The following is a 57,671-nucleotide window of genomic DNA, read 5'->3' as shown; positions in this document are numbered from 1 at the left end:
GTATGGGATTATTTTCTTTTTTATTTTCTAAGCATAAACTACTTCGTACGACCTATGAAGCGGAAACTTTCAGAGCCGTATTCCGTGAAGATGAAGAATTGTTTCTGAGGGTGGAAAAAGGGGAAGAGCTAAAACGTTATCGCGAGCTTGAAGAGTATGTAAATAGTGCTCAGTTTAAGGAAAGACGGAAAGAAATCGAACAGCTCTCTTATAAGGACAGCGAATATTATAAAGCAGAACGGCAATATAAAGCTTTGCTCAAGGTGCGTAAGTTACAATCTTATCTGTTGATTGCCGATTCTGAAGAATTGAAGGGGTATGAGCGGGTAAAAGCTTTGCCTGAATATCAGGAGTATCAGAAGCTGAAAGTGATGGTTATGTCGGCCGGTTTCGATAAGAAATTACATGCCGTCGAATATAAAGCTTATCAGGAAATTATTCGTCAGCCGAAGATCGCTGCTTTGATCAAATTAGAGAAATTACGTCGTTTTAAAGAATACCGTGAGGTTAAAGATACGGATTTGCCACAAAAGTTTACGCATTTGGAAACTTATATCCGTTCGGAAGAATTCAAGCGAAACAGAGCTTATCTCTTGAATAAAAACCGGTATCAGACGACCGAAGATTATCAATTACTTTGCGAATTCGATGCTTTGAAAAAGCGCCCCGAAATAGCTAAATATATCTTATTGGCTCAGGACCCTTATTTTAATAGTATGAGGAGATGGCAATTGGTGTTTGAAGACGATTTCAATCAGGGACGCCTGGATGAAACCAAATGGATTACCCGTTATTATGCCGGAGAGCGGTTTTTGAACGATACCTATGGGGTGGGAGAGGATATGCAGTTGTACTCACCGGATAATATCACCTTCGGTGAGAGTGCGGTTTGTCTGAATTTTAGAAAAGAATCGATCATCGGAAAATATTGGGACCGGCAGGTAGGAATACGGGAGAAAAAATACGATTATTCCTCTGCTATGATTAGTTCTGCCACTGCTTTGAGGCAGCGCTACGGTCGTTTTGAGGCTAAGATTAAGCTGAATCGTTGTGCCCTGACTTCTTGTTTTTGGATGCTGGGGGATACAGAGGTGCCTCATGTGGAAATCATGAAGTGTGAGGCCGATGGAGTACATATGGGAAGAGTGTATTCTTATCGTACAGCGGTCAATAAAGATATCCAATTAATCAAAGAGCTGGAGCTCGATAATGCCTATTATATTTTCACTTTGGAGTGGACGGAAAATAAAATGGTGTGGATGGTAAACGATCTGGTGGTGAAAGAGGAAACCGAACATATCCCGGACGTTCCGATGTATGTCGTTTTCTCTTTGGGAACCAATAAAGAACCTCTGGAAAAACAGTTACCCGCACGTATGGAAATAGATTGGTTCAGAGGATATCGTCTGAAAAGTTGAATATGATGGGGTCGGATGGCTAAAACCTGAATTTATGACACGACAGCTTGGATTGCGAATCGGAAGATGGCTAAAAGACAGATTGTTGTCTTCGGGAAGGGCTGTTTGTGAATTGTTTTACCCCCGGATATGTACCGTTTGCGGGGAAAGCCTGATGAAAGGTGAAGTGTATTTGTGTACCGCCTGTCTGGCTGATTTCCCGTTTTCCGATCAGGCCTATGCTATTCAGGAAGATGTGTTGTTGAATTTCGATGCCGCTTACCGGCCTGAAAAATTATTCTCTTTGTTTTATTATAATAAATTCAGCCCCTATAAAAATTTGATTTACCGGATTAAATATCGTTCTCATCGGTCTCTGGGTATCTATCTCGGCCGTTTGCTGGGAGAGAAGATTAAAAATGAATGTGAGGCAGATTGTATCATTCCGGTGCCTTTACATCCCAAAAGGGAAAAAGAAAGGGGATTTAATCAAGCCCGGGAAATTGCTTGTGGTATGGCCGAAACGATAGGAGTAGACATTTATGACGATGTGCTTTTCAGGGTTCGGAACAATGCATCGCAAACCGGGAAGAATGCAAGCGAAAGGCTTAAAAATGTCGAGCATATTTTTGAGTTGCGCAATCCCGCTAAAATTACAGGAAAAAAGGTATTGTTGGTCGATGACGTGATAACGACAGGAGCTACGATCGGTGCTTGTTTGCAGGTTTTGGCTCAGGCAGGAAATGTGCGTTTCTCTTTAGGGTGTCTGGCTCAAACGGTCTGATTTTTTCTTTTCACTTTTTTCCCTTTAACTATTCCCCTTTTGTCCGATATAGTTTATCTTTGTAAATTGAGATCTGACTGAGTAAATAGATAATAGGGATGAAGAAGAACGACGATAGAGCTTTCAGCTGGGAGTGGCTGGCTATGTTAGTTATGGCAGTAGTGATTTATGCTTGTGCCAGCCGGGGATATCCCGAAGGTGGACCCAAAGATACGACCCCACCCCAAGTGATCCTCGAAGAACCGGCCTCTTTTACTAAAAATTTCGATAAAAAGCGGGTGAACATTTATTTCGATGAGTTTGTCCAGCTAAAAGATATTAACGAGAAGTTCATTATTTCTCCGCCTCAAAAGAAAAAACCGAAGCCTCGTTTAAAGGGGAAATATGTACAAGTCGAATTTGTGGATTCCTTGAAACCGAATACCACTTATACCTTGGATTTTGCAGATGCTATATCCGATAATAACGAGGGAAATCCTTTGGGATTTTATCGCTATGTATTTTCTACCGGGAATGAAATCGATTCGTTGGAATTGAGCGGACAGGTTGTGAATGCGGAATCCGGCGAACCGGTTTTAAATGTATATGTCGAATTGTATTCTAATCTGGCGGATTCGATGCCTTTGCTGGAGGTGCCTGACTATGTCGCCCGTACGGATAGTTCCGGTTTTTTCCGTTTGACGAACTTGAAAGATACGATTTATCGTGTCGTGGCGATTCAGGACGATAACCGGGATTATAAATATACGCCCGAAGCAGAAATGTTTGCTTACCTGGATACCTTGGTGCGTCCCGTGGTGATGACTATGACCCGGGTAGATACGTTCCGGGTTGTCGATAAAATCGTCGGGCAGGACACAACGATGAGGGATAGTATCGTCACACAGGAATATCTGGGATTTGGGCCTAACAATCTTTATCTGCGTTTGTTTCAGGAAAAGCTGACCCAGTTGTATATGACCGATGATGACCGGAAGGAACGGGAACGCCTCGATTTTATCTTTAGTATTCCGGGAAAGAATGAGTTTAAGGCCCGTTTGTTCGATACCTTGTCGACGGAACCGCTACCGGAGGATTGGTATGTGTTGGAACATTCGGCCGGAAACGATACATTGGCTTTGTGGATTAAAGATTCTACCGTGTATAAAAAAGATACCTTGAATGTTATCCTTTCTTACTTGCGGACAGATAGTACCGGTCGGTTGACGACTTTTGCCGATACCAGCCGCTATACATTTAAAGACAAAAAGAAACCCGACAATAAGAAGGGCAGGAAAGACGAACCTGAAACTCCGGCGATTGAGTTTGTGGAAATAAAATCGAATGCCGGTAACGATTTTGATTTGGGTGCCCGTTTGTGGTTGGAATTTAACCGGCCGGTCGACAAGGCGGGCTTGGAGAATCTGCATATATCGGAGAAAGTGGATACACTTTATCAGCCGCTGAAATTTACCCTGGAAGAAGATAGTCTGAAGATCCGGCGTATTTATATCGATGCTTCCTGGAAAGCCGGGCAGGAATATCTGTTGACTTTGGATTCTGCTTCTGTCAACGATATTTATGGACGGCATAATAACAAACTGGAGAAAAAATTCAAAGTGCGTCAGGAAGAATTTTACGGGAAGATTATGCTCAATGTGAGTGGCGTGCAGGGACAGGTTATTCTACAACTCTATAAGTCGGATAATGGGAAATCTGAGAATGGAAAACGTTCTTATGCAGTGGTACAGGAGCAAATTATCAACCAGGATGGACAGGTCACTTTCCCGTTGATTCCCGAGGGGAAATACAAGTTTAGGGCGATCTTGGATACCAATGGCAATGGAATTTGGGATACCGGTTTGTATTTGAAGAACCAACAGCCTGAAGAAATCGTTTATTTACCTGTCGAAATCAGTGTCAAACAAAATTTTGATATTGAGCAGGAATTTAATTTGTTGAAGCCGTATAAGGATGAGAGTGATAAATAGAAGGATATGAAAAAAATTTGGATATTGATGTTGTTATTGGGGGGAAGCCTGTCGCTTTGTGCCCAATCGAAATACCCGCCTATAGAAGAGTTGGTATATACCGGATATTATAACTGGGGATTTATTTGGGTCAAGGCTGGGCGGGTGGATTTTTCGTTGACGACTTCCGAAAAATATCCGAATGCCGAACGTTTAAAAGCTGTGGGTTATTCTTTACCTTCCTGGGATTGGATATTCACGATCAGGGACACCCTGATATCGCATTTTGACAAGAATACTTTTATGCCCTATGAATTTTCGAGAAAAGCTCATGAAGGGAATTATCATAAGACTTTCGATTATACATTTCATTATGACGATTCTGTCGTATTGGGAGATATCCATCGGATTGGAAAATTCAGACGGACAGATACGGTGAAACTACTCGGTCAAACCTATGATATGCTTTCGGTTGCCTGGATGGCCCGGGAGTTGGATTTTGATAAATACCAAAAAAACGACTTGATTCCGATCCGGATTTTGATCGATAGTAAAATTTATGATTTGTATATCCGTTATCTGGGTGTGGTGAAAAGCAAGATTGCCGGCCGGAAACAGGAATGTTACGTTTTTTCTCCCTTGTTGGTTGAAGGTGAGGTATTCAAAGGAGGCGAAAATATGAAGATTTGGTTGAGTAAAGACGAATATCGGCTTCCTTTGATGGTCGAAGCGAAAATTCTGGTCGGATCGGTAAAGGCGATTTTAGATCGTTCGGCTAGTAAATACGGGGATTTTACAGAATAAGTTTAATGTATATTTTAAATCATAATAAAATGAAGATACGAATATTAGTCAGTCTGCTGGTGTTGACCCTGAGTTATTTTTTGTTCTCTTGTAAAGAAGGTGGCGGTGCCCGGCGGTCAGCTTTACCTCCTGTCAGCGGTTCTACGAATGAACTGCTCGTCGTTATGCCGAAAACTTTGTGGGAAGGTCATGTCGGGGATACTATCAAGGAATTTTTCGGACAGCCTCAATTGGGCTTACCTCAGGGCGAACCGGTCTTTGATTTGATCAATCTTCCGCCTTCTAATTTCGAAAAAAATGTCCGTTTTCATCGGAATATACTGACTGTTTCGATTAAGGATAAAGTCGATACGGCTTCAATCGTGTTTCACGAGAGTCCCTGGGCTCGTTCTCAGAAGATTTTTCAAATCAGTGCACCGGATGTAGAGGCATTTTATAAAATCTTCAATGCCAATAAAAATAAAATGATGAACGTGTATCTCAAGGCAGAACGTGACCGTTTGATCGAGGTATACAAGAAAATACCGGATACGAAGATATTCAATATGTTTAAGAATAAGTACGACCTCCTGTTGTATTGTCCCGGAGGATATTATATAAATAAAGATACTTCGAATTTTGTATGGATTTCTTCCGAGACCCGGGTCGATAGCAAGGGGATCATTTTTTTTGAAGAAAAATATGAACATGAAAGTCAGATGGATTACCAGATTATCCTGGACCGGATGAATGAAGAGTTGAAGAAATATATTCCTGGGCCCCGGGATAGTACCTGGATGGCTTTGGATCTGAAGACTCCGATGACTGCTGCTTTTTATAAATATGACGGAATTCATTATGCTTTGCTTATCAGAGGTTTGTGGACTGCCGAAAATGATTTTATGGGGGGGCCGTTTGTTTTGAATGTCGTATTGGATGAAAAGAATAGCCGTATTATCTATATGATGGGCTATGTATACGCTCCCGATGGTAAAAAACGGAATATGTTGAGACAAGTGGAAAGTATTGTAAATTCTATGAAAATCGATTTCCCCGAGGAAGAAAAGAAATAAAGGGATAATGAGAGAGTGCATTTTTTTTCTGTGTTTGTGGTGTGGAATAATCGGAGGGGCTGAAGCCGTTTCTCCGGGTATTCAGCATTTTGACCGATACCGGAGTTTGTTGGAAGGCAAAAAGGTCGGGATTGTGGCTAATCAGACTGCTGTGCTGGAAACCGGGGACGGATATAAGCATAGTGTCGATTTCCTGCGTGATCATCAGGTACAATTGATACGTATCTTTTGTCCGGAACATGGGTTCAGAGGAGATGCCGATGCTGGGGAAACGGTGGGTGATTACCGGGATCGGCAGACCGGTTTACCGGTCATTTCCTTATACGGAAAGAAGAAAAAACCGAGTCCGGCGGATTTGCAGGGATTGGATGTGGTTGTTTTCGATATGCAGGATGTCGGTGTCCGTTTTTATACTTATCTCTCTACTTTACACTATGTGATGGAGGCTTGTGCCGAGAATCAGGTTCCGCTTGTGGTTATGGACCGTCCGAATCCGAATGCTTTTTATGTAGACGGGCCTGTATTGGAAATGAAATACCGGTCTTTTGTCGGAATGCATCCGGTTCCTGTCGTTTATGGGATGACTATCGGTGAGTATGCCCGGATGATTAATGGAGAAGGTTGGTTGAAAGATAAAAAGAAATGTGATTTGACGGTGATTCCTTGTCAGGGATGGAATAGGAGTATGACGGTAGATTTACCCCGGAAACCTTCTCCCAATTTGCCCGATAAAGTGTCGGTCATGTTGTATCCTTCGGTTTGTTTTTTTGAAGGAACGGTAGTCAGTGAAGGGCGTGGGACCTATACTCCCTTTCAGGTATTCGGGCATCCCGAATTGAAAGGTATGCCTTATACTTTTGTACCCGAAAGTATTCCCGGTATGAGTAAAAATCCCAAATGCCTGGGATTGAAATGCTATGGCATGGACCTGAGGAATAAATACGATGAGGTGAGAGAGGGACAACGGTTACGTGTGGATTGGTTACTATTGGCTTATCGGAATTATACCGGAAAAACTCCTTTTTTCACTTCTTTTTTCGAGAAATTGGCCGGGACAGATCAACTCAGAAAAGATATTGAGGCAGGTAAGAGCGAGCAGCAGATAAGAGCTGCCTGGCGTTCTCCATTGGAAGAGTTTCAGAAAATCAGAGAGAAGTATTTGATCTATAAATAAATTATTGAATTAGTGGATTGAAGATGAAAAAGTCACTGGGAAAACGGGTGTTGAAATGGACTCTCTGGAGCCTGTTAGCTTTAGTGGTACTGATTTTGGTCGGTGTCACTATTGTTATTCATTTTATCTTTACCCCGGCAAAATTAACTCCTTTGGTAGAGAAGACTGCAAAAGAATACCTGAATGCCGAGGTACATTTTGGAAATATTGAATTGACTTTTTTCTCTACTTTCCCGGATTTTGGAATTCAATTGGACGATGCTTCTGTTATTTCCGGGACATTCCGTGATAGTACGGCTAATAGCGAGCCGACCATGCAGGATTCCTTGATGAATATAAAATCTTGTCTGTTGACTATAAATCCGATCGCTTACCTGACTAAGAACCGTATTGTGGTGAAGGATTTCGTATTGGAACAGCCGGAGATATATGCTTATGTAGATTCGGCCGGTGTTCCCAATTGGGATATACTCCGGATAGCGGCAGATACGACTACTGTAGATACAACGATGGCGGATACCACTACTTTCGATTCGGGAATACGTTTGCGGAATGTTAGAATCCGGAATGGAAGGCTTGTTTTCGATGACCGGAATACGCGTTTGTATACCCGATTGACCGGAATAAACCTTGGAGTAGATGGCTATCTGGGTAAACGCCGTTCTCGGCTGAAACTGGATTTTTCAACTGAAAACGTATTGTTTTGGCAAGAAGGACAGTTGCTGGTCAACCGTTTGGCTTTCGGAATAGAAACCGGTATGAAAATCAACCGGGATTCCTTATTATACACTTTGGAGAAAGCCGTAGTCGATGTAAACGGTATCCGTTTCAGAGCCGGAGGAACTTTAAGAGGAGATACCGTAAATCATACTTTACTGGTGAATTTAAAGTATGGAATACATATTCCGACATTAAAGACACTATTGGACTTGGTGCCCGATACTATTCTGCATAAGACTGAAAATGTGGAGGTGCGGGGAGATGTATTGTGCCAGGGAGAGATTAAAGGTATTTACGGTCAACAGAATATTCCCTTGCTGACTTCTGAATTTCGGATCAAAGATGGCTTTATCGCTTATCCCGGTATGCCTTCGAAAATCGATACCCTGAACGTAGATCTTTTTGCTTTGATCGATTTGCAGAAAGAACAGGAGTCTTATGTGAATTTGCGGAATTTCTGTATGAAAGGTGGAGGTATCGATATCGATATGGCGGGCGATGCCGAACGCTTGTTGACAGCACCTACCCTGAAAGCTGAAGTAAAGGCTTTGGTGAATTTTGAAGAATTGACAAAAATCTTTCCCTTGGCGGATGGAATTACTTGCCGGGGTACGCTGAATACTTCTTTAAAAACGGATGTCCTGGTCGAAGATGTCCGGAATGCTGATTATGGGAAATTGAGAATCGGCGGGGGGGGTCAAATGAAGGATGTGAATATTTTTATCCCCAAGGATAGTATCGTTATGAATGTTAAGTCGGCAGGACTGGTTTTTGCCGCTAACCGCAAGAATACGAAGTCTGTCCAGGGAACGGATTTATTGAACGGAGTGGTCGGTTATTCCGGATTGGATATCCATGTCCGCAATAAGGTACGTTTGTTGATGGATACGACTTATCTGGCGCTGAGAACTTCGCCATTGAAAGATACTTCTGTAGTGGCTTCCATGGGGGCTAACCTACATTTGGGACGGATGGTGTTTATCGTCCGTGATACTTTGCTGGTGGGGTTGAAACAGGCGAATGCTAAAGCTTCGCTGTTGCCCTCGAAGCGTAATAAAAAAGTTCCTCAGATCAATGCAGAACTGCAGGTGGATAGTTTGCGCTTGCGGGCTATGGGCAACCGTTTGAATTTTGCCAAGGCAGAGGTACAAGTCGAGGCTGTCCGGAGTAAACGTAATACGAAGATCTGGCTTCCGACAGGATACGTCGATTTTACCGGTCTAAGGGCTTATACGCCTTATTTTCCGGTGCGTATGCGGATGCCGGGTACCCGATTGAGATTCGACCGGAATGAAATTCAGCTGGATTCGGCCGTGCTGCATCTGGGGCGTTCGGATTTGCGGCTTACCGGAAATGTGACTAATCTGGCTAAGTCGTTTTTTAAGAAAGAAGAGCTGAAAGCTCAGTTGCTGGTTACTTCCGATAGAATAGATTGCAATCAGCTGATGCGGGCGATGGAAAGAGGAACGGCCTATATGGAGAAGGTGAAAGCCGGTTTCCGGGATACGATTTCTACAGAAGTGGACGATATGGATGAAGTTCCTGTTGTCAGTGATACTACTGCTTTGGAAGGAAGTAATTGCTTGTTTGTGGTTCCTCCTGGTATCGACTTTACTTTCCAGACCGATATAAAGAAAGTATTGTTTGGAAAATTGCAAATGGATAGTATTCATGGAGAAGTAGTTATGCGCAATCAATGCATCCAGCTATCGGATCTGGAATTACGTTCTTCGGCTGCCAATATGAGTACCACGGCTCTGTATCGGGCGACAGATACCACCAAGGCTTATGCCGGTTTTGCTTTGCAGATGCACGACATTCGGATCGATAGTCTGGTTGGACTGATCCCTTCTTTAGATACGCTTTTCCCTATGCTGAGGTCGTTCGAGGGACTGGTGGATTTTCACATTGCTGCAGATTCGTGGCTGGATTCTGCCATGAACATCGATTTGCCGACTCTAAGGGCTGCGGCTTATCTGGACGGCCGCGATCTGGTGCTGATGGATGGGGAGACTTTTGCTGAAATTTCGAAAATGCTGATGTTTAAGAATAAAAAGCGGAATATGATCGATAGTATTTCAGTAGATTTAATGGTGAAGGATGGGACGATCGAGATATTCCCTTTTCTGGTAGAAATCGACCGTTATAAGGCTGCTGTCGGGGGACAACACAATATCGATATGACTTTTAAATATCATATCTCTATCCTGAAATCACCTTTGCCTTTCCGGGCCGGTGTGGATATTTCAGGGAATCTCGATAAGATGAAGTTCCGCATTACGAAAGCGAAATACAAGGATCTTTTTATCCCTTCGCGAAAAGCTAAAGTCGATAGTACACAATTGAACCTCCGGCAACGAATGCGCACGATATTAAAAGAAGGAAAAGAATAGAAAAAATGTTCGATTAAATCAGTCGAAAATTTATAAAGTCCATAAAGTTTATAAAGTCAATGTTTTTATAAATCCTTCCATATCTTACCACAATAATAAGAAAGAGGGTGACTTATCTGTCATCTGACTTTTTAGTTACCCTCTTCGTTTTATATATAAAATTTACGAATCAAACCTACCGTTCAGTATATAAATTTCCCGAATTGACAGAGTAGACGATTTTGTAGTTTTATAAAAAAGAAAAACAGGCTGAATAAACATATTGTCTAACTGTCAGATAATTCTTATATTTGTGAATATGAACCAGATGATATTTTATGAAATCTATCAATGAATATATACAACTACTGGCAGTCTACATGCAAACCCATGCTTCTGTTTATCACATTAAACGCATGGGGATATTTGGGAGTGTTGCCAGGGGTGAACAGACTGAAAATAGTGACATTGATATTTGCTATGAAGGAGAGGCGCCTACGTTGTTTACATTAGTTCGTATCAAATATGAATTAGAAGCTTTATTGGGACGTCCGGTAGATTTGGTTCGTGTGCGTGAAAAAATGGATGAGGTATTAAAGCAAACCATTCAAGAGGAAGCTATTTATGTATGATGTAAAAGTTTTGCATTTGCTTGACAAAGTGATAGAATCTCTGGAAGTCATTCAGCAACGAACTGAAAATATTCATTGTACTAATGATTTTCTGGATTCTGCTACAGGAACTTTATTACTGGATGGAGTTTGTATGAAATTGATTGCTACTGGTGAAAGTATAAAGAATCTGGATAAATTAACAGCAGGCAATTTGCTCATTTATTACCCACAAATACCATGGCGTGAAGTGATGGGAATGCGTGATATAATTGTACATCACTATTTTGAAGTGGATGCAGATGTTATTTTTAATACAGTAAAGGAGAATATTCCGTTATTAATGGATACTTTGCTGCAAATGCGGGAAGATTTGAAGGAATGATAAAAGGATGCTCTATTACGGGCATCCTTTCGTTTTATATATAAAATTTACGAATCAAACCTACCGTTCAGTATATGAATTTCCCGAATTCGCTGAGTATGGTAAGCTTATTTCCTTCGCCTTCGTCATTGTCGTAGCAACGACCGACGATTTGGGCATCGATATTGAAACTCTTTGAGATAGCGATAATTTCTTCTGCCAATTCCTCGTCGACATAAACTTCCATACGATGACCCATGTTGAACACTTTGTACATTTCCTCCCAAGGCGTACCCGATTGTTCCTGGATTAACCGGAATAAAGGAGGTACGGGGAAAAGATTGTCTTTTACAATATGCATATTCTCGACAAAATTCATCACTTTAGTCTGGGCTCCTCCTGAACAGTGAATCATCCCATGAATCTGGTAACGGTATTTGTCCAGAATTTGTTTTATTACCGGAGCGTAAGTACGGGTCGGAGATAAAACCAATTTTCCTGCATTCATACCTACTCCCTCGACACAGTCCGTCAATAGGCATTTCCCTGCATATACTAATTCTTCCGGTACATTATTGTCATAACTTTCGGGGTATTTTTGAGCCAGATATTTTGCAAATACATCATGACGGGCCGAAGTCAAGCCATTAGAACCCATTCCGCCGTTATATTCGGTTTCATAAGTAGCCTGTCCGTACGAAGAAAGGCCTATAATGACATCTCCCGGGCGAATGTTGGCGTTGTCGATGACATCTTTCCGTTTCATCCGGCAAGTAACTGTTGAATCTACAATGATCGTGCGTACCAGATCACCGACATCGGCTGTCTCCCCACCTGTAGAATAGATGCTTACACCTAGTTTCCGGTATTCTTCCAGTAATTCTTCTGTTCCATTGATAATGGCAGCAATGACTTCTCCCGGGATCAGGTTTTTATTCCGGCCGATCGTGGAAGATAACAGAATATTGTCTACTGCACCGACACATAAAAGGTCGTCTATGTTCATAATCAGTGCATCCTGGGCAATTCCTTTCCAAACGGAGAGATCTCCGGTCTCTTTCCAATACATATAGGCTAACGAAGACTTTGTTCCTGCTCCGTCTGCATGCATGATGTTGCAATAAGCTTCATCTCCTCCCAGATAATCCGGTACGATTTTGCAAAAAGCCCGGGGGAATACTCCTTTGTCGATGTTTTTTATCGCATTGTGGACGTCTTCCTTGGAAGCTGACACACCACGTTTGTTATATCTTTCGTCTTTTCTCATAATAGATGAGTTGCTAAATTACTGAATCACGAAATTACCGGATGATCAAATGACCCGATCTCTGTCGTTTTTAGAAGTTGCAAACTTACACAAAACAAATGAATTTATCAATGTGCATGAGTGATGTATTGACTTCCTGATGAAGATTATCTGATGAAGGTCCGGTGAATAAGAGCGTAGAGCCGCCACCAGATTACGAGGAGTAAGCCGATTGTAATCAGCATACTGACGGTTTTGCCGGTATGCAAAAAATAACCCACGGTAAAGGCAATACCTTCGACTCCATTCCAAGGGTTCATGGCTACCCAGGTGTAACGGTAATTACTGGCTACCGCACTCATAGACAGAGCCGAGCAGGCAACGAGCAAAATGATGAAGGAAATAATCAGAATCAGTATGTTTTTATTTTTCATGGTTGCAGTATAATGTATTGAATACAAAGGTAAGTAATTTAAAGAAAATATTTCTGAAGCAGGAAAAAAAGAAACCGGAATAATTTCCGGTTTCTGTCGTATGTATCTGTACGATACTATTGGTTGGGTTAGTTTAGCATATTCCTTTGTCGTTTAACGTACATTAAGTTTGTGGATACCTGCGGGTACCGTTCTTTTTTCCTTTTCTCCCAATTTATGGTATGTTTTATCTGTGAAATAAACGTAAAGCAATTTTAAAAGTTTCCATATTGCGGTAAAAATTCAACTTTATTTTTCAATTTTCGTATAATCCCCAAAAATATAACTGATGAGAAGAGATTTTAAAGTACCCCGGATGGAAGAAGTATTGGAACATGATCGTAAATTGCTATTTGCATTAAAGCAGTCGATGGGTTTTGTTCCGAATGTGTATGCCTTCATGACCCGTTCCGAAACTGCCTTGAAACGATTTATGGATTTTATGGATGTTTCTACGGTATTTGACCGAATTCAGACGGAAGCGATTCATTTGGTGACTAGTCAGGTAAATCAGAATCCTTATTGTTTGGCAGCGCATACGGCTTTGGCTAAAGAGGCCGGTTTGAGCGATAAGCAAATCGAAGCGATCCGTAAAGGAAATGTCACTTGGGATGAAAAGTTGGATACCTTAGTGGATTTTACTTGTGAGCTGGTTACGAATCGGGGCAAGGTAGGCCCTGAGATGATCGGCCGTTTCTATCAAGCCGGATATACGGATGCTTGTCTGGTTGATTTGGTCATGCTGGTCGGTATGACGACTATAACCAATTACCTCAATAATGCCACTTGGATTCCCGTCGATTTCCCCGAGGCTCCGGTCATCATCTGTAAATGTGATTGTAAAAAGTAAAGTTTACGAATAACCTTCTGTTTTTATTCCCATATAGTTGATACGAATATCTGAAAAGATGAAGTAACCGATGTGTATAAGGAAGACGAAGCTGTCTGATACTTTAAAGTGCGCCTTAAAAATTCTTGTTCGACTTTTAGGGCGCACTTCATCATTCAGGCAGTTTTTTATGCTGAGGTCTTTATCGCTTAGCCAGTTGGGCATCGATGAACAAAAGACCTGTATCACCGGCTTTTTTCAATTTGTCGACAATTCCTTGTGCTGTTGCTTCTTCTTCAACTTGTTCGCGTACGAATCCCCACAGAAAGTCTTGGGTTGCATTGTCTTTTTCTGCAGAAGCGATAGAAACCAGATTGTCGATCATTTTTGAAACCTTGCATTCATGTTCATAGACATGTTGGAATACTTCCAAAGGACTACCCCACCCTTGAGGAACAACGTCTATTTTATCTATTTTGGCTTTTCCTCCCCGCTTTGTAACGTAATCAGCCATGGTATAGGCATGCTCCAGTTCTTCCTGAGATTGTTTTTTCATCCAATGGGCAAAGCCGTCAAAACCTTCGCAAGCGAAATAGAAAGACATGGACAAATACAGGTTGGAAGACCACATTTCAGCAGTAATCTGCTCATTGATCGCATTTTGTAGTTTTTCAGAAATCATTGTTTTTTATATTTAATATTGATAATTCATTATACTTTTTATTTGTTAATTACAAAATTTATGCCATATCCGATATTTGCCATTTTGACAGTTCTAAGTAATGACAAAATGATCAATATACCGGAAAATTAAAGTGTATAGAATACTGTTACGTTAATTTATAAGGATTAATCCTTGTTTTGTATAGCGGAGATATTATCTTTGTCCTGCATGTAAATTATTTTAAAGACATGAAAAAATATCTGAAATACTGCTTGCTGGTATGGATTGCCGTTCCGGTATGGGCTCAGCAGACTGAGGTAATTGGACCTGACTCTCATCTGAAAGTGAATGTGGCCTTGAAGCAGGGAAAACCGGTATATTCTGTCACTTACAAAGAAAAGATAATGCTGGAAGATTCCCCTTTGGGGGTGGTGACCGATATCGGGGATTTTAGCCGGAATATGAATTGGATTGGGCAAAAGACAAGTCGGATCGATAAAACATATACTCAGAACAAGATCAAGAAATCAGAGATACACTATCAGGCGAATGAGTTGATTTGTACTTTTGCGAATGCTGATAAGCAGGAGATAGATGTCGTTTTCCGGGTGAGTAATAACGATATCGCTTTCCGATATGTAATTCCCCGAAAGGAGGCAGGAAGTTGTGTGGTGGAAAGAGAAGCGACGGGTTTTGATTTTCCGGCATATACGACTACTTTTCTGTGTCCGCAAAGTGATGCCATGATCGGATGGATGCGTACAAAACCCAGTTATGAGGAGGAGTATAGGGTGGATGTTCCGATGAACGAACCTTCTCGATATGGACATGGTTATACTTTTCCTTGCCTTTTTCGTATTGGTTGTGATGGTTGGGCTTTGATCAGTGAGACGGGTGTGGACAGCCGCTATTGTGGTTCTCGTTTGAGTGATGCCGGAGAAGGTGGATTATATATCCTTGATTTTCCGATGCCCGAAGAGAATAATGGGAATGGAACGGTAGCCCCGGGATTGGCTTTGCCCGGTACAACTCCCTGGCGTACCATTACTGTAGGGGATAATCTGAAGCCTATTGTGGAAACGACGGTCATTTGGGACGTCGTGGAGCCACTTTACGAAACGGTTCACGATTATCGTTTCGGGCGTGGAACCTGGAGCTGGATTTTGTGGCAGGATGGAAGTATCAATTATGAGGATCAGGTGAGGTACATCGATGTGGCAGCTGCAATGGGATATGAATATGTATTGATAGATAACTGGTGGGATCGGACGATCGGCCGGGAAAAGATGAAGTCTTTGGCGGATTATGCCCATAGGAAGGGGGTAGATATATTTTTATGGTATAGTTCCAGCGGATATTGGAACGATATTGTTCAAAGTCCTGTGAATTGTATGGACAATCCGATTGTCCGTAAGCGGGAAATGAGGTGGCTCGAAAGTCTGGGAGTGAAGGGAATTAAAGTAGACTTTTTCGGAGGGGATAAGCAGGAGACTATGAGGTTGTACGAAGCTATTCTGAGCGATGCGGATGATTGTGGATTGATGGTTATTTTTCACGGTTGCACCTTGCCCAGGGGGTGGAACGAATGTATCCCAATTATGTGGGAAGTGAGGCAGTACTGGCTTCCGAGAACCTGATTTTCCAGCAGCATTTTTGTGATGAGGAGGCTTTCAATGCCTGTCTGCATCCGTTTATCCGGAATAGTGTCGGTTGTATGGAATTCGGAGGCTGTTTCCTCAATAAACGCTTGAATCGTACCAACGATGGAGGTAATATCCGCCGGACAACAGATGCTTTCCAGTTGGCTACTACCGTCTTGTTTCAGAATCCGATACAGAATTTTGCTTTAGCCCCTAATAATCTGACCGATGCTTCCCAAATTTGCCTGGAGTTTCTGAAACAAGTACCTGTTACCTGGGATGAGACTGTATTTATCGACGGCTATCCGGGGAAATATTGTATTCTGGCTCGCAGACATGGGGATAAATGGTATGTCGCCGGGGTGAATGCCCAAAAAGAACCGTTGAAGCTGAAAATACAACTTCCGATGTTTGCCAAAGGCAATCGGGTGACCCTTTATAATGACGACCTGAAACGTAATGTTTATACCCGGGAAGTGACTTTGAGTAAAAATAAAGAACTTTCCTTGACGATTCTGTCGGGAGGGGGAATTGTTATTGTGAAATAAGAATAGAAGGGATAATGTGTTTTGGATCACTTTTTGAAACAAATAAAATAGTAATAAAAAAGAGTTAGATCTGATCTAACTCTTTGATTATTAATTGTACTCGAGGCGGGAATTGAACCCGCACGGCCGCAATGGCCACAGGATTTTAAGTCCTGCGTGTCTACCGATTCCACCACTCGAGCATCCTCTTGCGAGAGAGCGAAAAACGGGACTCGAACCCGCGACCCCGACCTTGGCAAGGTCGTGCTCTACCAACTGAGCTATTTTCGCATCTGTTTAAAGAACTTTTTTTGTTTTGCGAGTGCAAATATAAGGCGTTTTTTAGTTTGTACAAACATTTTGTAAAAAATAATTGGATATAATTGCTATATTTGTCGTGTTTTTAAATGCAAATGATAGATGACTGGTCAGAGAAAAAAGAGAATTGCAGGCTCCTATTTTGTGTCAACACTCAGTATATCACTGGTTTTGGTTGTCGTTGGTATTTTAGTGTTCATTTTGCTGAATGCAAAATTGGTTTCTGATCATGTAAAACAAAATATCGGTTTTTCTATTATTGTCAAGGATAATGTAAATGAAGCCGAGATCAAAAAGATGCAAAAGATTCTGGACACAAAGCCTTTTGTCTCGTCTTCGGTATTTATTAGTAAAGTGGAGGCTGCCCGTGAATTTAAAGAGGAGTTGGGGGAAGATTTCGAGGGCGTATTGGGGTATAACCCGCTTTTGCCTTCGGTAGAAATCAAGCTGAATCCCGTTTACGCCAATAACGATTCCTTGACTGTTATCGAGAAGAGCTTATTAAAAAACGAATTGGTGCAGGAGGTGTCTTATCAGAAGTCTTTGGTGCATATGATCAATGAAAATGTTCGGCGTATCAGTCTGATCCTGTTGATAGCAGGGGCTGCACTGATGCTGATTTCTTTTACCTTGATCCGGAATACCATCCATTTGTCCGTATATTCGCAGCGTTTTCTGATTAAAACGATGCAGCTTGTCGGGGCAAAACCTTTCTTTATTTGTAAGCCTTTTATTCAAAATAGTGTTTGGTTCGGTTTCTTTGGGAGTATGATCGCTAATCTGATTCTTTTGGCTGCCATATTCTTTTTGCAAAAAGAAGTGGGGAGTGTAGTCAATCTGATGAATAAAGAATTGATCATTATCATGGTTGCTTTTGTTATGGTTTGCGGTATATTGCTTTCTTTGGTTTCTTCCTGGATGTCGGTTGCCAGATATCTGAATAAAGACATGAACGATTTGTACAATTAAAACAAAACTAAAAATATGGTGAAGAATAATTTGAAAAATACTACTTCCGGAAAAAAGATCGATTTCCCGATTCCTGTGAGTAGTTATAAGATGATTTTGATCGGTTTCGGGATCATCATTCTGGGATTTATTTTGATGATGGGGGGAGGTTCCGATAATCCGGCTGAGTTTAATTATGATATTTTTAGTTTCCGTCGGATCACGCTGGCTCCGATTGTGGTGTTGATCGGTTTTGGATTTGTTTTTTGGGCGATTATGCGGAAGCCTAAAAAGGAAATGGAAGAAGGGACGAAAGATTAGGTATAAAATTGTTGGATAAGAAATGATGACTTGGTTAGAAGCATTGGTCCTTGGATTGATTCAGGGATTGACAGAATTTTTGCCCGTTAGTAGCTCCGGGCATCTTCAGATTTTCAGTACGCTTTTCGGCATACAGGGAGAAGAAAATCTGACTTTTGCAGTGGCCGTTCATGCGGCGACCGTTTGTAGTACGATTGTGGTGTTGCGGAATGAGATTTGGGATCTTTTGAAAGGTCTTTTTCGGTTTTCCTGGAATCCGGAAACCATTTATATTGCCAAAATCGCATTATCTATGATTCCTGTGGCTATTGTAGGTGTTTTCTTTAAAGATTATGTGGAAGCTCTCTTCGGTTCCGGATTATTGGTCGTGGGAGTTGCTCTTTTAATTACTGCCTGTTTGTTGGCCTTTGCTTACTACGCTCGTCCCCGTTTAAAGACGGATATATCTTTTCGGGATGCTTTTATCATCGGAGTGGCTCAGGCTTGTGCCGTATTGCCTGGTTTGTCCCGTTCCGGTTCCACCATCGCTACGGGGATTCTACTGGGGAATAATAAAGAAAATGTAGCGAGATTTTCTTTTTTGATGGTGTTGGTACCTATCTTGGGAGAGGCTTTTCTGGACATGATGAAAGGTGGTTTTGCACCTGCAGAGAGTGGTATTTCGATGTTGGCGCTGGTTGTCGGTTTCCTGGCTGCTTTTATTTCCGGATATATAGCTTGTAGCTGGATGCTGAATCTGGTGAAGAAAGGAAAGTTGATCTGGTTTGCCGTATATTGTTTTGTAGTAGGCATTATCATTTTGTTTGTTCATTGAGAGCAGTGAAAACGGGCTTGTGATAGAATGATTTTTACGCTTGTTCGGTTTGGTTCGAAAATATAAAAATTGTGTGTAAGATATTGTTTAATGAAGAAGGTGATTTTCATTCGGGTGCTCTGATTCTGGTAGATAAACCTCTGAAATGGACTTCTTTCGATGTCGTGAATAAAATTCGTTGGTGTTTGAAGTCTGCTTGTGGGAAGATCAAAGTGGGACATGCCGGAACTCTGGATCCTTTAGCGACGGGTTTGGTGATTGTTTGTACCGGAAAGTGGACGAAACGGATTGAAGATTATATGGCTCAGGAAAAAGAATATGTGGCGACGCTATGTTACGGGGCTGTGACTCCGTCTTTCGATTTAGAGACTTTGCCGGAAGGGGATTTCCCTTATCGGCATATCGATCGCCCTTATTTAGATCGGGTACTGGAGCGGTTTCGGGGAGTCATTACTCAGGTCCCTCCGGCGTATTCTGCTATCCGGGTAGATGGTGACCGGGCTTATAAAAAGGCGCGCAAAGGGAATGAGATCGAGATGCCTGCACGTCAAGTGGTGGTGAATGAATTGGAGGTCATCGATTTTAATCTTCCTGATTTAACGTTAAGAATCAATTGTAGTAAAGGGACTTATATCCGGTCTTTGGCCAACGATATCGGTCAGGCCTGTGAGAGTGGGGCTTACTTGGCAGGTTTACGCCGCACAAAGATCGGAAGTTTTCAGGTGGAAGATGCAAATAAAATGGAGGATTTGGTTGCGTTTTTACAAACAAAGTTGTAACTTGCGCCGTTTATTAGGCCAGGAGTATTTCCATAAAGACAGAAGGAGATATTCCAATGTTTTGTTGGTATAAACCAGGATGTTAAAATGACTTGATAAGAGTTTAATTTAAATAGTGCAGAGATGAAATTATCAAAATTCAGATATAAGTTACCGCCGGAATTAATCGCTCAACACCCTTCTGCTAATCGGGACGAATGTCGTTTGATGGTAGTCGACCGGAAGACAGGAACGATCGAACATAAGGTATTTAAGGATGTTATCGATTATTTTGATGAGAAGGATGTATTCGTTTTCAACGACACCAAGGTTTTTCCGGCCCGTTTATATGGGAATAAGGAAAAAACCGGTGCTGAAATCGAAGTCTTTTTGTTGAGGGAATTGAATCGGGATCTGCGGATTTGGGACGTTTTGGTGGATCCGGCACGAAAGATCAGAATCGGTAATAAATTGTATTTCGGGGAAGACGATAGTTTGGTTGCGGAAGTCATCGACAATACCACCTCTCGTGGACGGACGTTGCGTTTCTTGTTCGACGGAGAATACGATGAGTTTAAGAAGTTGCTGTATGGCCTGGGCGAGACTCCGCTGCCGCGTACGATTACACGTAAAGTGGAGCCGGAAGACGAAGAACGTTATCAGACGATCTTTGCCCGCTATGAAGGAGCTGTTGCTGCCCCGACAGCCGGTTTGCATTTTAGTCGTGAGCTGATGAAGCGCATGGAAATCAAAGGAATCGATTTTGCTTATATCACCTTGCACGTTGGCTTAGGGAATTTTCGGGAAGTGGATGTAGAAGATCTGACAAAACATAAAATGGATTCGGAACAGATTATTGTGGGGGGGGATACCGTGAAAATTGTCAATGATGCGAAAGACGAACGTCATAAGATTTGTGCAGTAGGCACGACCGTTGTACGGACGTTGGAAAGTTGTGTAACGACCAAAGGCCGTTTGACCGAATATGATGGATGGACAAATAAATTTATTTTCCCTCCCTATGATTTTAGTGTGCCGGATGCTTTTATTTCTAATTTCCATTTACCTTATTCGACTCTTTTGATGATGGTGGCTGCTTTCGGTGGTTATGATCTGGTGATGAAAGCTTATGATCTGGCCGTAAAAGAGAAATATCGGTTCGGTACATACGGAGATGCGATGTTGATTATTTAGATATATTTCCCCGAAAGGGATGGCATAGGACAGGTTATGGGTTTGAGGATGTGTTTTTAAACCTGTAACCTGTTTTTTTATGTAACGTTAAACTCAATATACCCTGGAGAATTAAAAAAAAGATGAAACGATGAGAGTCTTTAGATTAACTGTTATTGTCGGGATTTTGACCTTGTTCGTACAGTGTGCTTCAGTGCCTTTGACCGGGCGGAAGCAAGTGATACTCCTGCCCGAAAGTGAAATGATGCAGATGAGTCTTACTTCGTATGGAGATTTTTTAAAAGAAAATAAGTTATCTACCCGTACAGACGATACCCGTCGCGTGAAGGAAGTGGGGACGCGGATTGCTGCCGCTGTAGAAGCTTACTTGAAATCTCAGGGATTGGAAAAGCAGATCGAAGGGTACCAGTGGGAATTCAATCTGGTACAGAGTCCTGAAATGAATGCCTGGTGTATGCCCGGAGGGAAGGTGGTCGTGTATGAAGGAATTTTGCCGGTTTGTGAAAGTGATGATGGTTTGGCTGTTGTGATGGGACATGAGATTGCTCATGCGATTGCCCGGCATGGAAACGAACGGATGAGTCAGCAGATGTTGATACAAGCTGGAAGTACTGCTGCTGCATACGCTTTAAAAGAAAAATCGGAGTCGACTCAGGCACTCTTGGGGACTGCTATCGGTTTAGGGGCTAATTACGGTGTGATCTTGCCTTTTTCGCGGAAGCATGAGTTGGAAGCCGATCGTTTGGGATTGATTTTTATGACGATTGCCGGATATAATCCGGAAGAGGCGATTCCTTTCTGGACCCGGATGGCTTCTGCAGGATCGGGACAAAAACCACCGGAGTTTATGTCTACACACCCTTCGGATGCCCATCGTATAGAGCAGATAAAAGCATTGATGCCTGAGGTTTTGAAATATAAAAAATGAGGATAAACCCGGCTTTACCTGGGGGTGAAATGATCAAGGTGTAAAAAACAGGGATTAAAGAACAGAGGAAATAGATCCGAATCTTTAATCCCTGATTTTTTTAGAGCTTACTAGCGTCGATCAGAAGTTCTTTGTTGTATTCTCCCTTAGCCAGTTTTTCTGCCACATTCTTGAATGCCTTGATGGTATATTTTACATCTTCGAGTGTATGCATAGAAGTCGGAATCAGGCGGAGCAACAATTGTCCTTTCGGAATAACCGGATATACGACGATCGAACAGAAAATATTGTAATTTTCACGCAGGTCGAATACGACTTGCATCCCTTCGGCAACACTACCGGAAAGATATACCGGAGTAACCATCGAGTTGGTGATACCGATATTCATACCGTCTGCTTTAAGACCGTTTTGTAAAGCATGAGCGATGGTCCACAACTTTTCGCGTCTTTCCGGTTGGCTTTTCAGCATCTCGAGACGTTTGATCGCTCCTTCGACCATCGGCATAGTCAGGGATTTTGCGAACATTTGTGAACGCATGGTATAACGTAAAGACATACATACATCTTCATCTGTGGCGACGAAAGCGCCGAAACCTGCCATAGCTTTGGCAAAAGTACCGAAATAAAGGTCCACTTTATCCTGAACACCGAAATGTTCACCTGTACCGGCACCTGTCGGTCCCATTGTTCCGAATCCATGGGCATCGTCGACCAGCAGGCGGAAATTGAATTCGGATTTTAAAGCAGTGATTTCATCCAATTTACCTAAATCTCCTGCCATGCCGAATACGCCTTCTGTAACCACCAGAATACCTCCACCGGTCGTCGCTACATATTTCGTGGCATGTTCGAGCTGTTTGCGCAGGCTGCTCATATCGTTGTGTACGTATACATAACGTTTGGCCGGCGACAGACGCAAACCGTCCATGATACAAGCATGGGACTCCGCGTCATAAACGATACAGTCGAAACGTGAAGTCAGTGAGTCGATGATAGAAATCATGCCCTGATAGCCGAAATTTAACAGGAATGCATCCGGTTTACCGACAAAATCGGCTAACTGTGATTCCAGGTATTCATGGCGGGAAGTCTGACCGCTCATCATACGGGCTCCCATCGGATAAGCCAGCCCCCATTGAGCGGCTGCCTCTGCATCGACTTTCCGGACTTCCGGATCGTTTGCCAGACCGATGTAGTTGTTCAAACTCCAATTTAACACTTCTTTCCCGCGGAACATCATCCGGGGACCGATTTCTCCTTCCAATTTCGGAAATGCGAAATAGCCGTGTGCTTCTTTGGCATACTGGCCGATATTACCTCTTTGTTTTTTTACTCTTTCAAAAATGTCCACGTCGATAATATTTTGAAAATTTGTAGAATACTGTATTTTAACTTGGCAAAAATAATAAATAAAGGCTAAAGGTAAAAGGTTAAAGGTAAAAGATGTACCATAATACGTATAATTACTTAGAGTAGGCAGAAGAATGCGTATGAAGGGTTAGTGAAAAGTGGAGAGTAAATATTAAAAATACTTGAAAGTAATGAAGCTCAGAAAAGTTTTTACCTTTTACTTTTTACTTTTTGTTTTTTCCTCTATCTTTGCATGATGCAAAAAAAGCGTTCCGTTTATGAAGAAATTTTGGGGATTTTTACTGGTAATTGTGCTTATGACGTCTTGCGGGGAGTATCAGAGCCTGCTGAAAAGCAATGATTACAACCTGGTCTATAAAAAAGCGATCGAGTATTATAACAAGGGCGATTATCAGAGAGCAATGAATTTGTTGGATGGTGTCCGTTCTGTATTTGTCGGGCAGGCAAAAGCTCAGAATATTGCTTATTACCGGGCTTTTTGTAGTTATAATATGAAAGATTATCAGATTGCCTCCGATTTATTCAAGCAGTTCATCCAGACTTATCCGGAAAGTTCATTTGCTGAAGAATGTCTTTATATGATGGGATTTTGCGATTATAAAGCTTCCCCGAAACCACGTTTGGATCAGCAGGTTACCGAAAAAGCTATCCGGGAATTCCAGCTTTATCTGAGTCGTTATCCGTATAGTATGCGAAAAGATAAGGTAAATACCTATATGGATGAAATGCGGGATAAGCTTTCTTACAAAGCTTATTTGAGTGCGAAAAACTATTACCTGCGTGAACATTACAAAGCGGCTGTTATCAGTTTGCAGAATTGTCTGAAGGATTATCCGGGCTCCAAATACCGGGAAGAGATTATGTATATGTTGTTCGTATCGAAATATCAGATGGCGGTGAATAGTGTCGAAGATAAGAAAGTGGAACGATATAACAATGCCCGGGAAGAGTATTATTACTTTGCCGATGAATATCCGAACAGCAGATATGCTGCCGACGTAAAGAAGATGTATGAGGATATCGAGGCCTATTTGGAAAATTATAAGTTTGAAGATTAATTAGATAAATATTAATACATAAATCAATTATGGTAGATTTTAAAAAGGTGAAAGCACCTAATAACACCATTACACGGAACCCTGCCGTATTGGCTGCAAAAGCCGATAATAATATTTATGAGGCTGTGGCCATTATTGCCAAAAGATCTAATCAGATTGCCGTCGAGATGAAGGAGGAACTGAGTCGTAAGTTGCAGGAGTTTGCTTCTTATACCGATAATCTGGAAGAGATTTTTGAAAATCGGGAACAGATTGAAATCTCCAAATTTTATGAGCGGATCCCAAAACCGGTGCTTATTGCTACCCAGGAATTCGAAGATGGGCAGATCTATTTCAGAAATCCGGCAACGGAGAAAAAAACAGAAGAGAAAAAATCGCTCTAAACAGTGATTTTAATGTACAGTTTTGTAAATGTACCAATGTACCGATAATAAGGAGGATACATTGGTACATTTTTAGTTAATAAGAAAACTCGTAATTCATAAATCTAGAAATAATTGTTTTTTCACGATGTTGAAAGGAAAGCATATTATCGTTGGGATAACCGGTAGTATAGCAGCATATAAAGCGGCTTCTCTGGTGCGTCTGTTAGTGAAAGAAGGGGCAGAAGTAAAGGTGGTGATGACGGAATTGGCCAAACAATTTATTACTCCATTGACTTTGGCTACATTGTCCAAACATCCGGTGATGGTAGAGTTTTATAATCCGGAAAACGGAGATTGGCATTCTCATGTGGATATGGGGCTTTGGGCCGATTTATACCTGATTGCTCCGGCGACAGCGAATACCTTGGGAAAGATGGCCCACGGTATAGCCGATAATTTGTTGCTGACAACCTATTTGTCGGCCAAATGTCCGGTAATGGTTGCTCCGGCGATGGACCTGGATATGTATCGTCATCCTGCTACCCGACAGAACCTGCACATTCTTCAAAGTTACGGGGTTCGGGTGATCGAGCCTGCTGCCGGTGAACTGGCAAGCGGTTTGGTGGGCAAGGGAAGAATGGCTGAACCGGAAGAGATCGTCGCTTCTATCCATCGTTATTTTGAACGACAGGGTGATCTGCTGGGTAAAAAGGTATTGTTGACGGCAGGGCCTACTTATGAAAAGATCGATCCGGTCCGTTTTATCGGGAATTACTCTTCGGGTAAGATGGGGTTTGCCTTGGCTGAGGAGTTCGCTGCCCGGGGAGCTGAAGTGGTTTTGGTCGCCGGACCTGTTTCCCGGCAAACCGAACATCCGGCGATTCGGCGGATAAATGTAGAATCGGCTGCGGAGATGTTCGAACAGGTGATGAACTATGCGGAAGACAGTCATATTATCGTTTCCTGTGCGGCTGTGGCCGATTTTACTCCCGACCGGAAGGCAGGCCTGAAGTTAAAAAGAGGGGAAGAAGAGCTGGTGTTGAAATTGAAGCCGACCTGTGATATTGCGGCCGAATTGGGGCGCCGGAAACAAAAGGGACAGGTATTGGTGGGGTTTGCCCTCGAAACGGACGATGAAACAGGAAATGCCCTGCGGAAACTGCACAAAAAGAATCTCGACCTGATCGTTTTGAATAGTTTGAAAGATAGCAATGCCTGTTTCGGTTATGATACCAACAAGGTGACTATCATCGACCGGAATGAGGTGCAATGGCAATATGAACTGAAAAGTAAAAAGGAAGTCGCTCACGATATTGTCGATCGGATCGTACAGTTGGGGTGAGGGTTACGGCTATTTTTCGGAATTTTTCATTTTTGAGCGATAAAAATTTTACGGATATAAAATTTTTATATACTTTTGAGCTCTGATATGAAATCAGAACATCTGTATATCGGAATTTTTAAACATACTGTCGAGCATTTCAGACAGAATCGCCGATTTATTGATAAAGATTTATTAAACCAACATTGTCGTTAGACTTGTTGGTTTTTTTTTGTCTGTTAGTCAACAAACATTAAATATAGCGATATGAACACACACAGCTTAGTATCCATCGAAGATTACAGCAAAGAAGAGATTCTGGAAGTACTGAAACTGGCTTCTGAATTCGAAGCCAATCCGAATCAGCGTTTATTGGAAGGTAAAGTAGTGGCTTCCTTATTTTTTGAACCTTCTACCCGTACCCGGTTGAGTTTCGAGACTGCGATCAACCGTTTGGGGGGGCGTATTATCGGTTTTACAGATGCTTCTTCTTCGAGTGTCACCAAGGGAGAGACTCTGAAGGATACGATCAAGATGGTAGATAATTATGCTGACTTGATCGTGATGCGGCATCCGGTAGAAGGGGCTGCGAGATATGCCAGTGAAGTTGCGGTTCATCCTGTGGTAAATGCCGGAGACGGAGCAAACCAACATCCTTCGCAAACAATGCTCGATCTTTATTCCATTTACAAAACTCAGGGGACTTTGGAAAATTTGGATATTTGTATGGTCGGGGATTTGAAATACGGACGGACGGTACATTCTTTATTACAAGCTATGAGTCATTTCCATCCGACGTTCCATTTTGTCGCTCCTGAATCCTTGCAGATGCCGGAAGCTTATAAACTGCATTTAAAAGCATTGAATATCCCTTATTATGAACATACCGAACTGGACGAAGTGATCGGTAAAGCCGATATTCTGTATATGACCCGTGTACAACGGGAACGATTCGCCGATCCATTGGAGTACGAAAAAGTAAAAAATGTGTATATCCTGAGAAATGCTATGTTGGCTAATGCAAAAGAGAATATGCGTATCCTGCATCCGCTGCCTCGTGTAAATGAGATCGATGTCGATGTGGATGAAAATCCGAAAGCTTATTACTTCGAACAAGCCCGTAACGGTGTGTTTGCACGGCAGGCTATTATTTCCAAGGCTTTGGGATTGAAATAATGGAGGATTTGCAATTTACGGTTTAGGATAAAATCGTAAATCGGAAACCAAAATGTTGAAATTATAAATAGGATTTATTATGGCAAAGAAAGAATTACAAGTAAGCGCTATAGAAAACGGAACAGTGATCGACCATATTCCGGCAGATAAATTATTCGATGTGATCAACGTATTGGGAATCACTGGTATGGATAATGCAATGACCTTCGGCGCTAATTTGAAGAGTAGTAAATTGGGAAAGAAAGCAATCATCAAAATCTGGGATAAATTTCTGGAAGATGATGAAGTAAACAAATTAGCTTTGGTCGCTCCTTCTGCAAAAATCAATATCATCCGGGATTATGATGTCGTGGAGAAAAAGACAGTTAATGTACCGGAAAAGGTTGAAGGAATCGTCAAATGTATGAATCCCAAATGTATTACCAATCACGAAAAGGTAAGAACGAAGTTTACCGTAGTCAAGGATTCACCGATCGTCCTGAAATGTCATTATTGCGAAAAATTGACCGATCAGGAACATATGGAAATGAATTAAAAAGCTAAAAGCAAAAAGCTATAGGCACTTAAGAGAAATTCTTTTTTTTGCCTATAGCTTTTTGCCTTCTAACCTATATTTTACCTGATATAAATTTCCAGTATTTCAGCTTCTGTTTCCGGTATTAAAAACAGGTTTTTTAGGATTGCAGGGACTAATATGGTTTCTCCTTTATTTACTTTCACGGTTTTATCGACATCGTAGACCAGGGTAAAATTACCTTCCAGACACATATAAATAACGAAAGAGTCCAGCTCGATATAATCTTTTTCTACTTCTTTGTCGAATTTCAGATAATTTGTCGTAAAATAATTACAGCTGACCAGTTCTTCGGTATGATTTTCGTGCTGATGATAATGGATGCTGTGCTGTTTTTGTTCACAGAAATTGATCACATCGGTAGCTAATTCGGTATGCAGTTCTCGTGGATTACCGTTCTTATCCCGCCGGTCATAATCGTAAATCCGGTAGGTGATATCCGATGTTTGTTGTATCTCTGCGATATAACAGCCTTTGCAGATAGCGTGTACCGTACCTGCCGGAATGAAAAAACAGTCTCCTTTTTCGACTTTCTCGGTGTTCAGCAGAACAGGCAGTGTATGATTGTGCAGGGCAGTAAGGTATTCCGATTTGTCGGTATCTTTATTGAAACCCATAATCAGTTCGGCATCCCGGTCAGCACCTACCAGGTACCACATTTCTGTTTTCCCATAGGCGTTATGACGGGCTTTTGCGGTTGCGTCGTCCGGGTGTACCTGGATGGAAAGATTGTCCCGGGCATCGATGTATTTGATTAACAAAGGAAATTCAATACCGAATTTTTCATAGATTTTATCTCCTACCAGATCTCCCATATAGATTTCAGTCAGTTCTTGCAGGGAATTCCCTTCGAGTGCCCCTTCGGATACGACCGAGATATTATCTTGTACTCCTGAAATTTCCCAGCTTTCGCCGATAGATTCTTTTACTTTCGGGTCGTTACTTTTGTAAGCTAGTTTGTCTCCGCCCCAGATCGTTTGTTTGAGGATCGGTTTAAATTTTAAAGGATATAACATAAGACTAATTTTATAGATTGATATATTATTCCCGGCATAAAAATTGTACCTTGCAAAGGTATAATTTATTAAAACGGGAAATTGAAATTTGAAGATTATTTTAGTTTAAAAACAAAGAAGATGATGAAATGGGGAAAATTACTGTTAGGAGTCGGATGGGCTTGTGTATTGTATGCTTGTAGCGATGATGATGGAAAAGACGATACGATCATGAATATGTCCGAATTGACAGGAAAGTATTGGTATTACAATGCCTGGTTGGGGGATAAATACGGGATGGGACAGTCCGATTTATTGGAAGTGATCCGCTTTGAAAAAGGAGGTGTTTTAAAGATGATGGAATTCGGCGGACGGAGGGTACATGCTATCGGTACCTGGACAGGTGGAGATAATCAGATTACGATGGATCTGGACGATGGAGACTCTATAGTTTGGAATGTGCAGCGGAGTGGACCGGATTATATTCAGACTATTGTGAATGCGCAAGGAGAACGGAAATATACGACCGATCCCGGGTATCTCGGCGAACTGACTGCCGACGCTTTTTTAGTAAACGAATATACGGACGGGAATCAGTTTAAAACGTATATCGGAGTCGATGTGCGGGGAAATAAAAATGTGAAAGAGGTGGCTTTGATTCCTGCCGACGGGAAATCTATCCCGGTGGAAAATCACGGGTATTTTTGGAGTGAGAGACAACCCCAGAGCGGTGATTATGTCGATTTCGGCGGAGAGAAACGGGAAGTGCGTTTCTATTTGCGGATAGGTAAAAATACACAACTGAAGTTACAGGATACCATCTATAGTCAGAATCTGCCTCAGCGTACTTTGAGTGAAAGTGGATTGGAGGCGATTACCGAACTGGGAACCGGGGCTTTGAAGGTTTCCTGGAATTCATACCAGAACCCCGATATTTATTATCGGGTGGAAATCTCAAAGAAAATGGATTTGACACAACCTTATTTTGTCAGCCGGATTCAACCGGCTACGAGTACCGGAATGACGATCAATACGACTACTTCCGGCGAGGTAAACCGGATCGGCGAACTGATCAAAGGCGAGAGTTATCAGGTGCGGTTGACTGCCTTGATGTTCGAACCCGGCGTGGATGTGATCAATGATGAATACAGCTTTGCCAATTTGCAGGCTGTCACCTATTTTTCCAGAGGATTCCTTTGGGAATAAAAGCGCAGGTGAAACATCAGGGAGCGAGGAAATAATCGGATAGAGTGTGGGCCAGCCGAAGAGGCTGGTCTACGTGTATCCGGTGAGTTGCTTCCGGAATTGTCTTTTGCCGGGCCTTCGGGAAATAATATCGGGTGGCTTCGGTTATTTTTTCCGGTAAATAGTCCGAATGTCCGGCTTTTATAAATAGAATTTCAGCCTGATAAGGAGACCGGATATCGGGTATATTCCAATCCAACAGAGAAGATAGATTTTCCCGGATCGCTTTCGCATTAACCTTCCATTCGTATCCCTGAGGAGTTTTTCGGATATTTTTTAGCAAAATCTGAACTTCCTCTTCTGTAGAAAAATATTCCCGGACCGCTCGATGTATTTCCTGACGTCGGTGGAAATTTTGAAGCGGGGTAGTCAGGATATATTCCGACAGGCTTCGGTGCATAGTCTGCCTGTCTAAAGTATAGGCTTGCGGGCAGATATCTATGATTGCCGCTTTTTCGACGATTTCCGGACGTTTCAATACTAAATGCATCAATGTCTTGCCTCCTAGGGAATGTCCCGCCAGAAAAGGCCTTTGGGGTAAATTCAGTCGCCCGATCAATTCTTCCGTATCCTGGCTCAAAATGGTGTAATCGAATAATGAAGAATGCGGAGAACAGCCGTGATTTCTCAGGTCGGGCAGGATGACATGGAACCGGTGGCTCAATAGATCGGCTACGGGCAGCCAATTGTCCGAAGCTCCCCATAGGCCGTGAAGGATGATGAGGGGGGGATGCGTATCGATACCTTTTTCACGATAAAAGAGTTGCATATCAGGCTTTTGGTTTACCGATAAAAAAATGCTACCCCGAAAGATAGCATTTTTTCCAAATAAAGACAATGTATATTAGTCTTTCAGTTTTGCTTTCAGGAATTCGCGGTTCAGGCGTGCTATATGAGCGATGGAAATACTTTTCGGACATTCCATTTCACAAGCGCCGGTGTTGGTACAGTTTCCGAATCCGAGTTCGTCCATTTTAGCCACCATGGCTTTAGCCCGGCGGGCAGCTTCAATTTTTCCCTGTGGCAATAAAGCTAACTGAGAAACTTTTGCTGCCACGAACAGCATAGCTGAAGAGTTTTTACAGGTAGCCGCACAGGCACCGCATCCGATACAGGCTGCTGCGTCCATCGCTTCTTCCGCTTTGTCGTTTGCAATTGGAATTGCATTGGCATCAGGAACTCCACCGGTGCTGACAGAAACATAACCTCCGGCCTGCAGAATCTTGTCATAAGCCTTCCGGTCGACGATCAGGTCTTTGATTACCGGGAAAGCGCCGCAACGCCAGGGTTCGATCGTTATAGTAGCTCCGTCTTCGAAACGGCGCATGTGCAATTGACAGGTAGTTACGTCATCGTCCGGTCCGTGAGCACGGCCGTCGACGAACAGACTACAAGTACCGCAAATACCTTCACGGCAGTCATGATCGAATGCTACCGGTTCTTCGTTTTGTTCTACCAGCTGTTCGTTGAGAATATCGAGCATTTCCAGAAATGAAGTGCCGGTAGAAATATTGTGAACTTTATATGTTTTAAACTCGCCTTTTGATTTAGCGTCTTTTTGCCGCCAGATCTTCAGAGTCAGTTCTTTTAATATTTTATCTGCCATAACCAATATTATTTTTGATTTCGGATTTACGATCGGGGTATAAGCCTGAACCGTAAATCACAAATCGTAAATTATTTATTTATAAGAACGTTGAGTAAGTTGGATGTTTTCGAACACTAATTCTTCTTTATGGAGTTCCGGTGCTTTATCTTCACCTTTGTATTCCCATACAGAAACATATTTAAAATGTTCGTCATCCCGTTTGGCTTCACCTTCTGCGGTCATCGATTCTACCCGTAAGTGTCCGCCGCAAGATTCATTCCGATCGAGAGCATCGTGAGCCATCAGGTCGGCGAGTTCTATAAAGTCGGCGACACGGGCTGCTTTTTCCAATTCGTTGTTCATCGCTGTAAATTCACCGGTTATGCGCAGATTTTTATAGAAATCTTTTTTCAATTCGGCGATCAGTTCGATGGCTTTCTTCAAACCGGCAGCTTCACGGGCCATACCGATGTATTCCCACATGATGTGTCCCAGTTCTTTATGGAAATGATCCGGAGATTTCGTTCCTTTGATGTCATACAAACGACGCAGACGGTCGGTGACATGTTTTTCAGCTTCGTCGAATTCCTTGGTATTGGTATTGACTTTCGGAGTCTGGATTTCTTTGGCCAGATAGTCGCCGATGGTATACGGCAGAATGAAATAACCGTCAGCCAGTCCCTGCATCAAGGCAGAAGCTCCTAAACGGTTTGCCCCGTGATCCGAGAAGTTACATTCGCCGATAGCGTACAATCCGGGAATCGTAGTCATCAAGTTGTAATCTACCCAAAGTCCGCCCATAGAATAGTGGATAGCCGGATAGATCATCATCGGATTGTTGTAAGGATCCACAGCGGTGATTTTTTCGTACATCTGGAACAGGTTACCATATCGTTTTTCAATAGTATCCCGGCCTAATTGTGCGATAGCATATTTAAAGTCCAGGAATACGGCTTTACCTGTATTGTTGACTCCGAATCCGGCATCGCATCTTTCTTTAGCAGCACGTGAAGCGACGTCACGGGGTACCAGATTCCCGAATGCCGGATAACGGCGTTCCAGATAGAAATCCCGGTCTTCATCGGGTATATCGTTCGGATTTAAAGTGCCTGCCTGTAATTTTTTAGCATCTTCGATTTTTTTCGGTACCCATACCCGGCCGTCGTTACGTAACGATTCGGACATCAGGGTCAGCTTACTCTGCTGGTCTCCGTGTACAGGAATACAAGTCGGGTGAATCTGCACGAAGCAGGGGTTCCCGAACATAGCACCACGTTTGTAAGCTTGCCAGGCTGCACTACCGTTACATCCCATCGCATTGGTAGACAGGAAGAATACATTGCCATAACCTCCGGTAGCCAACACTACGGCATGGGCTCCGAAACGCTCGATTTTTCCGGTAACGAGATCCCGGGCGATTACTCCGCGTGCTTTACCGTCGACGATCACGATATCCAGCACTTCGTGGCGGTTGTACATTTTTACTTTACCGGCCTGAATCTGACGGTTCATGGCTCCGTAACATCCCAGCAACAATTGCTGTCCGGTTTGGCCACGGGCATAGAACGTACGGCTTACCAAAGCTCCACCGAAAGAACGGTTGGCCAGTAATCCGCCGTATTCACGGGCAAAAGGAACACCTTGAGCTACGCATTGGTCGATAATGGAGTTGCTTACTTCTGCCAAACGATATACATTGGCTTCCCGGGCACGATAGTCACCGCCTTTGATGGTTTCGTAGAACAAACGGAATACAGAGTCGTTATCGTTGGGATAGTTTTTGGCTGCGTTGATACCTCCCTGTGCGGCGATAGAGTGTGCACGACGGGGAGAATCCTGATAACAGAAAGCGGTTACATTGTATCCTAATTCGGCTAAGCTGGCAGCTGCAGAACCTCCGGCTAGTCCGGTACCTACAATGATAACATCCAGTTTCTTTTTGTTTGCCGGGCTGACAACACCAATATGAGCTTTGTGAGCTGACCATTTGTCTTTCAACGGTCCGGCAGGTATTTTAGCATCTATTACTGACATAATAAATTGATTTAAATTTTAAATTTTGATTCCAGACTTTAGATTGATAAAACCGAATTTATCAATCATCGATCATAAATAATTAGTTTCCCAGTCCTGCGATGAAATACAGTGGAATAATGCTGAAGCCTACTGCAAATACAATTGCAAAGAAATAAGCTAAACATTCCAGACGCTTTCTCCAGATATCATTTGAGAAACCGATAGTTTGGAAAGCAGACCAGAAACCGTGAGTGATATGTAATCCTACTAAAACGGCTCCCAGAATATAAATCAAACAGTATACAATGCTTGATTCGAATAAGCTGGAAACCAATGTGTAAGTATCTTCCATTTCAACACCTCCGACTGTAATGGCTGACAACGGAGTTCCCAAAGACGGGAATTTAATGTTCCACCAGAAATTATACAGGTGGATCACCAGAAAGATCAACACCATTGCTCCCAGAATGTACATGTTGCGGGAAGCCCAGGTGGCATTTTGACTCTGGTTTCTCAGGGCATATTTCACCGGACGCGCTTTCTGATTCTGAAGAGTCAGTACAGAAGCCCAAATGATGTGAATGATAAACCCGATAGCCAGGATGGGTTCAATAATTTTGATAATCGGGTTCGTAGCCATAAAATGAGCTCCCTGATTGAATAAGGCCCCGCTATTATCAAAAATCAACAATAAATTTAGCGCCAGGTGGACGCAAAGAAACGAAATCAGAAAAAGTCCCGATAAACTCATGATGACTTTTTTTCCGATCGAAGAGGTCAAAAAATTGCTCATAATTTGTTTTATTTATTAATAACTGGTTTAATACCCTTTAATCCTGCAAAAGTATCCTTTTTCTTTAACTTTACCCTATTTTAATACATTAGAATGATTCTAAATTCGGAATTTTTTCTGTAATAAAAACGGGGCCTGAAATACTTTGAAAACTAATTGTACCTGATTTTACTTTCTTCCAAAGCCTGATATATAATATCCTGTATTTGGGTCCGTATATTCATTTCAGATAATTTTGTGTTAAATTCGTCGGGATAAGTCCGGTTGGATAAAAATAGGTATAACAGTTTGTTATCCGGGTCGCACCAGGCCATAATCCCCGTGAAACCGGTATGTCCGAAGCTGGTCAAAGGGAGACACTTACTGACCGGATTGATCTTGGTTTGATCCGGTTCGGGTTTGTCGAAACCCAGGCCTCTGCGGTTTTTAGGAAACAGATTGTTTTTACAGCTGAAGGTGGCCATCGTTTCGGGTGAAAAATAATATTCTCCTCCATAGGTTCCTCCGTTCAGATACAATTGCATCATTTTGGCCAGGTCTTCGGCTGTTGAAAAGAGACCGGCATGTCCTGCAATGCCACCGAGCAGCGCTGCGACAGGGTCGTGTACATAGCCCTTGAGTTCCGTTTTGCGGTAAAGTTTATCGACACACGAAGGAACCAGATTATTTTTATTCAGGCGTTTGTGAGCAAGAAAATCGGTATGGTGCATACCTAATTTCCGATAAAATTCTTCCTGACAGTATTGGTCTAACGATTTTTCAGTTACGTGTTCCACTGCGAATTTCAGAAGAATAAACCCCAAATCGCTGTAGGCATATTCTTTTTTAGGATTTAGCGGTGAATGAAGTATACAGGACCGGATCGTGTCCTGGTAGGCCGGGAACATATAAAGTCCGGGTTCCATGTATTTATAGCCCGGTTTCGGGGAATTGGAGACCGTGCTGTCTTTAAACCGATAATTGAGATTTACATATAACCTGTCTTTCAGGCGGGTGGTGTTGTGCGCTGTCCGTTTGCTGGTAAATAAAGGTCCGGGGAGCGATTTCGGATCGATAGCATCCGTAAATAAAGGCAGAAAGGTTTTCAAACCTGCATTGTGGCATAGTACTTCCTGTACGGTGATGTCTTTTTTATCGGTCTCTTTTAATGGAGGATAATAGTCCGACAACGGAGCCGCCAAATTGATTTTCCGGGAATCGTACAGTTTGATTATGGCCGGTAGGGTGGCTGTGATTTTGGTTACGGAGGCCAAATCGTAAATGTCGGATGTTTTGTTGGGAGTCGTTTGTTTGTAGGTATGATGACCGAAGGCCTTATTGTAAAAGATATTACCGTCTTTGGCAATCAGCACCTGACAGCCGGGGGTGGCATGTGCCTGGACCGCCAGTTGGCAGATGGAGTCGATTTTGGCTAATTTTTCAGAATCCAGGCGGCACATCTCCGGACTGGTATAACTCAGTCTGGTTTTGGGCGTTTGAATACCTGTACCGGCCGGATAATCCGGATTTACACAAACCGGGAGCCGGGCAGTCATGGCTATGCCTCCGAAAATGGCTTGTGCCGCATACTGTTGGGCATAAAGATGATTTTCGTAGCTGAGTAATAAAGCATCGGTCGGGAGGGAAGCGTAGGAAGCGAGACCGTATGGGATGCCCGGATGGCATAAAATGATTCGCTTGCCGGTTTGCTGCCGGATCAGGGTATCTAAGACTGTCGAATAACCGAAATCTTTTTGAGCCGAATTCGTACTCAGATTATTATAAATAATGATACAATTAAAAGGTTGGAGCTTTTTTTGCAAATTCCGGAGTTCTTCGTCCGATAATTTTTTGTTTGCTACGAAGTGAGTGACTTGAGTATAACGTTCCAGTGTCGTTTGAAAATTGTTTACTGCTCTGGCTCCGAAATTCAGACTGGCGATACGGAGGGTATCCAGGCGTTTGAGGGGAAGTAAAGAGTCTGTATTTTTAATCAGGGTGATGGCTGCCTGGTAAAGTTGTTGCTTCAGAGCTATGTCGGTAGGAGAGTTGAGACGTGACCATAGACCCGGAGTTTCGGCCGGATAAACATTCGGTAATACATATTTTTGCTTTGCTTCCAGTATCTTCCGGCATTTTTCATCGATCGTCCGCTCGTCCAACAGGCTATCGGCCAGGGCTTTTTTGATCGCTTCCACTGCTTTCCCCAGATTGGCCGGAAAAAGGAGCATGTCGTTACCTGCTAGCAGCGCTTTTACTTCTGCTTCGCCGGGCTGGGAGTTTTGGGTTACCCCCTTCATATTCATGGCATCGGTGAAGCACAGGCCGGAGAAGTTCAGCTCCCGGCGTAACAATCCCTGGATGATCGGGCTGGAGAGAGAAGCCGGAATGCCTGTCGAATCTATCGATTTAACCGCCAGATGGGAGACCATAACCGCCGGAATGCCGGCTTCGATCAGATGCTGGTAAGGATAGAGTTCGACAGAGTCGAGGCGTTGGCGGGAATGTGGGATGACAGGCAGGGTATGGTGAGAATCGGTATCGGTATCTCCATGCCCCGGAAAGTGTTTGATGACGGGAAGCACGTTTTGACTCAAAGAGCCATAAGCATATAAGATCGCTTTTTGGGTAACCTCCTCCGGGTCTTCGCCGAAAGAACGCATTCCGATGATCGGGTTCCGGGGATTGCTATTGATATCTACTACCGGGGCGAAGTTTACGTGAACCCCTAGTTCCTGGCAATGCCGGGCGATAGTTGCTCCCAATGCATAAATCAGACTATCTTTCCGGATAGCCCCGTTGGTCAGCATTTTGGGGAATTCCATCGCAGTTTCCAGGCGCCAGCCTACTCCGTGTTCCGCATCCATCCCGATCATTAAAGGATATTTCGCTGCTTTTTGATACCGGTTGGTTAGTTTGATTTGCTGAGTCGGTTTCCCCTGGAAAAAAATGAGCCCTCCGACGTGATATTGCCGGATTTGTTTTTCCAGTTCGTTTTCGTAATTTTCGTTCTTGTTGCTGTAGGCCGCAATCATGAAGAGTTGGCCTATTTTTTCATCCAGACTCATTTGGTGGAGGACCGAATCGGCCCAGGAATGCCGGGATACTTCGGCCGGTTGGGAATAACTCCCCTGAAATACCAGAAGACCTATAAACAGTAAAATGATTTTTTCTTTCATATCCGGAATGCGTACTTGCTAACTAGAAATATTCCCGTAAATGTACGAAAAAACAGAGGGTACCGTGTTGACGATACCCTCTGTTGTATGCTAATGAATGTTAAATTATTTCAACAATTCAGCTACTTTATTTTGTAATTCTTCTCCTCTCAAATCTTTGGCAACAATAACATTGTTTTCGTCCAATACAACCAAGTGAGGAATTCCATTTACACAATAAAGTTGTGCAGCTGCATTTTGCCATCCTTTCAAGTCGGAAACGTGATTCCAGGTCAATTTATCATCTTCGATCGCTTTCAACCAGGCATCTTTATCCTCATCCAGAGATACACTCAGAATTTCGAGTCCTTTCGGATGGAATTTCTCATACATTTTCACTACGTTGGGATTTTCTCCACGGCAAGGGCCACACCAGGATGCCCAGAAATCGATCACTTTTACTTTACCTTTGATAGAGTGCATAGACAGCGGTTTTCCGTCGGGAGTATTCAAAGTAAAATCAGGAGCAACCTGGCCTACTGCTACTGCAGATAATTTCTGGATTCTGTCGGCGATTGTTTTTCCCGGTTCTGTTGCTTTGGCATTTTCCCCCAGGGTATTGAATTTTTCGACTAGTTTTTCATAATCATATTCGTAGAGTTTGCCGGCTAAAATATAAGCAGCGACATAGCTGTCTGCATTCGCTTTGTTTATAGCATCTTCTTTAGCTTCATAATCTTTCATCAAGTTCTCGTACTGCTCCTGCAATTCTTTCATTTTAGCTTCATCTTTTTCCTGGTAGGCAGTCCTGTAACTTTGGTTCAGCTCTTTAGCCATTTTACCCATTTCGTTTGAGATTGCGGTATATTGATTGGCTATTCCTTGGGTGGCAGTTCCTTCGATTTTAGAAGCTGTCGGATTTTCCAGATTTAAGTTTGCAGTAAAATCGGCATTCTCTACAAAAATAAGATCCCCTCCCCGTTGTCCTTCAACGACGATAAAAGCTGGGGTCAGCCCGGCAACGCTACCTGTCAGTTTGAATTTGCCTTCGGCTACAGGAGCTTTGGCCAGTGTATCGATCGTACGTCCCTGACGTTGTAATAAATAAACGTTGTTCGCTTCGCCTCCTGTAATGGTCCCGTTGATATTGTATTTCGGTGTTGTGTCACAGGCTGATAGTGATACGGCTATAACAGCTAAAGATAATAAACTTTTCTTCATGATTTTAGAGTTTGTGATAAAAATTAACTAATACAAAGATAGGGATAAAAATAACAAAACGATGCTTCGGGCATCGTCTTGTCATGTTAATGTTTAGTTAATCTTTCGCTTCATAAACCAGAATTCATTGAAGCCGATATTAATACGGACTTTTGCAAATTTTTCCTGAATCAAACCGTTTTGTTCTGTTCCACGGATTCCCAGATCGAATGCCACGCCAAGGAGAAGGATCCCGTTACGGGCCGTGTAAAAAGGAATTTGAGAACCGAAGGTGATGGCGTAAGTATTGATATCTACATTTTTGACATCGATGCCGGAATGAATAAAATAGCCTCCTAACATATAACTGTTGCGCTGCCACCAATAACGTCCCAGCCGTTCCGGTGTCCAGGACAACCCTAAGGCTGCTTTATGGTAATCTTTCAGTTCCTGATTTTTACCGAACTCTTCATAAACAGACATCTTTTGGAACGTATAGTCTCCGGCAATATCCCATTTCCGGTTGTATCTGAAATCGAATCCGCTCAAAATACGGAATGGATATTTGATATATCCCCGCTTTAAAGTCAGATCATTGAGCATCTCGGTCGTGTTGGTACTGGAATTGACGCTATAAGCCATATAATCGGTTTTGGACCTTAGTTTTTGTGTAAAATTGAAAGCCGATCCCAATGTCAGAATGGATTTGGGAGACAGATTCAAAGTATATTGGATGCCGGGGGTAAACAAAACATCGTGAATACGATTGTTTTCACTGGTTTTGATAATTTTACTACCTTCGATCATCGTGGTCAGGGTCTGACGTTTTTCGATCTTACCGAAAATTAAAGACGTGTTCAAACCGATCGATAAGTTTTTATATCTCCAGCCTAATCCGAGGTAAACGTCATTCAGTCCGCCTTCTCCCTGAATATTTTGTTGAAAGTAAGAATCCGAACTTCCAGGAATCACGTTTGTATAAGACAAGTCGTAGCCGATATCCGATTTTTCTGTGAATCCCAGAGACATATACATGTTTTTATGGAGACGGAACGCTATGTTGAATGCCGTGTTTTGTGCCACCCGGTAACTTGCATTTTCTTTGTAGGTAGACAAATGGGCATACTCGCCCGTAACGCCGAATTGAAAATAAAGACGAGCCGTATCCAGGGCCGTATAAGATGCCGGATTCAGATAATTGATATTGCCGTTGTCGCGCATAGCTGCCGCAACTCCACCCATAGCGTTGTAAGGACCGGCATTTTCTGTCTGTAAACCGATTCCATATACAGAGTATGGGGTTCCGATGTTATCCTGTCCGTACACCTTAAAAATGAATATAGACAAAAACGTTATAAGGAATATTCTTTTCATAATTGTTCGATATCGGAGAATGATTCTTGGTTAGTCTTTATAACTTGCATAATATACCCTCAATACAGGCACGTCTTTTATAATCATACGATTAAAAGAAGAAGTTAAATTAGGTATGGTCAATAACAGCTGTCTGACATCCTTGGAGTCGGAATACCGGGAAATTGTTTGGTAATAATCGGTAATGTCGAAAATATACCTGTCTTCTTCATTGTTTTCAGTCTTTACATATCTTCCGGTAATAGGATTATTGGTACTGTTATAAGCCACACCTTTTATTTCATTAATCTTGTTCGTATAATAAACACTGATCGTCGATGGATAAGCAACTTCCGGCGAAGCCCATACCCGGGGTTTTATTTCAATTTCAGCTTTTACCACGGTTTTATAAGTCGATTGAACATCGGGCTCCGGAAGGACCATTTTTACCATATATCCACTAAGCCCTTGAACGATAGCCATGTCATGTTCTGTAAATTTCACTTCTTTTGTCTGTTCGGTCAAAGCTTCGAAACCATACTTTTCCGAAGGTATATTTTTTACATTAAAATATTGGTATTCATTTCTCTGACTCAATAGCTTCAAATCGTAAGTATACTTTTGGTCTGCATTATGGTAATGAAAACGCATGTACAGGCTGTCCGGGATCATTTCCAGGCTTAACAAACAATTATTGTCTTTTCCACTTTGAATAGCCAGACCTTTAAAATAATTGATAAATTTATAATAGCTGATCTCACTATTGCTGTTCGGCCTGAAAATAGGATCGTCGTTTTGCATCATAGCAAACATTCTTTCGGTCAGCGTATCCTTCTCGAGTTTGAAATATACCTGATTCATAATCATCCTTTTGGGAATAAAACTGACTGTTGCCAGTTTATCTCCCCATGGAATAGAATCCCGGTTATAAAAGTAGTCGTTTTGGTCTGTCCTGAATTCCGGCAAGCGGGCCAAACGATAAAGTGAAAGTGTTTGAGGAGTAGCTGTTTCTGTCGTATCTCCCCAAATATTTTTCCCTACTTTGAAATGGAAGGTGACCGAATCCAGCAAATACCGGAAATTGATAGACGGTTGGGAAACCGGAACGATCTGAAAACAGGGGGATGCCGTCGTGACACCACTATATTGATCTTTATAGCGGCCCATGAACATTTCCGTAATAGCCGAACCGTATCTTCCGCTGGAGGTGATAAAGGAGTCTATTTTTATCGTACCTGTTTCTTTCAGCAAGGTGGTTTGTACTTCAATATGATTTCCATTATTAATCAAATCCTGACCTATGGTAGTTAGGTCATTATTACAGGAATATAGTCCTAACGTAGCTATAAGTAGAAAAAATATCAATCGCATATAATAGGATTTTTTATTATTTACGACGCGAAGGTAAAACTATTTTCTAAAAATATGGCATGAGCTCTGTTATTTTATTGCAATTCGCTCAATGCTTAACGAATGAAAATATTCTTTATCATTCGTACACACCGCCCGGGAATGTTTGCGGAAGTGTGTTAAAAAACTGAAATCTTTATCGATTCGAAAGATTATCTCGTGATTTGAGTGGAATTATATGCAAAAAATGTTTAGTTTTGCCGGATGATTTTTGAAGTGTAATATAGAATTATAAATTTGAATCAGATAAAAAAGTAATTTATGAAAAAAGTAAATTTTTTATGCCTGATAATGCTGGGGTTATTTTTTGTTGCTTGTCATTCAAATGACGATACGTGGGGAGACTGGTCCCGGGGTTATTCGTTTAGTGGAAGACCCAGAACAGGCGCTGTGACTTTTACCTTGAACGGTGAAGTTTATGTCGGTCTTGGTAGAAATGAAAATGTTGAAGAAAAGGATAAATATTTGACGGATTTCTGGAAGTTTAACGGTAAATCGTGGGTCTCTGTCGCCAGTTTTCCTACTGTTGGACGTGCCGGTGCTGTGGCATTCGTCGTCGGTGAAGAAGGTCATCAGGTGGCTTATGTCGGAACCGGATACCGTGAATATTTGGGTAAAGAAACGTATTATGACAATTTTTATACTTTCGATGGGGTCAGTTGGGATACTACTACAGTCATTAAATTACCGAAGCCTGCGGATCGTAAGGATGGTGGACGTAGAGACGGTATAGCCTTTTCTTTAAATGGTAAAGGTTATGTCGGGACCGGACTGGTTAGCGGTGGAATGGTGGTGAACGATATGTATTGTTTCGATCCTTCAAAATCAGGAGATGCTGCCTGGAGTAACGTTGAGTTCCGTGGCGAACCGCGTTGTGGTGCCGTTGCTTTTGTGATCAAAGACAAAGCTGTGGTATGTCTTGGTGCTGCTTCTTCTTCCGGATCCAATTTCCGCCGGGATGTATATACCTTCGACGGTACGACCTGGGATGATAAAGAGCCTTTAGTTGATCAGGACGGACGTGGTTTCGACAATGATTATAATCAGATTCCCCGCGCATATGCCGTTGCTTTTGTGTCTTCAAGAGATGGAGGTGTATTGAAAGGATATGTGGCTACAGGTAACGGAAGTTATCCGGGTACTTGCTGGGAATATAATATCGATACTGACCGTTGGGATGAAGTGACCGAATTGCCTGCTGCGATGAACAGACGTGCTTATGCCGTAGGATTTACCTTTAATGATTACGGGTATGTGACTACCGGAGGATCGAAAATGAATGATCCGATAGATGTCGATACCTGGAAATTTACTCCTGGAATCGACGAAGACGATGATAACGACTATGCACCTCGTGAATAGTACGTTGCCGGATCGATTCGGATTTTAAAAGCGGAATGATATAAAGATGGGGCTCTTCTTGGGCTCCATCTTTTTTGATCCGTCTGTTTTTGAAGTTATGTTATACCAACGATCCATTTGGGCTTTATTTGTATCCGATATCTTTTTTATTTATCTTTAGCGCATAAACTTTAGAGAAAAATGAGGAGAACGTTTATTTTATTTGCTTTTTTGTTCCTGTGTTCTTGGGGGGGATATGCTCAGTGGAATACCAATAACATCCTCCGGATGGGGCAAAATGCCATTTATTTCGATGATTATATTTCTGCTATAGATAACTTTAATAACATTATTCGGGTGAAGCCCTATTTGTCGGAGCCTTATTTCTTTCGGGGGCTGGCCAAATTGAATCTGGATGATTATGAAGGGGCGATACAGGATTATTCGAAGGCTATCGAGTTGAATCCCAATTATTTTCATGCTTATATGTATCGTGGAGTGGCTTGGCATAACTTACGTAAATATGAGGAGGCGATGGCCGACTATGCCCAGGCGATCGCTTTAGAGCCCAGGGATGCTTATGTGTATGCCAACCGGGGGATTACCGAAGCTGAAATGGGGGATTTTAAGGCTGCTGAAAAAGACTACTCGAAAGCGTTGATGATCGATAGTAAACTGGTAGCCGCTTATTTAAACCGGGCTGTGGTCCGGGAAAAACTGGACGATTGGGAGGGAGCGATGGCCGATTGTAGTTCTGCTATCCGGTTGAATATGTTTTCGGACGATGCTTTCGGTTTGAGAGGATATTTGTGGTTTCAGCATAAAGAGTATCACAATGCCATCGAAGATTTTAACCGGGCTTTAAAAGCTAATCCCGAGAATAAGCGTATATTGATGAGCCGGGCGATGGTTTGGTATGAAATGAAGAAATATCCGGAAGTATTGAACGATTATAGTGAAGTGATCCGGATCGATAGCAATTATATTTATGCTTATTACAACCGGGCTATGTTGCGGGCAGAGGTAGGCGAGAAAAATGCAGCTATCCGGGATTTGGATAAAGTGGTGGAAATGAATCCCGATAATATCCTGATTTATTTCAACCGGGGATTGCTGAAAATGGATATCCGGGATTGGTATGGGGCTTACGATGATTTCACTGAGAGTATTCATTTGTATCCGGATTTTGTGAAAGCTTATCTGGCACGGGCGGCCGTTAATCAGGAGTTAAAGGATTTCGAGGCTGCCGATAAGGATCATTATTTGGCGATGCAGATCATGGATCGCTATAAGCGGATGAAAGAAGGAGATAAGAATGCTTTGGTAGATACTACGGCCAATTTCCAGAAGTTGATCGATATCAATGCCCGGCATGACGAAGTGCGGGATGTGATCAACGGACGGGTGCAGGATAAGAAAGTGATCATCGAATTGCAGGATGTGTTTTATGTGCAATACCTGAGCCTGGATTCCTTGAGAAGTGGTAAAGTACAATATTATAACCGGCATATTATGGATTATAATCAGGCACATAATTATAATCCGGCTATTACGCTATGTAATAAAGATTTGGTATATCCGGCCGATTTTGCAGAATCTTATGTCGAAGAGCTGACCGGGCGGATAATGCAGACAGGGGATGCGGATGCTTATTTGATCCGGGGAAGTATTTATCTCAATCAAAAGGAGTATGCCAAAGCCATCGAAGACTTGTCGGCGATATTGGAGAAAGAACCCGATAATCTTTTGGCACTGTTTAATTTAGCTAATGCCAGAATGTTAATGTTCGATTATATCGAATCTGTGGATGATAAGACTCCCCGTATTGTCGGTGAACAACAGCAAATGCAACGCAAGATAGATTATTCTCAGGTCATAGAAGGGTATAATGAATGTCTCCGGATAGACTCTGATTTTGTTTTTGCCTTATTCAATATGGCCAATGTATATGCCAAAAGTGGCGAGATCGAGAGGGCTATCGAAACTTTTAATCAGGTATTGAGACTCGATAAGGATATTGCCGAAGCCTATTTCAACCGGGGACTATTGTATATCTATACCGGCCAAAAAGCTTTGGCAAATGCCGATTTGAGTAAAGCCGGTGAGTTGGGTATCGTGAGCGCCTATAATGTTATCAAGCGCTATTGTAAGGAAAACTGAAAGGCGGGAAAGCTATAAGCTATAAGCAAAAAGCTAAAGGCAAAAAGCTAAAGGCAAAAAGCGAGTGGGTTTAGCCTATCGCTTTTAGCTTATAGCCTTTTAGCTTTTAAATAATTTTCTCCAAATCTTTCAGTGAGCAGGTTATTTCACTGTCGGGGATGGTATAATTTTCCAGGTTACCGGCGAAGTATTGTTCGTAGGCATACAGATCGATCATACCGTGACCCGAAAGATTGAATAAGATCGTCTTTTCTTTTCCTTCTTCTTTGGCCTTTTGGGCTTCCCGGATCGCCTGGGCGATGGCGTGGGTCGATTCGGGTGCAGGGATAATCCCTTCGGTACGGGCGAATAGTACTCCGGCTTCAAAAGTTTCTAGCTGAGGCATATCTACAGCTTCGATCAACCGGTCTTTTAATAATTGGCTGACGATCGCTCCTGCTCCATGGTAGCGAAGTCCTCCGGCATGAATATTGGCCGGTTCGAAATTATGGCCTAAGGTATACATGGGAATGAGAGGAGTCAGCCCTACGGTATCGCCGAAATCATATTGGAAGGTTCCCCGGGTTAGTTTCGGACAGGATTGAGGTTCTACCGCAACGACCCGGATCTGTTTCCCTTCGGTTAGTTTTTTGCGTAAATAAGGAAAGCCGATACCGGCGAAGTTCGAGCCACCGCCAAAACAACCGATCACCACATCGGGTTCCGCTCCTGCCTTTTCCATTTGAAGAATAGCTTCTTCTCCGATGACGGTTTGGTGCATCAATACATGGTTCAATACACTGCCGATGGTATAGTTGGTTTGGGGATCTTTGGCTGCCATTTCAACAGCCTCCGATACTGCGATACCTAAACTACCCGAAGAATTGGGATGTTCGCTCAGGATTTTTCTTCCGGCTTCCGTCAGTTCGCTCGGCGAGGGAATGACGTCGGCTCCCCAGGTGTTCATCATCAGTTTACGGTAAGGTTTTTGATTATAGCTGACCTTCACCATGAATACTTTTAAATCTATTCCGAAGTAACGGGCTGCGAAGCTCAGGGCAGATCCCCATTGCCCTCCGCCTGTTTCGGTGGTCAGGCGTTTGATGCCTTGTTTATAGTTATAATAGGCTTGTGGGATGGCGGTGTTGGGTTTATGTGATCCTGCCATACTGGTACTTTCGTTTTTGAAATAAATCCTGGCCGGAGTATCCAGGGCTTTTTCCAGTCCATAAGCTCTGACTAGCGGAGTCGGACGCCAGATTTTGTACAAATCTTGTACCTGTTCAGGAATTTCGATAAAACGTTCTTGCGAAAATTCCTGATTGACTAACTCTTCGGCAAAAATAGGCAAAAAGTCCTCTTTACTGGCTGCTTGTTTGGTTACAGGGTTCAGAGGAGGTAACGGTTTGTTGGTCATATCCGCCACGATGTTGTACCAGTGGGTCGGTAATTCTTTTTCTGTCAGGGTAATTTTCTTGTCTCCTTTCATGTTGTTTGCGTTTTAGTGTGTTTATCTGATTTTAATGATTAAGCAAAAGAAAAACGCCTGATGTTCGTAATAAACATCAGGCGTTTCAGTTCTTTTATACAATAGAATCACATTACCTCATCGTTTATTACGAAGTTCAACCGGCGCCACCACCAATTCTGAGTCATGTGATTTTGTTTTGTCATCTCTTCTATTCTCTTTTGATGCAACAAATATAGAAATGATTTTTTTTAAATTCCAAATAATAATGGATTTTTATTCTAATGGGTACATTCTTTTTGTGCTAATACTTTTTCGAATTGGGATAGACGTTCTTCCATTTTCCCTAATTCCCGGCAAGATTCTCGCATCTCTTTTTCTTTTTTCTCGATTTCTTCTTCTTTCTTGAGTAGTAGGGTTTTCAGGGTTTCTATTTCTTTGTCTTTTTCCAAACATTCCTCGCAGAAACCGAATTCGTTCCGATTGATTTGCCGGAGAGATTTTTGGTCTATAAGCGGACTTCCTATTTCACGGATGAGCCAATTGGCATTTAGTTCCGGGAATAGACGGATAATTCCCATCAGATGCTTGTCTGGTATGTGATCCCGGCAATTTAACCAGTTACTCACTTGTTGACGTGTCTTCAGACCAAGTTTAATTCGTAATTCTTCTTGTGAAATTTTTTTCTCATAGAGAAAATTAGCAAGCCTTTGATTTATTGACATATCCATGGTTGACGCAATATAAAAATGTTTACTTGTAAAGACCGTTTCTTGTGTTTCTTTTGAAAATTATTTACATTTGCCTTAGCCTTCGTTTATAAGTTATAATTAAATTTTGAAATTACGTCACAAAATGGATTGATAATAGTTGTTTCGTATAATTTGTTTGAGATAATATACGAATATGTTCTTGTTCGGAGAGAGGAGAAGCTTGGTGAGATAGCCGGGAATTTTTCCCGGCTATATTTTATTTATGAATGAGTTGCGTGGCTAATTCTTTTATATCGATGCCTGAAAAATTGCCCGAAGTCATAATGAGCAATACACTATTTTCGTAATTCTTTTGTGTTAGCTCTTCTAGTAATTGCCGGTTATCCGTGAATACTTTCAATTGCGTATCGTCGAAACCTTTTCTGACATCTTCGGAACTGATCTCAGGTAAGCGTTTGTGCCTTACGACTTCCGGATTAAAAAATACGATAGCTTCGTCTGCCAGGTCCATGGTATGACGATATTGTGGAAGGAAAGCTGCATTCAGGCTGCTGAAAGTGTGTAATTCCATACAAGCGATTAACTTGCGTCGGGGATATTGTTCCCGTACAGCCTTTATGGTCGCTTGTAATTTTGATGGCGAATGGGCGAAATCGAGGAATACGACTGTATCGTTTTGTTCGGCTATTTTTTGCAGGCGTTTGGCTGCTCCCTTATAAGTAGCGATGGCTTTTAAAAAAGCGGTTTCGTCGATGCCCAATTCTTTACAAGCCAGATAGGCGGCTGAAATGTTTTGCAGATTATGTTCTCCGAATACCTGAATAGGGGTCGGTAAGCTACCTGCTAAATAAGTGGTTCCTTCTTCGGTATAATGAGGAAAACTTGTATATGGGATCGCTTGTACAGAAGCAGGTACCCGAGAGGCGATCTGTCGTAAATTTTCATCATTTTCGTAATAGATGAGTTTACCGTTCGGAGTGATCTGTTGGGTGAAAAGAGCGAATTGTTCTACATAGTTTTCAAAAGTAGGGAAAACGTTCATATGATCCCAGGCTATGCCGGTGAGGATAGCGATATCGGGGTGATAATGGTGGAATTTGGGGCGTCTGTCGATGGGAGAAGAAAGATATTCGTCTCCTTCGAAAACAGCGATTTTACTTCGGTCGCTCAGGTGAACCATGGTATCGAAGCCTTCCAATAAAGCTCCGGCCATATAATCGAATTCTATTCCGCACGTTTTCAAAACATGCATGATCATCGAAGTTGTGGTCGTTTTTCCATGACTTCCGCCGACGATGACCCGTAATTTGTTTTTGGTTTGCTCGTACAGATACTCCGGATAGCTGTAAATCGGAATTCCAAGTTCCTGTGCTTTTTGTAGTTCCGGATTATCTTCCCGGGCATGCATACCCAAAATGACGGCATCTAAACGGGAGGTGATGCGTTCCGGGTACCAACCCCACTTTTCCGGTAACAGGCCTGCTGCTTCTAATCTGGATTTCGAGGGTTCGAAAATCTCGTCATCCGAACCGGTCACCTGATATCCTTTTTTATGAAGTTCTAACGCCAGGTTATGCATTGCGCTTCCCCCGATAGCAATAAGATGTATGTTCATAAACTTATTTTTATAGTGTTGTAGATATTCAATCGATTGTAAATAAATTAGTTCTGTGTGCTATCCGATAATCTTATAGGACAAAGATAGTTGTTTTAGGTACACAATTTGCAAAGAGAAATACAATTAGTCGTGACAAATTTTTGTGTAATTTAAAATCAGTACATGAGATTTATTTATTTTCTGGTCTTCGGAGAATACTTTTGTTCGAAGGGTGTGAGCCTTTCGGATATCGGATTTACCCTTATTTTTTCGAAAAAATCATCCGGAACCGTATGTCCGGCGACCTGTAATAAAACTTTTTGTTCAGGATTGCGTAAAATCTTTCTGTAATACTAAATAAAAACAGGAAATGAAAACAAAAGGTTCTACAGCTTGGGTCTTTACTACAATGGTTGCAGTAGTATTGTTTATGGCCGCTTGCGGAAATTCTCAGAAAAAAAAGGAACAGGCGAAAGTTCAGGCAACAGAGCAACCCGCTGATTCAGTAACCGTTATCGAGTCAGAGACTGTCGTTATTGCAGTGGATAGCATCGCTCCCGATTCTGCCGCTATGAAACAAAAGGCACCGACCCCTAAAAAAACTAAGTAATTTAAAGCTATAAGCGAAAGGCTAAAAGCTATAAGCGTTTAATCGTTCTTAGCCTTTAGCCTCTAGCCTTTAGCTTTTAAAGAATCATTTGCGGCATAAATTCGAAGCTATTGTATTGAGGACGCAGACGATCGGTATTATAGAATTTATTGATATCGACCAATTTTTTACTACTGGTGACAATATCTATAGGTGCATTATCATAACGTCCGTTTCTTAAAATGACTAAACGCCCGTGCATTCCTTTAGAGATTAAATCGAGTGCAAGATTACCATAAGCCATAGGCACGATAGAGTCCATCGCATCCGGATTTCCACAACGTACCAGATAACCAAGTTTTTGATTGATGACATTGATGGTTTCCCCTTTATTGAACTTAGGAGAAAGATTTTTAAGCTCGTTGGAAACATAATCTCCAATTCCTCCTAATTTCTTATGACCGAACATGTCCGCTTCATCACTTTGGAACATCATCTGGCCGCCGCTGTAACTAGCTCCCTCGGATACCAGTACCACTGAATACTTGCTCGGATTGGTATACCGGTCCTGGCATAATAATTCCGCTAACCGTTCGATATCGAATTGGTATTCGGGAATCACACAGCGGTTTGCTGCTCCTGCCAGTGTCGGTAACATGGCTGAGAAACCGGCATAGCGTCCGAAGACTTCCAGTACCAGCAGCCGTTCGTGTGAACCGGCGCAAGTTCGCAAGTCATGGGTCAGCTCGATCGTCCGGGTGATACAGGTACTGAAACCGATACAATAGTCCGTACCCGGTACATCGTTATCCATCGTTTTCGGGATCGCTACTACTTTTACTCCTTCCTGACTCAGGCGTACGGCATAGCTTAAGGTGTCGTCTCCTCCGATTGGGATGAGGTAGTCGATGCCGATAAATTCCAGATTCTTCAGGACTTCAGGGGTTAAATCGTTTATTTCTGCATTGTATTTGTCCTTCAGATGTTCGGGAACGGCTGATTGGGGGACATGCGAAGCACGTGTCCGGGATGAATGTAAAAAAGTACCTCCTGTTCGTCCTGCTTTATTTACGATTTCTTCGGTCAACTCGAAATAATTACATGAATTATCTACTTTTTTGTCCCGGATGACATCGACCAAACCCTTCCAGCCCCGCCGGATTCCGATCACTTTATACCCTTCTCGTAAGGCACGTATGGTGACTGCTCTGATGGCGGGATTCAATCCTGGTACATCTCCTCCTCCGGTTAAAATACCGATAATTCCTTTTGCTTTCTGATTCATAGTAATTGAAATTAATGTTAGTAAATTCACACTAAAAGTGATAAAATATATTCTGAATAGCAAAATAAATCGTCAATAAGTGACTATATTTGTGTGATTTTTTTTGAATGTATTTAGAAAAGGATGTAATAAAGCGCTTTATGGCTTTATAGAGGTTTATGATTTTTTAATTTGAAATGAATAATTTTGTTGATTTTTGGGTAGGATTAGGCTATAATGGTTGGTTATTCCTGTTGTTGATCCTCCTTTTTTTTGCCCATTTGATTATGATCATTTTACGCAGTACGGTACTTACCACTAAAAAAAGACCGGCAACTGTAGAACCCGAGGAAGGAGTTTCGGTAATTATTACCTGTTCGAATAAGGCCGAGCTATTGAAACAGAATCTTGAAGCATTTCTGACCCAAGAATATCCAAAATATGAAGTGATTGTCGTAGACGAATGTTCCGAGGATGAGACGCAGGATGTTTTATCCGATTTGCAACAGAAATACCCGCATTTGAAGACTACCCGGATTTTTCCTGAAACGAAATTCCGGCGTACGAAGAAGATTGCTATTAATATAGGTGTCCTCGCGGCACAATATGATGTGTTGCTTTTTTCTGAAATTAATTGTAAGCCCGGATCCGGGCGATGGCTGCATGCGATGGCTTCTTATTTTACGCCCGATACGGCGGTCGTGATCGGATACTCCAATTATCCGGTAGACGGTGCGGGAGGAAAATTCAGGTGTTATTTCCGATTCTTGTGGTTCTGGAAGACGATGGTGCTGAATAGACGGGGACTACAGGTGGTCGGAAATGGTAATAATATGGGATACCGGAAAAAATACTATCTGGAGAAAAGAGGGTTTACCGCTAATACCCAGGAATATATCGGTTACGATACAGAAATCGTAAAAGATATGGCTAAAAAGGGGACGGTCAAAGTGGTGAAAGACCCCGATACCCGGGTGATGATCTGTGACGAGCGGAAAAAAGCCTGGAAAGATGATTATTCCTATTATTATGCTACGAAACGTCGGTGGCCATTGGCTGTGCGTTTGAGTAGCGATGTCGACTTTATCGTTGAAAGTATCGTTTATTTGTCGGCATTTTATTTTATTATACAAGGAACATTACGTGAATACAGTGCCGGAATTATAATATTAACATTTTTAATAGATTTTATAGTAATAAATGTGGTATTAAAACATCTGGGGCAAAGGAAATTATTCTTAACTTCGTTCACTGTAAATACCTTGGGTTTTATATTTCAATGGTATTATAATTTTTATTCAATATTTACTGCAAAGAAATGGAGATAACTAACAACTTATCTGAAAAAGCTTTATACGACTATAAGATAGTTCGTAACGCAATTGCCGGAGATGAGAAAGCTTATGGGGAACTTTTTAAGCGTTACAAGGATTCTGTATATTTTATGATCCTTAAAATGGTAAACAATCGGACTGATGCCGAAGACTTGATGTTCGAGGCCTTCGAGAAGGCATTTGCCAGTTTGAACTATTACTCTCCACAATTTGCTTTCAGTACCTGGCTGTTTAAGATTGCTTCGAATAATACGATCGATTTTATCCGGAAAAGAAAGGCGCAGACTGTGTCTTTGGATGTCGACGATATCAATCCTGAAGACAGAGGGTATATCAATAGTATTCCGGCTGATGTCAGAACGCCGGATGAAGAAGCGATTCGTCAGCAACGTGCCGATTTTATGCGGGAAAAGGTCGCTCTTTTGAAAGGAAGATATCGCCGGTTAATCGAATTACGCTATTTCGACGAATTTTCATATGAAGAAATCGCCGATACCCTGGCTATTCCTCTGGGGACGGTGAAAGCTCAATTGTTCCGGGCTCGGGAACTACTCTTGAATATTTTACAGCATACCGAGATTGCTAAGGAACATGGTAAAAATTAATTTTATCGTTTTATTCTTTATTTTTCTTTCTCCAATTGTTTGTGCACAGAGGGTCGTCGTTTCGGATAGTGTTGTATTTTCCGGAGTAGTCTTCGACACTCAGGATTCACAGACACTTCCTAATGTGACTTGTCGTTATGGTGAAGGTAAAGCAACTATTTCCGATCAAATGGGATGCTTTGTGTTGAAAATCGGTCGTAAAGATACCGTCCGCTTTACTTTTGTCGGCTATAAACCTTGTACTGTTGTCATGCCCGATACTTTGCTCGAAGATCGGTACATGATGGGGGTTTTTCTGTCTCCCGATACCTTACAATTATCAGAAGCTTTGATTTTACGCCGGTGGGGAGAGGTGCAAAGACAAAATCTGATCAATGCCCGTAATAATATGACCGGCATATTGAAGCAGGCTTATGCGCCTGTAGACTATATGGATGCCGATATGAATCAACGGATGATGCTCAACGAATATGCCCGGAGTGTCGAGATGAAAGGGCATGTCGATGTCGGTATCGGAGTCGGTACACAGTCGGTCGATGCCTATAAAATGCTCCGAATGAGACGGCGGGTAAAAAATCAGAAAGAATGGCTCAATCCTAATGAAATCGATCTGTTAAAGAAGATTTATTATTTGAAAAAAAAGGAAAAGCAAGATAATTGATTCAAGATAAATATATCTTTGTAGTGCTATTGTGTCTGTAATTTTTCCTTGTTGGGCTAACCGGAGAAAAATAAAGATAGGCAAGTATTTAGTATTAATAAAGTTATGATTTTATGAAGAATTTGTCCATTGTATTGAATGTTGTGTTGTTCGTTGCAGTGATTGTACTTTATGTATTGTACTTTTCTGGCCATAAGTCACCGGAAACTGCAATGACCAGTAAAGTTGCCGGTACTGCCGATGCAACAAAAATTGTATATATCAACACGGATACACTTTTGAATAATTATCAGCTGGCAGTCGAATTGAACGAGGCTTTTCTGAAAAAACAGGAAGATCGCAGGACAGAATTGAATATAAAAGCGAAAGCAATCGATCAGGAAGGAACCGAATTCCAACGGAAATTGCAAAATAACGGTTTTATTTCCGAAGCCCGGGCGATAGAAGCCAGAGATCAATTGTTGGTGAAACAAGAAAATTTCCGCCGCTTACAACAGGAGATGATGGATAAAGCTTCCAGAGAGCAGAGCGAACTGAACAAACAGCTTTTTGACGAAATCACTAATTTCTTGAAAGAGTACAACAAAGAGAAAGGATTCAGTATTGTATTGAGTACTCAGTTGGGTGGAAATGTTTTATATGCCGAGGATGGTTTCGATATTACGAAAGAGATTGTCGATCGCTTGAATGCCAATTACAAAAAGGGCGATAGTCAGAAATAAAATGACAGAAGATTTTTGAAAAGGCTGAGTGATCAGCCTTTTTTTATAGGTAAGGGTTAACCATCGGAGCAGTTTATGCTTATGAAGGTATTTGAACGTTATTTCAGTCGGAATCCGGTCTCTCGTCAGCTTTCTTTTGAGGCAGATACTGCTGTGATTGTTATTATCCCCGTTTTCAACGATCCGGATATTTTTGCTACCCTGGATTCACTTTGCTGTTGTTCGGTGATGAATATCAAGGCGGGTGTTTTGATTGTAGTGAACCATAGTGAAGTTTGCCCGCAGGAAATAAAGACCCGGAATATCGGGTTGTCTGACACTTTGAAACGATATGTTCGGGATAGGCAGACCGACCGGCTTCGCTTCGAAGTGGTCGAAGCATTCGATTTACCTGCAAAATATGCCGGAGTGGGATTGGCCCGGAAAATAGCTATGGATTTATCGGCTGCCTTTTTTTACCGAAACGGGCGAATCGATGCTCCTATTCTTTCTTTGGATGCTGACACCTGGGTCGAACCGAATTATTTGGAGGAGGTGGTCCGTTATTTTCAGGAAAAATCTGTGGCCGGCGTTTCTATTGCTTATGCTCACCGTCTCGAAGAAGCCGATATGACAGTTCAGGCCCGTGAGGCGATAATGAAATACGAATTGTATCTGAGGTATTATCGTTTGGCATTGGAGTATACCGGTCATCCCCATGCCTACCATTGTATAGGATCGGCTTTTGCTGTAAGGACGTTGGATTATGTGGCTCAGGGAGGAATGAATAAAAGACAGGCTGGAGAGGATTTTTATTTTTTGCAGAAATTGATCGCTACCGGTAGATATGCAACCTTACAGTCGACGCAGGTATATCCTTCTCCGCGATTCTCGGGGCGTACCCCTTTTGGAACCGGGCAGGCGGTCCGGCAGATCGTTCAGGAGTCCGGACATTTTCGGGTATATCACCCACAGGCTTTTCGGGATTTAAAATGTTTTTTTCAGGGAATTTCTACCCTTTATAAAGTGGATGAAGCTGGTGTTTCGGGCTATTTTCAACAGCAGACGAAGGATATCCGGCTTTTTTTATCCCAAATGAATGGAATTGCAGTCTTGGCGGAGATCAATGCAAACTGTGCTTCTGTAGAGCAATTTATGAAACGGTTTTTCGATAATTTCAATGCTTTCCGTGTGTTGAAATATCTGAATTTTGTGCATGAAAGTTGTTATTCGAAAATAGATATCTTGTCTGCGGCCAATAAATTGCTGGCAGAATTGAACTTACCCGTTGCCGAATCTTTGGAATGTGCCCTTCAGATTTTCAGAAAGTTATTCAGATAGGCGTGGAAAAAGAGGGGAAGAGAAGCTGGAATTGACATAAGAAGATATATCTTTGTCAGCAAATAATAAAAATATGGATTTCGAATACAAGATGGAGATCACTGCCGATCCCGAAGAGGTTTTCGCTGCATTGACCAATCCTTTTCAGATTGAATTGTGGAGTGGCTATCCCGCTGATATGAAAGCTGAAGAAGGTTATGTGTTTTCACTTTGGGAAGGGGATATTACAGGTGTTAACCTGGAAGTTGTTCCCGGTAAGCTGTTGGTACAGGAATGGTTTTTCGGTGAGCAGGAAAAACAATCTATCGTCCGCATTACCCTGAAAAAAGAGGGAGCCAGGACTTTGGTCGGTTTGACTCATACCCATATCCCCGAAGATGTGTACGAAGAGATCACCGGGGGATGGAAAGAATATTATCTGGAAGCGATAAAAGGAATGCTTGAAATGTATTGACGCCGGATCAGATGACTTTGATCGTCTGGCCCAGTACTTTGATTACCTCGCCTTTTCGGATTTTGGCCCGTTTCCGGCTTTCCGGTTCGCCATTACGAACCACTTCTCCATTTTCCACCAATGTTTTTGCCATTGCCCCGTTTTCGGCAATTTGTAATACTTTCAGCAGCTTGATCAGCTCGATATAATCTTCTGTCAATTCAAATTCCAACATTTCCGATCGTTTAAATTCTATGTAAAAATACAACTTTTTTGGGATTTTGGGACGGACCTTTTGTCCCGGAATTCCTGTAACTTTATATGGGGTACATACCGTAAAGTAGAAACAAACGGGAAAGAAAGTATTTATTTTTGCCGTTCTGAAATTTTGATGGTTGTTTGCAATGTGTTACAGGACAACCTTTTATGAACGAAAATTAATTTTTATGAAGAAATTATTCTTATCCTTACTGGCCAGTGTTACCTTATCGTCCGCATTTGCCGAAGGATATCAGGTAAACGTTTTGAGTACAAAGCAGACGGGAATGGGACATGTCGGGACAGGTATGAAATTAGGAGCCGAAAGTATGCATTTCAATCCGGCAGGCTTGGTGTATCTCAATGGGCATATGGATATGTCGGTGGGGATATCCGGTATTTTTTCAAATGCCAGGTACAAAAACGGAGATTATTCTGCAAAGACAGATAATTCGGTAGGGACACCTGTATATGCCTATGTCGGATATCGGATTTATGATAACCTGGCAGCCGGAATTTCTTTGACTACTCCTTATGGAAATTCTTTAAAATGGCCCCAAGCCTGGAAAGGAGCTCATCTGATTCAGGATATCACCTTGAAATCATATATCATACAGCCCACTCTTTCGTATAAAATTCTGGATAATCTGAGTGTTGGAGTCGGTTTACAGATCGCTATGGGAAATGTAAATCTTTCCAGAGCTTTATTGCCTGTCGGAGCTTTGGTGCCGATTCTGGGTGCCGATTATCAGGATGTTGTACCCGTGTCTGCCACTTTGGATGGAAAGTCGAAAGTGAAACTGGGCTATCATATCGGAGTGATGTATGATGTTTGCGATAAAGTGACTTTAGGTCTTTCTTACCGTTCCCGGGTCCGGATGAAAGTAAAAGAAGGGACGGCGGAATTGGATTATGCCAGTGAGAAGATAAAAGATCTGCTGGATGCAACAGGACAAATACCTCCTTTGGATAAGGGGACTTTTCATGCTCAGTTGCCTTTGCCTTCGAATACGACTTTCGGGGTTAGTTACCGGCCGACCGATCGTTGGGAACTGGCTTTGGATTTGCAGTTTGTCGGTTGGAGTGCTTACGATTCATTAAATGTTGTTTTCAATGAGAAAGTATTGAAAATCGAGGATATAAAAGCAGAGAAAAATTATAAAAATACGATGATCTACCGGATCGGGGCCCAGTATATGGCGACAGACCGGTTGGATGTTCGTTTGGGATTATACTATGATCAAAGTCCGATCCGGAAAAATAATTACAATCCGGAAACTCCCGGTATGGGAAAAATCGGTATTTCGACAGGGTGTTCTTTCGAACCTTACCGGAATTTGCAGATCGATTTTGCCTTTTTGTATATACAGGGAGTCAGCCGGCATGGCTCTTACCCGGACAAATATAGTCCCGGCGGTAAGTTTTCCGGGAAATACGAATCGAATGCCGTTTCTGCTTCTTTGGGTTTGGCCTATCGTTTTTGAGAATAGAATTGACCTCCCCAAAAGTTATCCGAAATCAGCTGATTCGGATAGCTTTTTTTATGAGGCCGTTATATACATATTTATATTAAAACGTAGGTTTATTTTTCTTTCTATTCCGCTTCCGGGTTTTGTGCCGTCAGACCGGTTCGCCTGGAACGGTCCGCTAAGGCTTTCCTTCAATCGGCGGACCTCCTCCCAAGCACGTCAGGCATCACCGGTTGGGCGTTGGGAAACCCTAACCGGACACTCGTTCC

Annotated in this window: 50 protein-coding genes, 2 tRNA genes and 1 pseudogene; 33 read left to right on the top strand and 20 right to left on the bottom strand. The window is 42.2% G+C overall.

Annotated features, from left to right (window positions below; genetic code table 11):
• The first annotated feature begins 2 nt into the window (after window positions 1–2).
• The 9 genes from AC5RDS_RS05115 to AC5RDS_RS05075 all read left to right on the top strand — a co-directional run bounded on the left by AC5RDS_RS05115 (window position 3) and on the right by AC5RDS_RS05075 (window position 11,248).
• Window positions 3–1,418 (top strand): glycoside hydrolase family 16 protein, encoded by a 1,416-nt coding sequence (locus tag AC5RDS_RS05115; RefSeq protein ID WP_013613353.1) that lies wholly within the window; start codon window positions 3–5, stop codon window positions 1,416–1,418.
• A gap of 34 nt (window positions 1,419–1,452) precedes the next feature.
• Window positions 1,453–2,181: a ComF family protein gene (locus tag AC5RDS_RS05110; RefSeq protein ID WP_013613354.1), complete on the top strand. Its 729-nt coding sequence runs from the start codon at window positions 1,453–1,455 to the stop codon at window positions 2,179–2,181.
• A 98-nt stretch (window positions 2,182–2,279) separates the two neighbouring features.
• Entirely contained in the window at window positions 2,280–4,151 is a 1,872-nt protein-coding gene (locus AC5RDS_RS05105; RefSeq protein WP_494222239.1) for an Ig-like domain-containing protein, read from the top strand.
• Between the two features lie 6 nt (window positions 4,152–4,157).
• Entirely contained in the window at window positions 4,158–4,934 is a 777-nt protein-coding gene (locus AC5RDS_RS05100; protein WP_022161142.1) for a DUF3108 domain-containing protein, read from the top strand.
• Between the two features lie 29 nt (window positions 4,935–4,963).
• Window positions 4,964–5,986, top strand: coding sequence for a DUF4837 family protein (locus AC5RDS_RS05095; RefSeq protein WP_368318201.1), 1,023 nt, complete (start codon window positions 4,964–4,966; stop codon window positions 5,984–5,986).
• Window positions 5,987–5,993: 7 nt separating this feature from the next.
• Entirely contained in the window at window positions 5,994–7,160 is a 1,167-nt protein-coding gene (locus AC5RDS_RS05090; RefSeq protein WP_195426622.1) for an exo-beta-N-acetylmuramidase NamZ family protein, read from the top strand.
• A 23-nt stretch (window positions 7,161–7,183) separates the two neighbouring features.
• Complete coding sequence (locus AC5RDS_RS05085) at window positions 7,184–10,273, top strand: AsmA family protein (protein WP_494222238.1); 3,090 nt, start codon at window positions 7,184–7,186, stop codon at window positions 10,271–10,273.
• Between the two features lie 317 nt (window positions 10,274–10,590).
• Window positions 10,591–10,884: a nucleotidyltransferase family protein gene (locus tag AC5RDS_RS05080; protein ID WP_013613360.1), complete on the top strand. Its 294-nt coding sequence runs from the start codon at window positions 10,591–10,593 to the stop codon at window positions 10,882–10,884.
• Entirely contained in the window at window positions 10,877–11,248 is a 372-nt protein-coding gene (locus AC5RDS_RS05075; protein WP_013613361.1) for a HepT-like ribonuclease domain-containing protein, read from the top strand. The genes AC5RDS_RS05080 and AC5RDS_RS05075 overlap by 8 nt, the downstream gene beginning before the upstream one ends.
• Before the next feature lie 67 nt (window positions 11,249–11,315).
• Here the strand turns inward: AC5RDS_RS05075 and AC5RDS_RS05070 are convergent, their stop codons facing one another.
• The gene (locus AC5RDS_RS05070; RefSeq protein WP_013613362.1) at window positions 11,316–12,494 is read right to left on the bottom strand and encodes an AIR synthase related protein; all 1,179 of its coding nucleotides are present in this window, start codon (window positions 12,492–12,494) and stop codon (window positions 11,316–11,318) included.
• Window positions 12,495–12,640: 146 nt separating this feature from the next.
• Window positions 12,641–12,907 carry a hypothetical protein gene (locus AC5RDS_RS05065; protein ID WP_118107387.1) on the bottom strand — a complete coding sequence of 89 codons (267 nt, stop codon included), beginning with the start codon at window positions 12,905–12,907 and terminating at the stop codon, window positions 12,641–12,643.
• 328 nt (window positions 12,908–13,235) lie between these two features.
• Between AC5RDS_RS05065 and AC5RDS_RS05060 the strand changes: the two genes are divergently transcribed.
• Window positions 13,236–13,796, top strand: a complete 561-nt coding sequence (locus AC5RDS_RS05060) for a carboxymuconolactone decarboxylase family protein (protein ID WP_046403080.1) — start codon at window positions 13,236–13,238, stop codon at window positions 13,794–13,796.
• Between the two features lie 181 nt (window positions 13,797–13,977).
• Here the strand turns inward: AC5RDS_RS05060 and AC5RDS_RS05055 are convergent, their stop codons facing one another.
• The gene (locus tag AC5RDS_RS05055) at window positions 13,978–14,457 is read right to left on the bottom strand and encodes a ferritin (protein WP_013613365.1); all 480 of its coding nucleotides are present in this window, start codon (window positions 14,455–14,457) and stop codon (window positions 13,978–13,980) included.
• 230 nt (window positions 14,458–14,687) lie between these two features.
• Here AC5RDS_RS05055 and AC5RDS_RS05050 point away from each other — a divergent pair.
• Window positions 14,688–16,627 (top strand): annotated as a pseudogene (locus AC5RDS_RS05050) (glycoside hydrolase family 97 protein).
• 97 nt (window positions 16,628–16,724) lie between these two features.
• On the opposite strand, the gene AC5RDS_RS05045 reads toward AC5RDS_RS05050, so the two are convergent.
• Both AC5RDS_RS05045 and AC5RDS_RS05040 read right to left on the bottom strand, forming a co-directional pair.
• Window positions 16,725–16,809, bottom strand: a tRNA-Leu gene (locus AC5RDS_RS05045).
• 15 nt (window positions 16,810–16,824) lie between these two features.
• Window positions 16,825–16,897 (bottom strand) — tRNA-Gly (locus AC5RDS_RS05040).
• A gap of 129 nt (window positions 16,898–17,026) precedes the next feature.
• On the opposite strand from AC5RDS_RS05040, the gene AC5RDS_RS05035 reads away from it, so the two are divergent.
• The 6 genes from AC5RDS_RS05035 to AC5RDS_RS05010 all read left to right on the top strand — a co-directional run bounded on the left by AC5RDS_RS05035 (window position 17,027) and on the right by AC5RDS_RS05010 (window position 21,887).
• Window positions 17,027–17,893, top strand: a complete 867-nt coding sequence (locus AC5RDS_RS05035; protein ID WP_013613367.1) for a cell division protein FtsX — start codon at window positions 17,027–17,029, stop codon at window positions 17,891–17,893.
• Between the two features lie 15 nt (window positions 17,894–17,908).
• Window positions 17,909–18,193 carry a DUF3098 domain-containing protein gene (locus AC5RDS_RS05030; protein ID WP_013613368.1) on the top strand — a complete coding sequence of 95 codons (285 nt, stop codon included), beginning with the start codon at window positions 17,909–17,911 and terminating at the stop codon, window positions 18,191–18,193.
• Window positions 18,194–18,218: 25 nt separating this feature from the next.
• A complete protein-coding gene (locus AC5RDS_RS05025; RefSeq protein ID WP_046403114.1) occupies window positions 18,219–19,007 on the top strand; it encodes an undecaprenyl-diphosphate phosphatase in 789 nt (262 codons plus the stop codon).
• 71 nt (window positions 19,008–19,078) lie between these two features.
• Window positions 19,079–19,786, top strand: coding sequence for a tRNA pseudouridine(55) synthase TruB (gene truB, locus AC5RDS_RS05020; RefSeq protein ID WP_013613370.1), 708 nt, complete (start codon window positions 19,079–19,081; stop codon window positions 19,784–19,786).
• Window positions 19,787–19,909: 123 nt separating this feature from the next.
• Complete coding sequence (gene queA, locus AC5RDS_RS05015; protein WP_013613371.1) at window positions 19,910–20,959, top strand: tRNA preQ1(34) S-adenosylmethionine ribosyltransferase-isomerase QueA; 1,050 nt, start codon at window positions 19,910–19,912, stop codon at window positions 20,957–20,959.
• Between the two features lie 130 nt (window positions 20,960–21,089).
• Entirely contained in the window at window positions 21,090–21,887 is a 798-nt protein-coding gene (locus tag AC5RDS_RS05010) for a M48 family metallopeptidase (protein WP_046450969.1), read from the top strand.
• Between the two features lie 100 nt (window positions 21,888–21,987).
• Here the strand turns inward: AC5RDS_RS05010 and AC5RDS_RS05005 are convergent, their stop codons facing one another.
• Window positions 21,988–23,238 carry an aminotransferase class I/II-fold pyridoxal phosphate-dependent enzyme gene (locus AC5RDS_RS05005; protein WP_013613373.1) on the bottom strand — a complete coding sequence of 417 codons (1,251 nt, stop codon included), beginning with the start codon at window positions 23,236–23,238 and terminating at the stop codon, window positions 21,988–21,990.
• 277 nt (window positions 23,239–23,515) lie between these two features.
• Here AC5RDS_RS05005 and AC5RDS_RS05000 point away from each other — a divergent pair, with 277 nt between their 5' ends.
• The 5 genes from AC5RDS_RS05000 (at window position 23,516) to pyrI (ending at window position 27,713) form a co-directional block, all read left to right on the top strand.
• Window positions 23,516–24,316: an outer membrane protein assembly factor BamD gene (locus AC5RDS_RS05000; protein ID WP_013613374.1), complete on the top strand. Its 801-nt coding sequence runs from the start codon at window positions 23,516–23,518 to the stop codon at window positions 24,314–24,316.
• A gap of 29 nt (window positions 24,317–24,345) precedes the next feature.
• Entirely contained in the window at window positions 24,346–24,699 is a 354-nt protein-coding gene (locus AC5RDS_RS04995) for a DNA-directed RNA polymerase subunit omega (protein ID WP_013613375.1), read from the top strand.
• Window positions 24,700–24,826: 127 nt separating this feature from the next.
• Window positions 24,827–26,023 carry a bifunctional phosphopantothenoylcysteine decarboxylase/phosphopantothenate--cysteine ligase CoaBC gene (gene coaBC, locus AC5RDS_RS04990; protein WP_013613376.1) on the top strand — a complete coding sequence of 399 codons (1,197 nt, stop codon included), beginning with the start codon at window positions 24,827–24,829 and terminating at the stop codon, window positions 26,021–26,023.
• A 246-nt stretch (window positions 26,024–26,269) separates the two neighbouring features.
• Entirely contained in the window at window positions 26,270–27,178 is a 909-nt protein-coding gene (gene pyrB / locus AC5RDS_RS04985; RefSeq protein ID WP_013613377.1) for an aspartate carbamoyltransferase, read from the top strand.
• Between the two features lie 79 nt (window positions 27,179–27,257).
• Window positions 27,258–27,713, top strand: coding sequence for an aspartate carbamoyltransferase regulatory subunit (gene pyrI, locus AC5RDS_RS04980; protein WP_013613378.1), 456 nt, complete (start codon window positions 27,258–27,260; stop codon window positions 27,711–27,713).
• 80 nt (window positions 27,714–27,793) lie between these two features.
• On the opposite strand, the gene AC5RDS_RS04975 is transcribed toward pyrI, so the two are convergent.
• Window positions 27,794–28,768, bottom strand: a complete 975-nt coding sequence (locus tag AC5RDS_RS04975; protein ID WP_013613379.1) for a type I phosphomannose isomerase catalytic subunit — start codon at window positions 28,766–28,768, stop codon at window positions 27,794–27,796.
• Between the two features lie 120 nt (window positions 28,769–28,888).
• On the opposite strand from AC5RDS_RS04975, the gene AC5RDS_RS04970 reads away from it, so the two are divergent.
• Entirely contained in the window at window positions 28,889–29,953 is a 1,065-nt protein-coding gene (locus AC5RDS_RS04970; protein WP_494222237.1) for a hypothetical protein, read from the top strand.
• A 16-nt stretch (window positions 29,954–29,969) separates the two neighbouring features.
• On the opposite strand, the gene AC5RDS_RS04965 is transcribed toward AC5RDS_RS04970, so the two are convergent.
• The 8 genes from AC5RDS_RS04965 to AC5RDS_RS04930 form a co-directional block, all read right to left on the bottom strand.
• On the bottom strand, window positions 29,970–30,761 hold the full coding sequence (locus AC5RDS_RS04965) for an alpha/beta fold hydrolase (RefSeq protein WP_147345756.1): 792 nt from the start codon (window positions 30,759–30,761) through the stop codon (window positions 29,970–29,972).
• A gap of 75 nt (window positions 30,762–30,836) precedes the next feature.
• Window positions 30,837–31,598, bottom strand: coding sequence for a succinate dehydrogenase/fumarate reductase iron-sulfur subunit (locus AC5RDS_RS04960; RefSeq protein WP_013613382.1), 762 nt, complete (start codon window positions 31,596–31,598; stop codon window positions 30,837–30,839).
• Window positions 31,599–31,673: 75 nt separating this feature from the next.
• Window positions 31,674–33,614 (bottom strand): fumarate reductase/succinate dehydrogenase flavoprotein subunit, encoded by a 1,941-nt coding sequence (locus AC5RDS_RS04955; protein ID WP_013613383.1) that lies wholly within the window; start codon window positions 33,612–33,614, stop codon window positions 31,674–31,676.
• An 82-nt stretch (window positions 33,615–33,696) separates the two neighbouring features.
• The gene (locus AC5RDS_RS04950) at window positions 33,697–34,389 is read right to left on the bottom strand and encodes a succinate dehydrogenase cytochrome b subunit (protein ID WP_013613384.1); all 693 of its coding nucleotides are present in this window, start codon (window positions 34,387–34,389) and stop codon (window positions 33,697–33,699) included.
• A gap of 152 nt (window positions 34,390–34,541) precedes the next feature.
• Window positions 34,542–37,547: a serine hydrolase domain-containing protein gene (locus tag AC5RDS_RS04945; protein ID WP_494222236.1), complete on the bottom strand. Its 3,006-nt coding sequence runs from the start codon at window positions 37,545–37,547 to the stop codon at window positions 34,542–34,544.
• A gap of 105 nt (window positions 37,548–37,652) precedes the next feature.
• On the bottom strand, window positions 37,653–38,747 hold the full coding sequence (locus tag AC5RDS_RS04940) for a TlpA disulfide reductase family protein (protein WP_013613386.1): 1,095 nt from the start codon (window positions 38,745–38,747) through the stop codon (window positions 37,653–37,655).
• 93 nt (window positions 38,748–38,840) lie between these two features.
• Window positions 38,841–40,100: a BamG family beta-barrel-assembly machinery protein gene (gene bamG, locus AC5RDS_RS04935; RefSeq protein WP_071823585.1), complete on the bottom strand. Its 1,260-nt coding sequence runs from the start codon at window positions 40,098–40,100 to the stop codon at window positions 38,841–38,843.
• Between the two features lie 30 nt (window positions 40,101–40,130).
• Complete coding sequence (locus AC5RDS_RS04930; protein WP_013613388.1) at window positions 40,131–41,450, bottom strand: DUF4270 family protein; 1,320 nt, start codon at window positions 41,448–41,450, stop codon at window positions 40,131–40,133.
• Window positions 41,451–41,750: 300 nt separating this feature from the next.
• On the opposite strand from AC5RDS_RS04930, the gene AC5RDS_RS04925 reads away from it, so the two are divergent.
• Together AC5RDS_RS04925 and AC5RDS_RS04920 are read left to right on the top strand one after the other, a co-directional pair.
• Window positions 41,751–42,851, top strand: a complete 1,101-nt coding sequence (locus AC5RDS_RS04925) for a Kelch repeat-containing protein (RefSeq protein ID WP_118108125.1) — start codon at window positions 41,751–41,753, stop codon at window positions 42,849–42,851.
• Window positions 42,852–43,031: 180 nt separating this feature from the next.
• Window positions 43,032–44,990: a tetratricopeptide repeat protein gene (locus AC5RDS_RS04920; RefSeq protein WP_494222235.1), complete on the top strand. Its 1,959-nt coding sequence runs from the start codon at window positions 43,032–43,034 to the stop codon at window positions 44,988–44,990.
• 106 nt (window positions 44,991–45,096) lie between these two features.
• On the opposite strand, the gene AC5RDS_RS04915 is transcribed toward AC5RDS_RS04920, so the two are convergent.
• The 3 genes from AC5RDS_RS04915 to AC5RDS_RS04905 form a co-directional block, all read right to left on the bottom strand.
• Complete coding sequence (locus tag AC5RDS_RS04915; protein ID WP_118102815.1) at window positions 45,097–46,458, bottom strand: TrpB-like pyridoxal phosphate-dependent enzyme; 1,362 nt, start codon at window positions 46,456–46,458, stop codon at window positions 45,097–45,099.
• A gap of 260 nt (window positions 46,459–46,718) precedes the next feature.
• Window positions 46,719–47,168, bottom strand: a complete 450-nt coding sequence (locus tag AC5RDS_RS04910; RefSeq protein ID WP_013613392.1) for a hypothetical protein — start codon at window positions 47,166–47,168, stop codon at window positions 46,719–46,721.
• Between the two features lie 238 nt (window positions 47,169–47,406).
• Complete coding sequence (locus AC5RDS_RS04905; protein ID WP_288792178.1) at window positions 47,407–48,765, bottom strand: UDP-N-acetylmuramate--L-alanine ligase; 1,359 nt, start codon at window positions 48,763–48,765, stop codon at window positions 47,407–47,409.
• Between the two features lie 352 nt (window positions 48,766–49,117).
• Here AC5RDS_RS04905 and AC5RDS_RS04900 point away from each other — a divergent pair, with 352 nt between their 5' ends.
• A complete protein-coding gene (locus tag AC5RDS_RS04900; protein ID WP_013613395.1) occupies window positions 49,118–49,357 on the top strand; it encodes a hypothetical protein in 240 nt (79 codons plus the stop codon).
• 76 nt (window positions 49,358–49,433) lie between these two features.
• Here AC5RDS_RS04900 and AC5RDS_RS04895 read toward each other — a convergent pair whose 3' ends face one another.
• On the bottom strand, window positions 49,434–50,621 hold the full coding sequence (locus tag AC5RDS_RS04895) for a 6-phosphofructokinase (RefSeq protein WP_013613396.1): 1,188 nt from the start codon (window positions 50,619–50,621) through the stop codon (window positions 49,434–49,436).
• A gap of 176 nt (window positions 50,622–50,797) precedes the next feature.
• Between AC5RDS_RS04895 and AC5RDS_RS04890 the strand changes: the two genes are divergently transcribed.
• The 6 genes from AC5RDS_RS04890 (at window position 50,798) to AC5RDS_RS04865 (ending at window position 55,696) form a co-directional block, all read left to right on the top strand.
• A complete protein-coding gene (locus AC5RDS_RS04890) occupies window positions 50,798–51,928 on the top strand; it encodes a glycosyltransferase (protein ID WP_046404793.1) in 1,131 nt (376 codons plus the stop codon).
• A complete protein-coding gene (locus AC5RDS_RS04885) occupies window positions 51,919–52,539 on the top strand; it encodes an RNA polymerase sigma factor (RefSeq protein ID WP_013613398.1) in 621 nt (206 codons plus the stop codon). The genes AC5RDS_RS04890 and AC5RDS_RS04885 overlap by 10 nt, the downstream gene beginning before the upstream one ends.
• On the top strand, window positions 52,526–53,200 hold the full coding sequence (locus AC5RDS_RS04880; protein WP_013613399.1) for a peptidase associated/transthyretin-like domain-containing protein: 675 nt from the start codon (window positions 52,526–52,528) through the stop codon (window positions 53,198–53,200). The genes AC5RDS_RS04885 and AC5RDS_RS04880 overlap by 14 nt, the downstream gene beginning before the upstream one ends.
• A gap of 113 nt (window positions 53,201–53,313) precedes the next feature.
• Complete coding sequence (locus AC5RDS_RS04875; protein WP_013613400.1) at window positions 53,314–53,922, top strand: OmpH/Skp family outer membrane protein; 609 nt, start codon at window positions 53,314–53,316, stop codon at window positions 53,920–53,922.
• Between the two features lie 81 nt (window positions 53,923–54,003).
• Window positions 54,004–55,242: a glycosyltransferase family 2 protein gene (locus AC5RDS_RS04870; RefSeq protein WP_157741861.1), complete on the top strand. Its 1,239-nt coding sequence runs from the start codon at window positions 54,004–54,006 to the stop codon at window positions 55,240–55,242.
• A 73-nt stretch (window positions 55,243–55,315) separates the two neighbouring features.
• Window positions 55,316–55,696, top strand: coding sequence for an SRPBCC domain-containing protein (locus AC5RDS_RS04865; protein WP_013613402.1), 381 nt, complete (start codon window positions 55,316–55,318; stop codon window positions 55,694–55,696).
• A 7-nt stretch (window positions 55,697–55,703) separates the two neighbouring features.
• Here the strand turns inward: AC5RDS_RS04865 and AC5RDS_RS04860 are convergent, their stop codons facing one another.
• Window positions 55,704–55,910, bottom strand: coding sequence for an RNA-binding S4 domain-containing protein (locus AC5RDS_RS04860; protein ID WP_013613403.1), 207 nt, complete (start codon window positions 55,908–55,910; stop codon window positions 55,704–55,706).
• Window positions 55,911–56,121: 211 nt separating this feature from the next.
• On the opposite strand from AC5RDS_RS04860, the gene AC5RDS_RS04855 reads away from it, so the two are divergent.
• Entirely contained in the window at window positions 56,122–57,417 is a 1,296-nt protein-coding gene (locus AC5RDS_RS04855; protein WP_013613404.1) for an OmpP1/FadL family transporter, read from the top strand.
• Window positions 57,418–57,671 lie beyond the last annotated feature (254 nt).

Source organism: Odoribacter sp. (genome assembly GCF_985060555.1).
Note: the sequence above shows the minus strand (reverse complement) of the source record. Positions and strands in the feature narration are given on the sequence as shown.

Excerpts from the sequence above, each read along its gene's own strand:
- AC5RDS_RS05115 (WP_013613353.1), top strand. The coding sequence starts at position 3 with ATGGGATTATTTTCTTTTTTATTTTCTAAGCATAAACTACTTCGTACG.
- AC5RDS_RS05110 (WP_013613354.1), top strand. The coding sequence starts at position 1,453 with ATGACACGACAGCTTGGATTGCGAATCGGAAGATGGCTAAAAGACAGA.
- AC5RDS_RS05105 (WP_494222239.1), top strand. The coding sequence starts at position 2,280 with ATGAAGAAGAACGACGATAGAGCTTTCAGCTGGGAGTGGCTGGCTATG.
- AC5RDS_RS05100 (WP_022161142.1), top strand. The coding sequence starts at position 4,158 with ATGAAAAAAATTTGGATATTGATGTTGTTATTGGGGGGAAGCCTGTCG.
- AC5RDS_RS05095 (WP_368318201.1), top strand. The coding sequence starts at position 4,964 with ATGAAGATACGAATATTAGTCAGTCTGCTGGTGTTGACCCTGAGTTAT.
- AC5RDS_RS05090 (WP_195426622.1), top strand. The coding sequence starts at position 5,994 with ATGAGAGAGTGCATTTTTTTTCTGTGTTTGTGGTGTGGAATAATCGGA.
- AC5RDS_RS05085 (WP_494222238.1), top strand. The coding sequence starts at position 7,184 with ATGAAAAAGTCACTGGGAAAACGGGTGTTGAAATGGACTCTCTGGAGC.
- AC5RDS_RS05080 (WP_013613360.1), top strand. The coding sequence starts at position 10,591 with ATGAAATCTATCAATGAATATATACAACTACTGGCAGTCTACATGCAA.
- AC5RDS_RS05075 (WP_013613361.1), top strand. The coding sequence starts at position 10,877 with ATGTATGATGTAAAAGTTTTGCATTTGCTTGACAAAGTGATAGAATCT.
- AC5RDS_RS05070 (WP_013613362.1), bottom strand. The coding sequence starts at position 12,494 with ATGAGAAAAGACGAAAGATATAACAAACGTGGTGTGTCAGCTTCCAAG.
- AC5RDS_RS05065 (WP_118107387.1), bottom strand. The coding sequence starts at position 12,907 with ATGAAAAATAAAAACATACTGATTCTGATTATTTCCTTCATCATTTTG.
- AC5RDS_RS05060 (WP_046403080.1), top strand. The coding sequence starts at position 13,236 with ATGAGAAGAGATTTTAAAGTACCCCGGATGGAAGAAGTATTGGAACAT.
- AC5RDS_RS05055 (WP_013613365.1), bottom strand. The coding sequence starts at position 14,457 with ATGATTTCTGAAAAACTACAAAATGCGATCAATGAGCAGATTACTGCT.
- AC5RDS_RS05035 (WP_013613367.1), top strand. The coding sequence starts at position 17,027 with ATGACTGGTCAGAGAAAAAAGAGAATTGCAGGCTCCTATTTTGTGTCA.
- AC5RDS_RS05030 (WP_013613368.1), top strand. The coding sequence starts at position 17,909 with ATGGTGAAGAATAATTTGAAAAATACTACTTCCGGAAAAAAGATCGAT.
- AC5RDS_RS05025 (WP_046403114.1), top strand. The coding sequence starts at position 18,219 with ATGACTTGGTTAGAAGCATTGGTCCTTGGATTGATTCAGGGATTGACA.
- queA (WP_013613371.1), top strand. The coding sequence starts at position 19,910 with ATGAAATTATCAAAATTCAGATATAAGTTACCGCCGGAATTAATCGCT.
- AC5RDS_RS05010 (WP_046450969.1), top strand. The coding sequence starts at position 21,090 with ATGAGAGTCTTTAGATTAACTGTTATTGTCGGGATTTTGACCTTGTTC.
- AC5RDS_RS05000 (WP_013613374.1), top strand. The coding sequence starts at position 23,516 with ATGAAGAAATTTTGGGGATTTTTACTGGTAATTGTGCTTATGACGTCT.
- AC5RDS_RS04995 (WP_013613375.1), top strand. The coding sequence starts at position 24,346 with ATGGTAGATTTTAAAAAGGTGAAAGCACCTAATAACACCATTACACGG.
- coaBC (WP_013613376.1), top strand. The coding sequence starts at position 24,827 with ATGTTGAAAGGAAAGCATATTATCGTTGGGATAACCGGTAGTATAGCA.
- pyrB (WP_013613377.1), top strand. The coding sequence starts at position 26,270 with ATGAACACACACAGCTTAGTATCCATCGAAGATTACAGCAAAGAAGAG.
- pyrI (WP_013613378.1), top strand. The coding sequence starts at position 27,258 with ATGGCAAAGAAAGAATTACAAGTAAGCGCTATAGAAAACGGAACAGTG.
- AC5RDS_RS04975 (WP_013613379.1), bottom strand. The coding sequence starts at position 28,768 with ATGTTATATCCTTTAAAATTTAAACCGATCCTCAAACAAACGATCTGG.
- AC5RDS_RS04970 (WP_494222237.1), top strand. The coding sequence starts at position 28,889 with ATGATGAAATGGGGAAAATTACTGTTAGGAGTCGGATGGGCTTGTGTA.
- AC5RDS_RS04965 (WP_147345756.1), bottom strand. The coding sequence starts at position 30,761 with ATGCAACTCTTTTATCGTGAAAAAGGTATCGATACGCATCCCCCCCTC.
- AC5RDS_RS04960 (WP_013613382.1), bottom strand. The coding sequence starts at position 31,598 with ATGGCAGATAAAATATTAAAAGAACTGACTCTGAAGATCTGGCGGCAA.
- AC5RDS_RS04955 (WP_013613383.1), bottom strand. The coding sequence starts at position 33,614 with ATGTCAGTAATAGATGCTAAAATACCTGCCGGACCGTTGAAAGACAAA.
- AC5RDS_RS04950 (WP_013613384.1), bottom strand. The coding sequence starts at position 34,389 with ATGAGCAATTTTTTGACCTCTTCGATCGGAAAAAAAGTCATCATGAGT.
- AC5RDS_RS04945 (WP_494222236.1), bottom strand. The coding sequence starts at position 37,547 with ATGAAAGAAAAAATCATTTTACTGTTTATAGGTCTTCTGGTATTTCAG.
- AC5RDS_RS04940 (WP_013613386.1), bottom strand. The coding sequence starts at position 38,747 with ATGAAGAAAAGTTTATTATCTTTAGCTGTTATAGCCGTATCACTATCA.
- bamG (WP_071823585.1), bottom strand. The coding sequence starts at position 40,100 with ATGAAAAGAATATTCCTTATAACGTTTTTGTCTATATTCATTTTTAAG.
- AC5RDS_RS04930 (WP_013613388.1), bottom strand. The coding sequence starts at position 41,450 with ATGCGATTGATATTTTTTCTACTTATAGCTACGTTAGGACTATATTCC.
- AC5RDS_RS04925 (WP_118108125.1), top strand. The coding sequence starts at position 41,751 with ATGAAAAAAGTAAATTTTTTATGCCTGATAATGCTGGGGTTATTTTTT.
- AC5RDS_RS04920 (WP_494222235.1), top strand. The coding sequence starts at position 43,032 with ATGAGGAGAACGTTTATTTTATTTGCTTTTTTGTTCCTGTGTTCTTGG.
- AC5RDS_RS04915 (WP_118102815.1), bottom strand. The coding sequence starts at position 46,458 with ATGAAAGGAGACAAGAAAATTACCCTGACAGAAAAAGAATTACCGACC.
- AC5RDS_RS04910 (WP_013613392.1), bottom strand. The coding sequence starts at position 47,168 with ATGGATATGTCAATAAATCAAAGGCTTGCTAATTTTCTCTATGAGAAA.
- AC5RDS_RS04905 (WP_288792178.1), bottom strand. The coding sequence starts at position 48,765 with ATGAACATACATCTTATTGCTATCGGGGGAAGCGCAATGCATAACCTG.
- AC5RDS_RS04900 (WP_013613395.1), top strand. The coding sequence starts at position 49,118 with ATGAAAACAAAAGGTTCTACAGCTTGGGTCTTTACTACAATGGTTGCA.
- AC5RDS_RS04895 (WP_013613396.1), bottom strand. The coding sequence starts at position 50,621 with ATGAATCAGAAAGCAAAAGGAATTATCGGTATTTTAACCGGAGGAGGA.
- AC5RDS_RS04890 (WP_046404793.1), top strand. The coding sequence starts at position 50,798 with ATGAATAATTTTGTTGATTTTTGGGTAGGATTAGGCTATAATGGTTGG.
- AC5RDS_RS04885 (WP_013613398.1), top strand. The coding sequence starts at position 51,919 with ATGGAGATAACTAACAACTTATCTGAAAAAGCTTTATACGACTATAAG.
- AC5RDS_RS04880 (WP_013613399.1), top strand. The coding sequence starts at position 52,526 with ATGGTAAAAATTAATTTTATCGTTTTATTCTTTATTTTTCTTTCTCCA.
- AC5RDS_RS04875 (WP_013613400.1), top strand. The coding sequence starts at position 53,314 with ATGAAGAATTTGTCCATTGTATTGAATGTTGTGTTGTTCGTTGCAGTG.
- AC5RDS_RS04870 (WP_157741861.1), top strand. The coding sequence starts at position 54,004 with ATGAAGGTATTTGAACGTTATTTCAGTCGGAATCCGGTCTCTCGTCAG.
- AC5RDS_RS04865 (WP_013613402.1), top strand. The coding sequence starts at position 55,316 with ATGGATTTCGAATACAAGATGGAGATCACTGCCGATCCCGAAGAGGTT.
- AC5RDS_RS04860 (WP_013613403.1), bottom strand. The coding sequence starts at position 55,910 with ATGTTGGAATTTGAATTGACAGAAGATTATATCGAGCTGATCAAGCTG.
- AC5RDS_RS04855 (WP_013613404.1), top strand. The coding sequence starts at position 56,122 with ATGAAGAAATTATTCTTATCCTTACTGGCCAGTGTTACCTTATCGTCC.